Here is a 50525-nt window from a genome sequence, read left to right on the forward strand (position 1 = left end):
GTTCTTCGAGCGCGGCCTTGCCACCATGGCCATGGCCGAGCGCGCCGCGCGCCGCCTCGGGCTCAAGGACTGGTGGGTCGAGGAGGTCGCGTGATGCACCGCGACGTCACCCACGCCCTGAACTTCATCCTGCACCAGCTGCACCAGGAGATCGTCCGGCAGGCCATTCAGACGCGCTGCCGCTGCCTTGGCTCGGATGACTACTGCGCCTTCCAGGGCGAGCCGATCTCCAAGGCCGCTCGCTGTCCTGAGTGCCGCCAGCCCGGGCCGCAGCACCAGAGCTGGTGCCCGCAGAGCGATCTGGCCTCGCAGGTGTCAGCGATCATCGCAAGCGCCAATGCCGGATCGGTGCCGACATGATGCGTGCGAGAGACGAGGGCGCGTTCCCCGTCACCATCATGCACCGCGTCGGCAAGAAGTCCGCCGGCCGCCTCCTCGACGGTCGCACCTGGGACGAGATGCCGGAGGTGCGGCATGGCTGACGATAGCACCCGGCAGGGACGGAGGACGGACGTGCCCGCTGCGAGCGCAGGGACGGCTCCCCCTGCGACCGGGTCCGGGCAGGATACAGGCGCGGCCGCCTACGGCAAGCCGCAGCGCATCCAGCTTTCCCGCGCGAAAGGCTGGCGCATGCCTCCCGGCGCTGTGAAGGTCGATCGCTCGACCAGGTGGGGCAACCCGTGGTCGATCCAGAAGGCGCGCGAGGTCGGATACAGCGGGACCGACGCCGAGCTTGCTGCGCTGTGCGTCGGCATGTTTCGCAATGCGATCCAGCGGCGCCTGCCGGCGGTCGTTGAGATCCTCGAGAACATCCACCAGCTGCGCGGCCAGGATCTCGCCTGCTGGTGCCCGCCCAGCTCGCCCTGCCATGCCGACGTGCTTCTGGAGATCGCCAATGGCTGACCACCTCCGCATCTTGATCGGCTGCGAGACCTCGGGCGTCATGCGCCGGGCCTTCGCCGCTCGCGGGCACGATGTCTGGTCCTGCGATCTGCTGCCGGCCGAGGATCGATCGAACCGACACATCGTCGGCGACGTGCGGGATCATCTGGCCGACGGCTGGGACCTGCTGATCGTGGCGCACCCGCCTTGCACGCGCCTTTGCAACAGCGGCGTCCGGTGGCTGCACGAACCGTCGAAGCGCCTGCCCGAGACCTATCCCGCGGCCGAGCGCGAGGCCTACGCACTCATGAGCCGGGAAGATCGGCTTGCCTTCCTCTGGTCCGACCTCGACCGAGGCGCGGCCCTGTTTGCGGCATGCTGGCAGGCACCCGTGCCCTGCGTGGCAGTCGAGAACCCGGTTATGAACCCGCATGCGAAGGCCCGATTGCCGGCCGACTTGCCGCGACCGCAGACGGTGCAGCCGTGGTGGTTCGGCGAACCCTTCTTCAAGGCGACGAGCTTCTACATGCGCGGCCTGCCGCGGCTTTCACCGACGAACCGGCTCACGCCGCCGAAGGTCGGCACGCCCGAGCACAAGGAATGGTCGGCCGTCCACCGCGCAAGCCCGGGCCCTGACCGCTGGAAATTCCGCAGCCGCACATTCGAGGGCGTGGCAGAGGCCTGCGCCGATCAGTGGGCCGGCGGGGCGGCAGAGGAGGCCGTGGCATGACTCGCGCCGTTGCGCTCTCAACGTACCTCCACGATGCTGTTTGCGGCGTAGCCGCTACAGTCCTCTCCGCGAGATTGCAGTTCCTGCATGGCAGCCTGCTTCTTCGCCTCGACGATAATCCCCTCGAACGCGAGGTCGGCCTTGAAGGCCTGGCTGCAGAGGATCGGGGTCGGGGTCGATTTAGCGTCGGCACAGGCCGCGAGGGCGAAGAGTGCCGCGCCCACCATAATCACTCGCATGCTCAATCCCTTAAGGCAGTTGATCTCTGCAGCCTTTCAGCTGCACGGGTCGAACTCCATCGAACGAAATGTCGCGGAACGAAGGCTCTTGCGGCGAGGCCGGCCGATGCCTGAGCAGCTGTCCCTATTCATGGAAGCCCCCGCACCTGCCGCCGGGCGCCCCACGGTGAGGCTCTACGCCCCGTGCCGGCGGTGCGGCAGCGGCCCGCTGTTCCAGTGGATCGGCTCGCCCGCCACCTGGTCCGTCGCCTGCTCCGGCTGCGGTGAAGCCAGCTGCGGCGGCCGACCGAGCCTCGAGCACTGCGAGGCGATCTGGAAGCGCTGGAACGGGGTTGCCGAATGACCGCGCAGCTTCGCCAGCCCGCGCAGCAGGCGCGCGTGACCGGGCTCACCCATATCAGGGTCGCGGACCTGCGCATGACGATCCTGGAGGCCGAGGGCACGGTGCAGCTCGTGGTCGCGCGCGAAGGCGATGCCGGATGCTTCACCACCTTCTTCAACGAGTTCTGCGACTCGGAGACGGCCGGCCAGCTGCGGCAGTTGGCCGATGCGGTCGCGGCGGCTTGGGAGGCATCGGTCGGAGGTAGCGCAGCATGAGCCAGACCATCATCACCGCCCCGATGACGGTCACTGTCTCGGCGGCTGAGGGATCGGAGCGGCGGCCGGTTTTGCCGGTTCTACGAGGCAGATTTGGCCGCGCTGGAGGCGGCGCAGAGGGAAGCGAAGGAGCGGATCGGATGACTGTCTACGTCGACGATATGCACCGCCACCCGATCGGCCGCCTCGGGCGGATGCGCATGAGTCACATGATCGCGGACAGCACGGCCGAGCTGCTCGAGATGGCTGACAGGATCGGGCTCGACCGGAGGCACCTGCAGCACGCGGGGACCGCACGTGAGCACTTCGACATCTGCCTGAGCCGGAGGGCTTGCGCCGTGGTGGCCGGCGCCGTCGAGATCACGATGAGGGACATGGCGCGGCGGCGCCATGAGCGAGGGCACGGATCATGACGGCACGGCCTTCAATCGCCTTCGCGCCGCGGCTGCTTGGCGCGGCCGAGGCCGCGGCCTATCTCGGCATAAGCGCCACCACCTTGCGAGGCCTCGATCTCCCTCGCCGGATCCTCGGCGGCCGCAGGCTCTACGACAGGCTCGATCTTGACGCTTTCGCCTCTGCGCTGCCCGTTGAAGGGGAGCAGCGCGAATCGGAGGTGGATCTGTGCGACCGTCACTTCGGGATGCAGGCGTGAAGCTGCCCCGCGTCCAGCGAATCCGGCGGGGTGATCGGGTGCTGTGCTACCACCGGCCGACCGGGACGCGGCTGCCGGACCTGCCCGAGACGCACCCCGAGTTCATCGCCGCATGGGCGAGAGCGGAGGCATCGAAGCCGGATCACACGCCGAAGAATGACGGCGGCACGGTCGCGGCGACGATCCGAGCGCTGCGGGCGTCGAAGAAGTGGAAGGCGCTGGCGCAATCCACGCGGACTGCCCTGCGCTTCCACCTCGAGCGGATCGAGGCGGCGCACGGAACGCTGCCGATCAAAGGCTTGCGACAGCAGCACATCGAGGCGGACCTGTCGAAGCTCGATCCGAACCCGGCGAACGCGAGCCTGAAGGTATGGCGCCACATCTTTGCCCAAGCGAAGGCCGATCGGCTGATCGTGTCGGACCCGAGCCACGAGATCCGCAAGCAGGTTGCGAAGGGGGCAGGGCACGAACCTTGGTCTCATGCCGAGGTGGCGCGGTTCAGAGACCGCTGGCCCGTCGGGACGCCGCAGCGGGCGGCGTTCGAGGTTCTGGCCTGGACGGGGTGCCGCGTGTCCGACGCCTGCCGCCTGACGCGCGGCATGATCGACGGAGGCGTGATGAGCTTCAGGCAGCAGAAGACAGGAGGATGGGCGCATGTGCCGTGGACGGCGGCGTTACCGAGCTGGGCGGCGGGATGGGAGGCGGAGCGCCAGATCACCCTATCCGCAATCGAGGCCTGCGCGGGCGAGCTGCTGCTGATCCAGACCATGTATCGGAAGGCGAGGACGGTGAAGGGCCTGTCCAACTATATCAGCGCTGCGGCCGTGTCCGCCAAGGTTGTGGGCCGAACCGCCCATGGCCTGCGAAAGTACCGTCTGTCCGCAATCGCCGAGTGCGGCGGATCCGCGCATGCGATCATGGCTTGGGGTGGGCATGCGAGCCTCTCTGAGGCAGAAGCATACACCCGGGCTGCGAACCGGCGCGCAGTTGTGACGGGTGAAGGAACGCCTGGCTCTGCGATCGCACACCGAGACAAGTTGCCCGGTCGAATGTAGTGACAAATGGCACTTCGGGTGCTATGTCTAACGACGCAAAGCCGCCCCGCTTCTCCGAACTGTCTCCGTATGGTGCGCGTGCCGTGGGTATCCACGGATAGGAAAGCGGGGCGCACTACTTCCAGTGCCAGATGTCCGGTGTCTGCCCGTTGGCGCGGAGCATTTCGCTCCAGCGGTCGGCTTGGGGCTTTTGCGTGTACGACCTCGCAATCGCGCCGGCACACATGTCGGCGAGCTGGACCAGTGGAGAGTTGGTCGAATCCTTGAACGTGATTTTCTTGATCGCCCCCGTAGGCAGCCCTCGTCGTAGGTGAGCCACCAACTCCTGCTTGAACAGCCGGTCGCCGGAACCGTCTATGATGACCCTCGCGTCGCAGAGAATGCTGCGGTTGAAGGTAAGCATCCGCTCAAGGAAGAACTGGTAAAACGCCTCTTTGCTCTCCCGGAGGTAGGTGGCTTGGAGTGTGTTTTTCGTCACGACGATCGCAAAGCAGGTGAACTTAGCTGCCGAGATGCTCTGAAAGAACCGGTCTCGAACCACGTCCGCGCTCTTGGAGAACTTCCACTCCGGCTTGACCCGGTAGGTGCGCTGCGCCTCCACGATCAACCGCTCTGCGCGCTCCGCGTCGTCCGCATCATCGAAGACAACCATCGCGAGGACGAACACCTCTGATGAGCCAGACCCGAGCTTGAACCCAGGATCCCCAGACTCATCTATGAACACCAGCATATCACGTCGTCTGCCTGTGGCGCTTAACGCTTGAGGGGCGACCGCCAAATCCGAAAGAAAGATCCGGCCCCACGCAAGGGCAGGTTCTGAAGCCGACCAGCCACCTCAGATGAAGTGGCTCGCCGAACGTTATCCATCGCGTGCCCCATCTGGACAAGCGCTACCCTTGAAACTGAGCGACTTCGCACCTTGTGTCGCACACGCCGAAAGTCGTTGCGTGAGCCTGCCCCCGATCAGAACAAGAACGGAACGCTGTAAACGCCGACCTGCAATCGTGTAAATGGCGGGATTTTCCGCTTGATTTCAATGTATTATGGACGAGATGGTGACCCCGGCAGGACTTGAACCTGCAACCTATCCCTTAGGAGGACAGCGCGCTCCCGCCAAGCTGTTGATTTTTGGCAAAGCGCGCTGTCCCTAAATGGATGGATGTTCCCGCTTTGGCCAAGGAAAACCGGCATCGGAAGGTTCAGTGAACCTTCGTGCTGTCCCCAGACTCTGCCCATCCTGCGGCGCGAGGAAAACAAGGTTGCGGGGATCGCGGCGCTTCTCCACATTACGCAACCCAGAGGCCGCGCAGCCGCCTCTGCCTCAACGCCGCTTTCGGATCCTAAATAGTGCCCATTCAGTATCCTGTAGATGCCCGGACCATTGTCATGTGCAACTTCGACATGGGCGGCTTTCGATCCCCGGAGATGGTGAAGAACAGGCCGGCCGTGGTTTTGGTTGGTCGGCTACCGAGACGCGATGGGCTTCTCACGGTGGTGCCATTGAGCGGCACGCCGTCGCACCCAGAGTGCGATTACCAGTGCGAGATCAGGTTGGAGCACCCCCTACCAGCGCCGTTCCAGATGGCGACAACCTGGTGGGTGAAGGCGGACATGATCGCAACCGTCAGCTTTCAAAGGGTAAGCCTGTTCTCCACGGCCCGCGGTATCGACGGCAAGCGGCGCTACGTGATGCCAAAGGTCACGCCGCAACAGTTCACGACAATTCAAGACACCGTTCTGAACGCTCTACGGATCGCTCGTTGACCAGAAAGGGTCCGAAGCCTATATGAGGAAGTGATCTGCTCGGGACGCTTGCCGTACACGAGCCTCAAGACCCCGTATGGGGCGGCCGCACACTGAGACGATACCAAGTCCGCCGTGCGGCTTGATTTGAGCCCTCAGGTGACCCCTGAGGGCTCCTCTCTTTCTGCCGAGCGCTCTTCAATCAGCTCAGTCGATCCACCGCACCATCGGCGGGTGGATGCTGACACCCGGCCGCCCCATGGCCTCCCGGCTCGCATCGAGGCTGTCGAGCACGATCACCGCATCCGGCAGCATGCCATCCTTCTCACACCGCAGCCGGGCGAGCAGCTGCGAAAGCGCCGTGGTGCCGCCGAACCGCTTGACCAGCAGATCGCCATGCAGGTGCACCACCCGTCCGCATTGGCGGCAGCGGAGCATCAGTGTAGCGCGCTCGTGCGCGAGATCCTGCAGGCGGATCGGCATGTGAGAACACATGCGGAACATGCGGTGATTCTGGAAGGGTCGTGGCGCGCAATCTGCCGCAGTGCGCCCGCGCTCCGGAACCCGTAGCAGGCGCGCATCCGAAGCTGGCCTCATATCTTGCAACGGATCGGCCGCAGGTCACCCAAGGACCTGCGGCCACCCTCAGCGGGGCTCTCCGAGCAGAGGATCTGCGAGTTCGCCCTGGCGCCTCACTTTGTGCAGCCTCCGCCGCTTGCCGTATCTCCTTTGGGTAGCACCGGAAGAAATGTCGCACACCCAAAGGCGAGCAGCGCTGCTATTCTGGATGAAGCCCCCGAGAGCAGTCCCCTAACTGACTCGGACGGTCAGGCCGCGGGCATTCTCCACCGTTTGCCCGCGGCCGTCATTCCAGCCTCCTCAGACCAAACACCCATGGCGGCCAGCGCGCCGCACATCCGCCACATGCAGTGGGGGCGGTACGAACGCCACGCCGCCCAGCACCTTGGTCCGCAGGTTGTAGGTGTCCGCGTGGCGGGCATGGCCGATCCACGACATGATGACCGGATCGATGTCGTCCCAGGTGATCTCGCCTCGGTGATACTGGGAGGCCATCCGGCGCATCTTCCGCTTCATGCGGTGGATGCAGTCCTTCCGCAGGGCGCGGTGCGTCGGCCAGATCCGGTAGCCCAGGAAGTCCAGCGCGCGGCCGGGATCTCCGATCGGGAAGACCTGCGTCTTGGCGTTGGTGCGCAGGCCCAGCTCTGCCCACAGGAAATCCTCGCAGGCCCGGCGGACTTCGTGCAGGTGCGCCTTGTCGTGGTGGATCACGGCGAAGTCGTCCATGTAGCGGACGTAGCGGCGCTCCCGCAGGGTGTGCTTCACGAAGTGGTCGAGCTCGTGCAAGTAGATGTTGGCGAACATCTGGCTCGTGAGATTGCCGATCGGGATGCCGCGCGGGGTCAGGGCGCCCGGCTCGGCCGAGCTTTCGAGGATGCTGTCGATGAGCCAGAGCGTGTCCGGGCAGGCGATCCGCCGGCGGATGATGCGCCGCAAGGCGTCGTGGCAGACGGACGGGAAGTATTTCGAGATGTCGGCCTTGAGCGCGAAGACCTGCCCATGCTCGCGCAGCACCTCGCGCATGTAGCGCTGGACCGTGTCCGCGCCCTTGTGGGCGCCCTTGCCGACGCGGCAGGCGAAGCTCTGGTCGATGAAGCGGGCTTCGAAGATCGGTTCGATCACGCTCACCAGCGCGTGCTGCACCACGCGGTCCTTCAGTGGGAGAGAGGCGATCTCGCGCTTCTTCGGCTCGTAGACGAAGAAGCGGTGGTAGGGGCCGGTGCGATAGGTCTTCTGGATCAGGCTCTCCTGGATCGCGAAGAGGTTCGGCTCGAGGTCGGTCTCGAAAGCGATCACGGCGCGCTGCCGGTGGCGGCCCTTCGAGGTGCGCGCCCAGGCCTCGACCAGTGTCTCGAACGCGATGATGCGCGGCCAGAGGCCGTTGTAGGTCTTCGCCATCAGAGCGCCATCCAGTGTGAATGAGAGGGTCGGCCGGGACGAGGGGTCGCCGCGGGGCTACTGCGACGCCCCGGCCTGTTCAGGTTTTTCGGCACTTGGCCGAGGACTGCGGGTCCTTTCGAGGGTGTGCTGCACCGTGGCCCGTAAGCCCCGGCTATCTGACTGTCCCCGGAAGCGGGGCGAAACCCGATGTTCGTGTTCGCGTTCGACCGCGTGTTGTTCGCGTTCAGCGCCCACACACCCGCCGAGGCACCGTTGTTCCAGTTGCCTCCGCGGATCGGCATCCGCTCATGCATCACCCGCACCCCTGCTCAGCGACTTGAACCAGCCGCCGATCATTCGCCCGATCTCGTCGATATGACGCGACCAGGTCTCATACTTCTTCAGGTCGATATACTGGAGCGCGAAGGCGGTCCTGACCTGCGACCGGAGGAGGTCCAGCTCGGCATCCAGATCCTGCATCGTGGTCTTCTTGTGGTAGCGCTTGTTGCAGACCACGATCAGCCGCAACACGCCCCACATCGAGCCCCGGATTTCGGCGGCCAGCACATGCCGCTCGAACTTCGGGAACTGGCGGAGTGCGACGTAGCCGTAGGCAATCATCTCTTCGCACTTCCGCCGGATCTTCAGGTCTTCCACGCCCTCGGCCTCTTCGGTTGTCAGGCCCGCGCTCTCGCGCGGACCTCAGATATCAGGTCGGCAGATTTCAGATGACGAAAGCGGGGCGAAACCCGACGCCCGGGTTCGCGTTCGACCGCGCGGAGTTCGCGTGCAGCGCCCACACACCCGCCGAGGCACCGTCGCCCCAGCTGCCTCCGCGGATCGGCATCCGCTCACCGAGGTTGCGCATGTAGAGGCGCGAGCCATCCATACCTGTCGTCGCCACCGGCATCAGGGCGAGCGCCTTGAGGATTGGCGGGATGGTGACGCCAGCGGCAGCGGTGATGGCCGAGAACGTCTGGCTGGCCGAGCTGGACCCGTCCGATTGAGACGTGATCGCCGTGGCCAGTTGCGGTGATCCGGTGCCGCCCACCCCTGTCGCGTCGAACTTCAACGTGTTCGCGGTGCCTGGCGCGACGAGGCTGCCGTTCTGCAGGATCGCGCGCCATGCTGTCGAGGTGGGTGACAAGTCGGCCCCCGTGGCTGCCGCGTCATTGTTCGCGAGGATCTGGATTTCTCCATCCACCAGCCGCAGGCCCGCCGACCATTCCCAGACGTTGCCGCAAAGATCGGCGATGCCGCTGGCGCTGTTGTCATGGTTCCACCCGACAGGCCCCTTGCCGGTGCGGGTGCGGCCGGTGCCGGACGAGACCCCCGGCAGGTTGCCATCAGGGCGCGACGCGGATTCCCATCCATTGGCGTGGCTCTTGCCCCATGTCGTGTTGCCTCGCGGCAGGAAGCCGTTCTTCGAGCACCAGAGCGCAATAGCAGCCCATTCGGCATTGGTCATCAGGTGCCATCCCGGCCCCTTGGCCGAGCAGCGCGCGACGGCCGTATCGAAGTTGATGCCCGCCGCGGGATCGTAGCCCGGCAGGGACATGGCGCGGCTGTCGTGGATCGAGGCCAGATAGCGGGCGACGAAGATTTCCGACGTCTCGACGCCGCCCACCACGAACGCGGGATGGACGCCGGTCCCGAGGCTGGCGTCGATGTCCTGCACCTGGAACTTCGGGATGACGTGCATGACGGACGGAAAGCCCTTGTCGTCATAGAGCACGGTATTGCGCCCGCCCGTGGCGGCCTCGACCGACTGGCGCAGCACATCCGGCACGGAAATGGTGAACGGCATGTCAGACCTCCTCGGCCCAGATTTCGAGATGGGTGGCCGCGACATTCAACGGGTCCGGCGTGGGGACGAGCACCGACCCTTCCTCGCCGCCCTCGATGTCGTCAGCGATCGCCTCGCTGTAGGTCAGCGGCGGGATGGTGATGACGGCCAGATATTGGCACCCGTTGCCCAGTTCGCGCGTCACGGATCCGGCCGGGCAGCGGTAGAGGGAGATCGAGACCTGCACATCCCGAGCCTCGGCCTCCAGATCTACCTCGTGACCGGCCACCGTGAGTAGCGCACCCGTCAGCGTCCACGCCGGCAGGTCGCCGGATGTCATTTGCGTTACATGCATGATGGTCAGATCCTCGTCGTGGTCCAGCGCACCTGGACGTTGTTGGCAGCCCCGGTGAAGCGGAGCTTGAAGCCGTTGGCGGCGCGGTCGTAGGCTACTACCTGACCCACCCGGCCGAGATCATCGGCCGAGATCAGGTCCACCTGCACGCCATAGGCCGCGTCTGGCAGCGCCGGGCTCAGCGCGATGCTGACGCTCGGATCGGCAGTGTGCAGCCAGCCATCAGAGGCGGATGCGCGGGTGATGGTGGCGGTGCCGGATCGGTGCTCGCCCACCACCTGGTTGGCCGATAGCGCAGCAGCTGCCGCCGAAGCTGCGGCCTCGGCGGCTTTCGTGGCGGCGGTTCCTGCCGCGGTGGACGCCGTGCTCGCAGACCCAGCCGCAGCGGATGCGGAGCCAGCTGCCTCTGCGGCTTTCGTCGCGGCGGTCCCTGCCGAGGTGGATGCAGCGCCCTCAGAGCCCGCCGCGGCCAATGCTGAGGCAGCGGCGCCGGAGGCGGCGGTAGACGCTGTGCCGGCGGATGTGGCGGCCTCCGATGCAGATCCTGCGGCGGCGGCGGCTGCCGCATCGAGCACGGCTTTCTTGACGTTCACGGCTTCCGTCAGCGTGTTGACGGCAACCGTGAGGCCGGCAACTTCGGTTTCAACGGTCATGTTTTCAGTCCTTACGAGAAGGCGTGCGCTTCGATGTAGCGAGCCTGGGAGTCCGCGAAGACCGCGGCCATCTGGATCAATGGCATCGAGATGCCGTCTCGGGCCTCCTGCGCCACGGCGGCAGAGGTGGCGGCAGCCTCTTCGGAGGCGGCCGCAGCGGAGGCAGAGGCGGCCGCCCGCCCTGCGCTGACGGATGCGGCGTCAGCTGACGTGGCCGCCTGTCCGGAGGATGCGGCGGAGGCTGAGGCCGATGCCGCGGCGGCGCCTGCGGCATCCTCCGCGGCGCCTTGGCTAACCAGCGCAGCGGCGGCGCGGGCCGCGGCCCTATCAGCCGCTGCGGTCGCGTCCTGCGCCTGGTCCACGGCGGCAGAGGCAGCCACTTGCGCAGCCGCTTGCGCTACCTCGGTGGCCCCCCGGTCGATGGCCACAGCCGTCCTGTCGGCATCAGCCTCCGCCGCCGCCTCGTTGGCGCGGTCCCTGGCCGACTGTGCGTCCAGCACCGCCTGCTGTGCCGCATCGAGCGTCGGCGGCGGGGGCAGGTCGATCAGCTGCGCCAGATAGGCGATCTCGGCCTCGGGCACGGTGATGACGGCCTCGACGGCCGAGAACCCGTAGCGGACCCGGTAGCGGCCCGGCACGAGCGGCACCACGAACGTCCCGTCCGCGGCGGCATCGACCTGCACCAGACCGGCGGGGATCATCGTTCCGTCGGCGCGGCGCCAGCCCTGCGGGTCGCCGTAGAACACCAGCTTGGCGCCGGCAATGGGAATCAGCCTCAGGTCCGCAATGGACCCGTGGACTGCACATGTGGACATGTCGGAACTCCATGGGCGCGGCGCGCCAGTGCTTCGATGCAGGCCGCCCACAGCACGAGGGCGGCCCATTGGTCAGCGTTGGTCACGACTTGGCCCGCCCCCATCTGCGAGGGCGGGGGCGAAGCCGGACGGCTGCGGCGTCCAGCGGGAGTGCCAGGCGCCAGTTGACGATCGGCAGCATCAGCGGCCGCCCGCCTCCGTCAGCTTCGAGCGGATCAGGGCCTCGAGCGTCTCGGCCGAGGGGGCCAGACGCCGCAGGGCATCAGGCACGGAGGCGCGGATGTAGCTCGAGACGAACTCGGTCGCTACCTCGCGGGTCAGCCCGCGGGCCACGGCGGTGCGGGCGGCGGTCATGATGGCCGAGTGCAGCGCCTCGCGGTGCTTGGCCTCGATCTGGATCCCGGTCCACTGCTGCACCCTGACGGCGGCGAGGCCGATCAGCGAGGTCAGGACGACACCCAGCATGTCGAGGAGGCTCGGGGTCAGGGCGGCGATGATGTCGCTGCCAGTGGATGCGGCGGCCGGCAGGCCGATCACCGCCATGGTAATGGCCGCGAGGGTCGTAATGATCATCTTCATGTGCTCTCTCCTTCAGAGGCGGGCGAACTGGAAGTGCATCCAGTCCTTGTTGCAGGCGCGGCCGAGGCTGGTGGCCCCGGCGGCTTCGACGATGTTCCAGAAGGGTGCGTAGGCGGCGGCCGCGAAGGCGGCGCGGTCGCGGCCCCAGCGCAGCTGGTTGCGCTCGGGATCGAGATCGACGGCGATGCCCCAGGCGTGCATGGAAAGCGACGAGCCGCCGCGCATCTTCCGGTAGTTGTAGCAGCCGCCGAAGACGTTGAGCTTCAGCCGCTCGAACTCGGTCACGCCGTAGTGCGCGACGGCCTGCCGGAAGATCCGGGTGAGCGGATCGGCCACGAGCTTGTGGCAGCGGAAGCTCGAGACGGCCTGACCGAGGTCCCAGGCGATCCGGAACGGGACGGGCAGGGTGACGACGCCGGCCGTGCAGTCCGGCCCGCCGGCCGCGCCGTAGAAGGTCGCCACCGTGTCCTGGCGCGGATAGGCGCCCTGCGTGTCGGAGACGGCGTGAGCGGGCTGCAGGATCCGCTCGACGGCGGCCCGGATGGCGCCCGAGGCCCAGTCGGTCAGCGCCTCGAGTGTGTTGTGTCCGATCAGCCCGTCGATCCGCCCAGGCTCGTGCCCGAGGAGCAGCAGCACGGCCTGTCCGGCGGCGATCAGCTGCCGGGTCTTCGGCCAGGCCTTCCACGGCACGGCATCCTGCCGGCCGAGGATGACGGCCACCGCCGCCATTGTGAGGGGCCCAGCATCGCCGTCGATGGCGCCCTTGTAGAGCCCGGCCGCCGACAGCAGCCGTTGAATGTCGCGCACGTCCATGTGCGTTCTCCATGAAAAAGCCCCGCGCGACGGCGGGGCGCTTGTTAGACGGTCAGACCTGCGGCGGCCTGCTGCGCGGCCACACGGCCCGGACGATCTGCACGACCAGCCAGACCACGCCGAGGATCGGCATCCACATCGCCGCAATTTCGGATGCGCCTTTCAGCCCGGGCAGCCACGCAGTGATTGTCACGCCCGCCAGAGCCACGCCGCTGGTCGCATGCGTTGCCATCATTTCCACCTTGTCGGCCACCGGCCTATCCTTCCGTGATATGTCCACTGGCCTATCCTTCCGTGGCCGCGACGGTGAGGGCCGGGCGCGGACGCCCGTCCCGCTGTTATGACCGGCGCCTGATCCCGCGCCGAAGGCGGCATCAGTTGCCTTGGGGCGGCTCCGGCCATGCGATCACGGCAGGAAAGCCGGCCTGCTGCGGCACGTCCCGGAGCGCCTGCCGGTAGCCAGCCCATGCCTCTCGGTCCACGGGTGCGTCCGCGACCTGCGTCCAGTCGCAGCCCGCGAGGAGCTTGTCGCGACGGGCGCGCGCGGCCTCCTCTGCCGCTTGCCGTGCGGCAGCGGCCTTGCCCTCGGCAGTCACGAGGCGGGTCATGTCAATGGCGATGGTCATCAGGCGGTCTCCTCGGCATTGGCACCCCAGGCCGGGACCGGGATCGGACCGTCGGCCTCGACCAGCACGGGCTCCGGGAACAGCGTGGCGGCCGGCGCATCCGGCCCGTGCGGCAGGAGCAGCGTCAGGTGCAGGACGCCGCCGATCCGCTCGATGTCGGAGGCGAGCCAGTCGCAGGCCACGGCATCGCGGGGCAGGGTCGCCCCTTCGGGGATGCCGGACAGGTCGAGGGCCTCCCCGTTGATGGTCAGGATGTCGCCCGAGCGGGTGAGGGTCAGCCGGTCATCCCGGCGCTGCGGGGTAACTGTGATGTGCATGTGGGTCTCCTCAGAACCAGCGGCCAATGGCGACCACCGAGGTCTTGTTGATGGCCGCGCCAGTGGCGACGGCTGGAGCGCCAGCCCCGCGAAGGACAGCGCAGGAGAGGGCGGTGGCGTTTGTCGAGACCGTGACCAGCCCCAGGTTGACGCGCTCGATGAGGGAGTAGTCCTCCGGCGTCCTGCTCAGCGCCACGTTCCCGTAGGGGGTTGTTGCGAATGCGGCCGGGAATGACCAGGAGCCGAAAAAACCATCCGAGGATGCGCGGGCCATACTGGCGATTTCGCCGCGGCAGATCTGGAGGCCATTGGCGTAGCGCTCGTATTCGCCATTGGCGTTGGAGTTTCTCTCCATGAGCTTACCCGTCGGGACCCCGCCAGACTGGCTGACGGTGCCGAGGATGTCTGTGGTCAGCAACGCCTTGCCAGCCATGGCCGTGCCGAGGGAGGCCATCCAGGCCAGGAAGGCCGAGCAGTCTGCTTCAAACGTGGCAGGGTTGGTCAGCGTCGGCGCGCTTGGTGCTGCCGGCAGGGTCAAAGGCATCAGGAAAGCTCCTCGGTTTCGAGCGTGGCGATGGACGCGCCGGCTGCTTGCAGGGGAATGCGGAGGGGCTTGGCGAGGCCATAGACCGCCAGCCCGCGCTGCACGAGGTCAGCGTCCGCGTAGTAGAATGCCGGCTTCGCGCGCTGGTCGCGGATCGCCCGGCGGAACCGCTCCTCACCGCCGACCGCAACCGCGACCCGGAAGGTCACGACATCATAGGAGTCCCGCTCGACGATGTAGACCGACCCCCACTCGTCGCGGTCCCGGACGCTCATGTCCTCGTAGCTGATTTCGGTGTCGACCAGCGTCGTGCCGAACTCGAACATCTTGCCCGGCACGATCTCACCCACCTCGGCCGTGCCCACGCCCGCGTCGATGGTGATCCGCAGGGTGTAGCCGACGTAGCCCGGGAGATCCTCGAAGACGATCCGCTCGACGTATTCGGGCGAGTAGGTGAAGTAGGTAAAGAAGCTGACGATGTCGGTCCGGTCCACGAGCTGGCGCGTCTGGTTGTAGATCAGCGTGCCGCCCGCGTCCTCGACGCACACCCACACCGATCCGGCCGACAGCCCGATGAGCGCCACCGCCGTGCAGATGCTCGGTAGCGTAAGGGCATATTCGATGGTGCCATCCTTGCTCACCTTCTGGCCGGTGCGGCTGTCGAAGGCGCGCCAGCGGTTCGTGCTGCCCACTCGGATCCACCATGCCGACGCCGTGTCGGTGGCCGGGTTGTGGCCGGTGTTGCCCGCCTGCACGCTCTCGTAGATCGCATGCGTGCTGGCCAGAACCGCCCGCGCGCCGAGGGCGTAGGTCGTGCCCGAGGACCACGCCGGATAGTCGGTCTCGGGCACGTTCGAGGAGGCCATCACCGCATCCGTCACGGTGATGGGCGCGATCATTTTCATGGGGCTCAGGTCTCCGAGAGGGTGCGCCGTTCTTCACGGCGGGCGATGGACGCGCTCGTGTAGGTGTTCTGCTCGATCCGCAGCGCGAGTTGCGTGTTCTCGCTCCGCATCCGGGCCAGCTCCTCGCGCATCGCCCGCATCTCGGTCACCATCTCGCGGGTGTTGAGCAGGTCCCGCGTCTGCGAGGCGCTGTAGATCCGGGACGGGCCTGTCACCTCGAGCTCGGGACCTTGCTCCCCGACGAGCCGCATACCGCCGGCATGCAGGCCACCGGCCGCGAACGATGGCACGCCGCCCGCTGCGCGGATCGCCTCGCGGGCGCTCTCCATGATGCGATCAAGACTGGCGCGCGCTTGCCGAGCCGCCCGGTTCGCGTCCCACAGGCTGTCCTCCAGACCGCCATCGGCCCAGAACTCCGAGCGCCATTCCCCGATGGCGGCGCCGGCGCCACTGACGGCTGCGGGGTTGAACCGCAGGTTGCCGTTGGCATCGAACGTGGCCTGCACGCTGTTGCCGGCTGCATCGATCAGTCTTCCGGCCGTCCGGGCGTCGAATTCGTTGATGGCCGTTGCCGCGGACCGAAGCTGTGCGTCAGCAGCGCGGGCGCGCTCTTCCGCCGCCGCGACCCTGTTCACGGCCGCAGAGATTGCTGCCTGCCTGCGCTCCTGGTCCCTGGCCCGCGCCGTCTCGGCCCGGACCGCTCGGGCAAGGTCGAGCAGATGCCCGCGCAACGAGGTGATGGGGCCACCGATGTCGAGGCCTTCCATCGCGCTTTCGAAGACGCGGCCGAGCCCTTCGGTCAGATCTAGCCCCATACCGCGAAGCGACGTGCGCAGGGTTGTGCTGAGCCCCGAGATGGGAGCGGCCGTCAGCTCCGCCGCCCGGTCCGCGATGCTTCCGATCCGGCCGGCGAACCGCGCGATGGTGGCGGGATCCAGTTCCACGCCCGAGGTCAGGTAGTCCCGCAGCTCGCCCAGCACCGCCAGCTGACGCTCGCCCAGCCGGACGATCCGCTCCTCGTAGGACGCCTGGGCGCCAGTCACGTCCGACAGTGCCGAGACCTGGGCCAGCACGCGGGCCTGGATCCGGGCGGCGTCTATCGATGTCGCGGCGGTCGCGCGCGCGGCGGCTATGTAGTCGCCGGCGAGCCCCGCAACCGCGCCGCCAGCATCCTGATTTCCCCGCATGGTGGCCGAGACGGCCGCGCCATATTGACGCCTTGCCTGCGCCAGGGCCGCCGCGGGCGAAATCAGGTCGCCGGCCGTGCGGCGGGCGGCGTCCACGAATGAACGCAGGCCGTCGCTGATGGTGCGCCAGACCCTTGCCGACGCAGCAGCGGCCCGGTTGATCTCGGTCACGCGGCCGATCACGTCGTCCACGATCGACACGACACCATCGACCATGCCGGAGATGGCGGCCGTCATGCCGTCGATCTGGGGCAACACCTGGTCCATGGCGCCCGACATGCCGATCAGCGCGGCATAGACCTCGCGCCCGCGCTCCGTCGTCAGATCCTGCGCCTCGATCAGGGCGCGGTATTGCGCGCGGGTGGCCGGCATCAGGATGTTCAGGTCGGCCAGCGCCTCCGTCACCTGCCGGGTGGTCGTGGCGAGCCGCTCCGCGTCGGTGTAGAACGTCTGGTAGTAGGCCGAGGTCGCCTGCCCCATCGCCTCGAGCCCGCCGAAGGCGTCCGCGATGTCGGAAGCCACGCCGGCCGTGATCATGTCCACAGCCTTGAAGGTGTGGCCGAGCGTGTCCATGATGGCGTTCACGCCCTGCATCGAGGTCATGAGCCGCTGCAGCGCCGCCGCGAACCCCTCGCCCTCATGGACCAGCGCGGCCAGCGTGGCATCGGTGGAGACCAGATCGTTGTTCGCGATGAGGCTGGCCAGATCGGTATTGGCCCGTCGCTGGGCAAACATCTGGGCGATGCGCTCCCCGAAGACGCTGGTGCCCGTGAACAGCGCCTCGACCGTCCCGTTCGCGATCCGCTCCTCCAGATCCTTGATCGCCTGGTCGTTGACGCCGACGTAGCCGAAGGCCCGCGCGGCAAAGTCGTCGCCGAGTTCCGTCAGCTTCTCCTGCAGCTTCGCGCCGATCTCTTCGTCCGAGAGGCCCTTGGTCGAGAACTTCACCGAGGCCGCGAAATCATCGAAGGCGTTCCGGCCGACGCCGAGGGCATCGGCCGTCTCGAGGATCGCCGTCTGCATTTCGCCGATGGCCTTGAGGATCGGGTTCGCAACCTCGGCGCTGGCCGTGTCGTAGGTGACGCTCGTGCTCTTCGAGAGGCCCCAGAACTTGGACTTCTCGACCTTCTTGAACGTCTCGACCATGGCGTCGAGCTCTCGGACCGTGATCCGCAATCCGGCGTCCAGCAGCTTGGTCTTGGTGCCGAAGAACGAGAAGGCGGCCGCCACGGCGGCAATCGGGCCGAGGATGGCGCCGGCGGCCTGCGCAAAGCCAGCGAGGCCGCTGGTGGCGAAGCTCAGGGAGCTGCCGATATAGGCGAGGCCGCCGGACAGGCCGCCCGTCGCGAAGTTCGAGAGCGCGCCCCAGGCGCCGGTGCCGAAGGCGGACAGCGCGCCGCCGATCCGCCCGAAGCTGCCGCCGAGGCCGAGCAGGTTGCCGATCCCGCCCACCATGCCGCCAGCGCCGCCGGTCACGGCCGCACCGGCTGCGCCAGCCACGCTTCCGGATGCCCCGAGGCCGAGGCCGAGCACAATCCGGTTGCGCGCCGCGGTCGCGATCATCTCGGCCAGCATGCTCTTGAAGCTTCCGAGAACGCTGCTGACGAACCCCTTGAAGTCCTTGAACCCGCCGGTAACGAAATCGCCCCAGGCCGTCGCCACGTCATTGATGAGCGGAATGCCGTCGCCGAGTTCCTTGTTCAGCTCGCCAATGGCGCGCTGGTACTCGTCACTGTTCAACAGCCCTTTCTTCAGAAGCTCGCCGAGCTTTCCGATCTCCTCGCGGTATTTCTCGACCGGCGTCTTCAGCCGCTCCTTCCACTCCTTAGCGGCGTTGACCAGCTCGGAAAGCTTTTTCCTGGCGCCACCCGCACTGTCCCCAAGGTCGGACACGCCCTCGCCAAGGCCGGCCACGGACGGCGCTGCCCCATCGGCCGCATCCTCGACGTTCACGAGGGCATCGGCTGCAGCCTGCGCAGCGGCTGCGGCAGCATCCGCCGCGTCAGCCGCGTTTTCCAGGTCCATCGTGATGGTGTTCCTGCTAGCCCCGCGGGGCGGCCACAGCACCCCACTGAACATATCGGTCTGGAAGAGTTTGTTCAGTTCTTCAGCGATCGACCACGTCATTTCCGCGAACGAGCCTAGAACAGTGTTGATTGCCCTCAGGAACGCCGCCTCGAACTTGTAGGCCGCTGCTACGGCGATATTGCCCATCCACTGGAAGGCACGGCCAACGCTGCCCGTTGCCTCAACCGCTCGCGTCATCTGATAGACCAGCTCGCCCACGGCCACGACGGCAATGCCGAGCCCTGTCCTGATGAGCGCGGCCCGCGTCGCAACCAGCGCGGAAACAAAACCCCACGTCGCCGTCGCGGCTGCGTAGATCGCGCCGCGGAAGGCGATAGCGCCAGCCACTGCGGCGGTGCCCAGGTAGCTCGCGATCCGCCCTGTCTGATCGGCGAGCGCGCCGATCACAGAGCCAAGCCCATCAAGCACTGTCCGCAGGGCGCCGCCTTCGCGCATGGAGTTGGTGAAGGCGACCGCCATCGCCTCGACCGCCGGGGCAAGCTCTGCAGCCATCCGGTCACGCGCACCCTGAATGGCGGTCGACATCTGCCCAAGCGCCAGATGCGCGTCACGCAGGGCAGCGACCGCATCGTCGCTCAGGATGACCCCGAGGCCTGCGGCCGCCGCGCCGAGCCGCTCCATCTCGGCGCCGTTGTTCCGCAGGAGCGGCAGGAGCAGGGTCGCATCGTTCGCGATGGCCTCCATGTAGAAGGTCATCTGTGCCTGCGAGACGCCCGCCCTCTCTAGGCTGGAGACATAGAGCTGCAGCGCCTGCGGGCCGGAGAGCTTGCGGAACTGGTCTGCAGTCACACCGACGCGAGGCGCGATCTTCTCGAAGAAGTCCTTCATCTCGCCGCCGCCGGTCGAGAGGAAGTCACCGACCTTGTCGTTCACATCCTTCAGGATGTCGGCCAGCTTCTCCTGCTCGATGCCCACGGTCTTCGACGCCGCAGACCAGCGTTGCAACGTCTGGGGCGTGGTGTTGGCGACCTGCGAAAGCCGGCTGACCTCGTTCGCCGCGCGCGCAGTCGGCGCGACAATAGCCGCCATGGCGGCCCCGACCGTAGCGCCGATGGCCGACAGCGCGCCGAACGCCTTCGCCGCATCGCCGAGGGACGACTGCGCCTTCTTCAGGCCGGCTTGAAATTGGGCAGAGTCCAAGCCCAAGTTGACGCGCAAGGCGCCGATCACGGATGCCGACATTCGGGCTGTCCTTCACGAAAAGGAGAAGGCCGCCCTAAGGCGGCCTGTTCAGATTTCGATTGAGGGTGATGGGTCAGGCGGCGGCAAGACCCTGACGCCATCGGTTGAGATTTTCAGCCAGATCGTGCTGCCCGGCTTCCCGGTCGGCTTGCATCGGGTGATCGCGCGGCTGGCAACACCGAACGCCTCTCGCGCCCCGGCAGGCGTGCTTCCGGTGTACCCTTGCAATCTGATCGCTGCAGGGTCCGGCCGGCCGGTGTGGTCGAACGTGACGCTGACCGTCACGACCGCCCGGAGCCCGTCGGATGATAGCGTCCCGACGTTCCAGCACTGTACGAACTGACCAATGAAGTCGGCCCTTGCCGGGCCAGCGATGATCGCCGCGGCAAGGGCGACGACGGGAAGCATGTGATACAAGGCACTCTCCACAGGTTGTCGCAGCCATATTGGCCGGGCCGCCCTGGTGGTCAACCGCGCCCCCTCAGCGCCATCCCGATGAGAACCCCCCGCACCCGCTCGTGATCGGCATCCCATCCGCCTTCCGCCTTCTGCGGCGGCGGCGCGTCCACCTCTGCCGGCGGCTTGTATTCCGGGATCTTGTCCGGCTGGTGGAAGGCGAAGGCCACGAGGGTCGCAAGCTCGTGCTGGAGCACGCGCCTGTCCTCGATCTCGCGCCTGCGCCGCTTGTAGTCGCCGTCGAGGATCGACATCACCTCGCGCGGCGTGAGCCGCCAGAACAGCTCATACTCCTGCCCGGCAGCATGCCACCGGGCAAGGAGTTCATCGATCAGGCCGCGGCCGGCTTCGCCTTCAGCTTGGCCGGCGCCGGGGCGTTTCCCCCGACGTCCTCAGCCTCGGCCTCGGCCTTGGCTGCCTCCGGGAAGGCGGCACGGATCGCCTCTCCCAGAAGCCGCGATGCCTCGGCCAGCCCGATCTCGTCGATCAGATCGCCCGCCGCATCCTCGCTCAGACCCTCGTGGCCCATTCCGGCCCAGATCAGGCGCCGGAGCCGCACCATGTCGCCATGCGATGCCTCGCCCTGCATCGCCACGATGGCGTCCACAAGGGTTTCCCCGGCCCGCTCCTGATAGCGGACCTGGGCATTGGTGGTGAGCCGGATGTATCGCTCGCGCCCTTCCGCCTCGAAGGAAACCGCACCACGCATCACGTTCACGCCGCGGTCCCCGCCGTCCAGGTCGGGGCGCCCGTGCCACGGATGTTGAGGTTGATGCTGACCGGGGCACCGAGGTCACCGGCCTCGAGCTGCGGGACCGGGAAGCCGCGGAACTCGAACACGTCGCCCGCGCTCTGGTCCGGGGCCGGCTTCATGGTCACGCGGTAGTAGATCGGGTTCGCGGCCTCCTGGTCGGCGATCATCGCCGCGTAGCCGGCCGAGGTGTAGCCCATCGGGATGGTGATCTGGCCAATGTCCTTCAGGCCCTTGATGTACTCGCGATAGCCGCCCTCGCTGTCGAGCGAGGTCACATCCTGATAGTCCTGCTCGACCACCGGCACGGCGATGCCCTTGGCTTCCGGGATCGAGGTCCAGGTGGTGCCGTCGGTGGAGCGCTCCACCTCGGCCCCGTAGGCGATGATCTGTTTCGAGGCCATCTGGCCCTCCTATGCTGAGTAGATGGTGAGGAAGTCGAGCGAGACCCGGTAGGGCCGCGCCGTGTCGTCGCCCGGCTCGCGCTGGTCGCGCGTGCCGTCGAGGAAGACACCCTGGAACCCGCCGCCGCTGTGGCCGTGGAGCACGGCGCGCACGGCGCGGGAAAGCTGTTTTGCTGCCATGTATGTCTTGGCATAGCAGTCGATCTGGACGCGGGCCTGCTGCATCCCGTCCGGCCCGCTGATAGTCAGCCCCTCGCGGTCGCTGATGGTGTTCAGCACCACATAAGGGAAGCCAGCACCCTGAGAATGCGAGCCGAAGTTGACGCGCGTGCCGGCAAGCGCCGTCACCCCGCTGGATGCCAGCAGGAGCGCGCGGAGTGCTTCTTCCATGGGTCAGCCTCCAGCGGCCTTTGCTGCGGCCCGGGCCGCGCGCTTCCGGGCGCGGACGACGGCCTTCTGTATCTCGGTCCACATCTCGGCCTTGATGCGCTCCAGGAGCGCCTCGCGGTCCTGATCCCACGCGGGCCGCATGTATGGCTGCGGGTCCATCTTGAAACTTCCGAACTCGTTCACGATGGCCTTGATTGCCTCGCGCTTCGTCGCAGGCTGCGTCGGCCCCATGTAAAGCTCGACTGCGCTGAGGTTGCCAGAAGCGGTCGCTGACCGCCGCGCATCGCGCAGGGCGGCGCGCGCTTCACCAACTGAGCCGCCGGCGCGCATCACGGCACCGAACTCGCGCTTGCCGATGTCAGCGCCGCCGTCCACCGCTTTCGCGCCAACCGAGATGCTGTCGCGCAGGTCGCCCTCATCGACGGGCGCCTTGCTGCGCGCGATCTCGGCCATGGGCTTCATAGCCGAGATGCCGGCCCGCCGAAGCGCCGCCTTGCCTGCCGCCTTGCTCAGCTTCTGAAGCTGCGCCTCGAGCTCCTTCAGTCCCTCGACGCGGACCCGCATCTCAGCGCCACCGGATGACGGGCCACCAGACGACATAGCCACGCTGGTGCGTGAAGGCAAAGGCCAAGCCGCGCGGCACTCTGCAAATGCGCCAGTGGCGCGGGTGCATGATGTTCATTGGTCTGTCCTCGCTGCTGCGGTGATCTCAAGCCACTGCCGCCGGCCGGCGCCTTCCTTGACGCCGACGATCTCGTATTCGCGCCCCTCGCACACCAGCCGGTCGCGCGGCGTCAGGTCGGCCGTGAAGCTGCTCCAGCGCACCGTGAAGCGAGTCGTCACGCTGGCCGCGACCTCGGCCGACCGCCACCGCTCGCCGTCGCTTAGGTCGGCCTTGCTAGCCCAGATCGGCGCGCCGTGATCGGCCCAGGTCTCGACGGACGAGAAGCCATCGTCGGTCAGGGTGGCACGTCGGAACTGGATGAGGCGATCGAGCGCGCCGGCGGCCATCAGATCTTCCTGAAGCGAAGCTGCGAGACGAGAGCCGCCACGGCGAGCGGCAGTTCGGAGGTGATGTTGCCGACGTTCACGGCCTCGCGGTTCTCATACCAGTGGCCAGCGAGCATCAGGATGGCCTGCCGCGCCGCCGGCAGCAGATGCGCCGGCAGTCCGCAGGTGTAGCTCACCACGGCCTGCGACGGCTCCGCATCGACAGACACTAGAGGGCCAAGCGCCTCCGGCGTGACGGCGCAGCCCACGACCTCCCCATCCGCCTCCACGACCACATCCGAAACATCCGGAAGAGAAAGCCGATACGGGCCAGGCCCGCTGAAGGTCTGGCGCCAGCGCTGGGGCATGATCGCCCGACCGAGATGGCCAGTGCGTCCGTCGAGGTGCGCCGTGGCCGCAGCAACTAGCGCCTCGATCAGCGCGTCCTCTTCGTCGCCCGCGACCCGACAGTGAACCTTCGCCAGATCGAGCGATACCGCCGCCGCGGGCGGTTCGACGAGGACCGGGAGGCTTGTCATTCCTTGGCGACCTTCTTGCCACGGGCGGCGGGTTTGGCATCGGCCTTCCCGTCGTAGGCCTTGATCGGCTCGAGGTCGTCGGCCTCGATCGGCTCGAGGACGTGCGGCACGAGGTGAGCGACGTCTGCATGAGCAGCTTCACGCATGTCACCGGGCTCATAGGGGCGGTCACCGATGTGCTGGCGCAGGACCGTGTATTTCTGCATGTCATCCTCCTATCGGCTCATGAGAGGGGGCGGAGCCCGCCCCCTCGAGGAGACGATCAGGCCACGCGGCCGAAGTCGCCGTAGATAAAGGCCTCGGGGCGGTAGACCGCGAGCGCGAGCCGCTCCTCGGCGAGGAACGTCACCTTGTTCCGGGTGAAGTCGTCGTTCTGGTAGCCCGCCTCGACCCGGCCATCCCACTGGTCGAAGATCTGGGCAGCCATGTCGAAGGCGCCGACCAGCACCTTGTCGATCGTCATGGCCGGCGTGTCGACGACGGGCAGCCCCCAGAGGGTCTTCGCGACGCCGCCCTGAGGATTGCCGATGATGTAACGGCCAGTCGTGTCCTTCAGCAGTTCGATCCACGCCCAGTCCGCAGGGTGCATGGTGATGCCGGATGCGGGGTACTCGGCCAGCACCGCCTGAAGCATCATGAGGCGGATGCGGTCGATCGAGGTCGTGTCGCCGCCCGTGAGCGGGTTCAGGTAGGCCGTGGACTGCGGGACGATGCCGGCCAGGTTCTGCCCGGTGCCGTCGCCATAGAGGAGCTGGCCCTCCTCCTTGTAGGCGAGGCCATAGAGCAGGCGCTGGTCGATCATGGACCGCACCTGCGCCACGTCGCTCAACACCTGCCTGGTGGCGCGGGTCCAGTGGGCGATGACCTTGGTGGTGACCGACCGGTCGGCGAGCTTGATGTCGCTCTCGGGTTTCGCCGCGCCCTCCGCCACCGGTGCCGCGTTGTTGGCGAAGCCGGTCTCCTGCACGAACTCGATGGTCGGCGAATCCGTGCGGCCCGGCATCAGCAGGTTGCGGATCGTCATGCGCCGCTGCGGCAACGCCTGGACGCCCGGCAGGCGGTAGGGTGCGATCGCCGCCCCGACGGCGCCGGCCGTGTCAGTGGTGGCCGATGTCAGGTCGGCCTTCACCTCCATGGAGAGCTTCGCGCCCGGGCTCGCGTTCATCAGGCCCTTGAAGCCGTCCATTTCGACGAAGCGCTGACCCACCGATTTGGCCTCGGCCGGATCGCCGCCGCCGCGAGCCATCTTCTGCTCGATCTCGGACAGTTGCGCCTTGAGCGCGTTCATGCCCGTCAGCGCTTCGTCGGCCTTGCCCTTGATGGACTCGGTCAAGGCCTCGCCGTTTTTCGCCTTGCCAAGCGCCTCCTCAGCAAGCGCCTTCACGCCATCGAGCGACTTGTCGAGCGCAGCCTTCATCTCGACCGCCAGTTCGGCGGCCGTCTTGGTCTCGTTGTCAGCCATGGTGGCCTCCTGTGTGGGTAATCAGGCCGAAAGGCCCAGGAACGCGCGCATGAACGCCGCGCCGTCGTTTGCCGCTCCGGCCGGCTCCCCCGGCCCCTTCAGGTGGATGCGCGCGGCGCGCTCCGCCTGCGAGTTCGACAGGCCAAGACCCTTGGCCATCAGCTCGAACTCCCGCTCAGTCAGCCGGTCCCCGGCCCTGAGCTTGTTCACGACCTCGTCCATCCCCTCCGACTTGACGGCGGAGATCTTCGCCCGCTCGTTCATCGGGAAGGTCACAGGTGAGATTTCGAAGAGGTCCGCCTTCTTGATGACGCGGACATTGCCATCAGGCTCCGCTTCCCGGGTGCGGTAGCCGATCGACAGTCCGCCGATCACGTTGGCCTTCATCAGGGCATGGACCTCACGGGCCTTCGGCACGTCGAGGACGAGCCGCCCCTTGCCCCAGAGGCCCTTCGCATCCTCGGCCAGATCCTCCCATACCCCGATGGGCTGATACGGATCGTGGTTCCACAGCATCTTGATGCTGCGGCCCGACTGCCTGGCCTTGGCCATCCCCTCGACGAAGGCGCCCGGGGCGATCTTGTCGCCTCCATTGTCGACGTTGCCGAAGATCGCGGCATAGCCCTCGACCGTGCCCTCGTCGCTCAGCGCCTTCAGCTCGAGCGCGAAATCACTGTGTTCCATTGTTCTTCCCCGCCTCCGTGATCGGCACGTTCTGCATCTGCATCCGGGGCACGTCTCCGCCCGGAACCGGCGCCAGGTTCTCGCGCTCGCGCACCTCGTTGATGGTCATGGCCCCCATCTGGGTCATGGAGCCGTAGAAGGCGGACCGGGCGGCGCTGTCGCCACGCAGGAGCGCCTCCATGTTGAAGCGGACCGAATAGCCCGCGGCACGTTCAGCCGGTGTCATGAGCTGCTTTGCGACGGCCTGCTCGATCCGCTTTACGCGGCGCCGGAGCGTGAACCGCTGGAAGAGCAGGCCCTGCTGCTCGACGCTGGTCGGCCAGGCTGTCGCGCTGCCCGGGTGCCCGATCATCACCGGCGGAACGCCGAAGAACCGACAGATCTCTTCGACCGAGAACTGCCGCGTCTCCAGCATCTGCGCATCCTCCGGCGAGATGCTGAGCGACTGATACTCGACTCCACCCTCGGCGATGAACGGACGCCCGGCGTTGACGGCGCCCATGTAGCGCGACGGAAGCTTTTCCTCGACCAGCTCGCGCTGCTCATCGGTCAGCCACTCCTTGAACTTCAGGACGCCGCTCGGCCGCAGGCCATTGGCGAATGTCGATGCCGCCGCGCGGTCGGCGGCCTGCGCCGAGGCGAAAGCCTGGTAGCCCACCTGCAGTGTGGACATGCCGCCTAGCGGATCACCGCCCGGGCCACGCACATGCAGGACCGCCCGGTCGGCCCCTTGGTAGCTGCGACCTTCGCGGGTCCAGCGGTATTCCAACGCGCCTGCCTCTGTCCTGCGAACCGAAACGGCATCGGGATGGATCGGATAGAGGGCCACGACGCGACCCGCCTGATTACGCTCCACCTGCGCATAAGCGTTTCCTCTCAGCTCCAGCGAGAAGTTCAGGAACTCCCAGAAGTCGAGGGCGGTCTGGTCGTAATTCGGCGAGTCGTAGATGATGCCGTGCAGCGGGTGCGACGGGTCCACAGCAGTCAGGCGGCCAGCCTTGCGGTGCACCTCGAACGGCAGGGATGCGATGGTCCCCGCGACGAGGTTCGTGCAGGCCCACACGGCCGACAGGGCCATGGCTGACGACGGCGTGACCACTTCGCCGGAATAGCCGGCATGGGCCACGGCCGTGACGCTGGGCTGCAGCGTCACCTCCTTCCGCTCGAGGCCGCGCCACCAGGTGCGCATCTTCTGCAGCGGGCGCATCAGCCTCTCCTCAATGCGGACATGAAGTCATCGATCGACCCTCCGCCGCGGCGCGCTTCAGGATCGCGCTGCATCAGCATGAAGGCGTTGAACGTGGCGATCAGGGGGTCGATCTTGGACTTCCCCGCCACTTCCTTCGTGATCCGCACAGCCGACCCCTTGATTTCCGGTTTCGCATTGCCGGCCGACCACGCCATCAGGGGCTGAGCCCCGTGCAGGAACGTGCCCTGCTTGAGCATCCGCTCAAGGCCCCAGATCGCGGGCGACAGCCGCCAGTCCTGTCCGACCACGACGAGCTGCTCGTAGGTGATCCCACGGGCGAACATCTCGAACTGGATCGCTGCCGAGTTCGTGGTGTCCACACCGATCGCCGCCTCTTCCGGCAGGAGATCCGCCTCGAGCAGTCGCTGGGCGATCTCGGCCACCCCGCGCACATCGCCCGACACGTCATCATCCTCGAGGAGCACCAGGTCGCCATCCTCGGCGAAGTTCTGCAGGCGCGGGGCAATCTCCTTCCGCTCCTCCAGCACCTCCGGGTGCGCCCAGGCTCGCGCCCAGTGCAGCCAGCGCTTGGTCTCCCTGCACCGGCCGATGACAGCCGCGGCGAAGAGGTCGTCAAGGCCGCCGCCATCCACCCCGAGCACCGCCACCTCGCTGCGCTCGATCAGCTCGTCCAGCGTGAGGCACTCGTCGGCACAGGTGTCCCAGTACTGCGCGCCGAGCCAGCCTGCCGAGAGGCCGACGCCGATCTCGATGTTCAGGTGCTGGGACGCCCAGATCTGCTCGGTGTGCTTCGTCACCCGGCCGTTGTTCTCGTAGTCATCGAGCAGAGCCTGCTCGTCGATCGATAACCCGAGGTTGGGCAGTACGAGATGCCAGTTCCTCCGGTCGCGCCAGAAGTCCTGACTGCGCTGCAGCTCGAGCGGAAACTCGTAGAGCACCGGCAGCATGATCGGGTTACGACCGCCACGCCCGTCCCGGATCGCCCGCGCCTTGTCCAGCTCGATCTTCCATATCCCGGCTGGCGGCTCGTCCGACTGCGTCGTGATCATCAGCACCTTGCCGCGGGTCTTCGTGATCCCGCCCCCGCGGATCTGCTGCATGACGGCCGCGGCCTTCGCTTTCTTCCCGAGCTCGTGCACCTCGTCGATGATCGTGAAGACCGGGATCTCCCCCGTCACGATGGACGTGTCGAAGGTCTTCACTTCCAGCTTCGTGTTCGTCTTCCTCCGCGTGACGGTCTTCAGGTGGTCCTGCACCTGAAAGATCGCCTCGAGCTTGGGGTCGAGCCGCACCATGCCCTGCGCCTGGTCGAAGCACCGCTCGGAGATGTTCTGCGACGGCCCGACCAGCAGGCCCTGCCGGTTCGGCGCTTCCTCCATGTAGAGAGCGGTAAGCCCGAGCCCCGCAACGTAGGTGGTCTTCGAGTTCTTCTTCGGGACCATGCAGAGCAGCTCCCAGACGAGGGCCGCCTGCGTGACAGGGTCCTCGGACGCGAAGAACGCGGCGAGGATATCCTTGAACCAGTCGCCGCAGGCTTCGGCCATCGTCGGGTTGCCCGGCACGTCCGGCAGCCGCAGACGGTTGAAGAACGCGAGCGCCTTGCTTGCCTTCTCCTCGTTCAGCGGCACGTCCGCGATGGGCGTCTCACCCGCCTGCAGCTTCTCCCACCAGTCCGGGCAGGCGAAGCGCGGAAGCGCCTCAGTTCGGTCGAGCGGCATATTGGCCGGCTTCGTTTTCCAGCTCGGCCATCAGATCGGCCTCCGCATCCCGGGCGCGCAGCTTGTCGATCTGCTTCTTGCCGAGCTTGTCGGCGGCATGCTGCTTGGGACGCTCCGACAGCTTGCGCTCGATCTCCATCCGGTCCTGCCGGTCGAGAAGTTGGGCGAGGACCCGCTCGGCCCCGACGTTGCCCTTGTCCGCCTGCTCCCAGATGCGCATCAGGCGGCGCGCCTCCAGCCGGTCGCGGGCGGCATCGCGTTCGATCAGCTCGGCTCTAAAATACCGCTTCAGCGTAGGCACCGAGATGGCGAGGCCAGTGCGGGGATCCACGATCACCTTCGCGATCCGGTCGTTGCTCCAGCCGCACGCAAGCAACATACTGACTTTCCTTGCATTTTCGTCAGTGCGCTCGAAGCGCGGGCGGCCTCTCTTGCCTGCCCGCGCATAGACCGGCTCACCGAAGAGGTTCAGGGCGAAGGCGTCGTCCGAAATTTCGTCTGTCACGGAAAAAAATCCCTAGATGAGCCCACGAACCGGTCTAGGCACTCCCAGCCCCCGAAGTTTCGACCACCCCCCTCGGTGCCGCCGTGGGATCGCGGTCACGCGCCCCGCTGTCGGTCGGCGGCCTCATCGCGTTGCTTCAGCCGGTCGTGGCAGGGCTTGCAGAGGCACCAGAGGTTGCCCTCATCCCAGAACAGTGCCTCGTCGCCCCGGTGCGGCCTCTTGTGGTCCGCCACCAGCAGTGAGGTGTTGCTCTCGACCCGTCCGCACCCTGGCCACTGGCAGGTGAACAGGTCCCTGACCAGCACCTTCCAGCGGAGCCGCTGCCAGCGCGATGTCTTGTACCACGAGCGCCACTCGACACGGGCATCGCGGGCGCGGGACTGCGCGGCCTTGTCGTTCGGCAGGTAGCGCGCCGCCGGCTTCAGCCGAGCGCTCGCATCCCGGAGCATCTTCAGCCGTGCCATCCCGGCCCTCCAATGCAAAGCGCCCGGGGAGCATCTGCTCTCCGGGCGCCATTCGGTCCACCTGCAAAATGTCAATGCAGTGAGGTTCTGTCAACTTCCTTCGTCGCGCCATGGCGACATGGGGGGCATGTCTGCAGTCAGTTGGACCGTCGACAGAATATCGAGCGTGCGCAGCTCGTGGCCAAGATGCAGCAGCGCGCCCCACCATGTGAGCCACTCGCGCCGGGCGGCGGCAATCTGGGCGGGGCTCGGGGCATAGGTCACAGGGCATGCCTCGACCGCGCGGACAACCCGACGCCCGCGATGCACCGTCACGATCTCATCCACCACCTCGATCCGCGCGAACATGCCGTGCTTGGATCGGCGCCAGTCACGCGGCACGCAACGCGGGCGCGCGCCGGGCATCCAGTCGGGCCGCATGCCGGCTCGCGCGAGGGTGGCGATTTTCACCGCCATCCCGCGCCCGCCATGCTCGGGCGGCAGCGCCGCCACCGCCGAGGCGATCATCTCGGCATCGTCAGCCGGAAGGGAGTGCCCGCCCCCGTCGATGCGGCACCCGATGGCGCCTCGCTGCGCCACGAGCCAAGCCGACGAGACGGCCCGCCGGTAGCTGTCTGGCGCAGCCTCCTCGGCGAAGTCGACGCTGGCGCATTCGGTCTGGAACGCCCAGACGAGCGCGCGCTCGACCGACATCTCCCGCCGCACCGGCGCCACCATCCGTGCCTGCCGCATGTCCACCGCCCGCCCGATCATGCCGCCGTCCCTTCCTCGTCCTTCCGCCCGCGGCCGGCATCGACCAGCGCGCGGGCCGCATCCCGATCCCGCAGATATTGCTCGAGCCACACCCGATCCTCCGGGCTGGCGGTCTCTCGGTCGATCCGGTCGCGGGTCAGCTCGCACCGGCGCGCGTTCTCGACCGCCTGATCCCGAATCTCGCGCAGGTCCATGGCGAGCGGCGGGCGCGGGTGCTTCAGGAGCCAGCGGTAGAGCTCAACCAGATGCCCGCCCGCCTCCGCCTTCGGCCCCTCGATCGACGCGAGCCAGCTCGACACGATCCGGCGTTCGGCCGGCGGCGGCTCCTGGAGGCTCCTCGCGAATTGCTGGATCACGATCTCGGACGGCCACACCCCATCCGGCGCGCTGTCGATCAGCGTCTCGGCCAGCGTCATGAGGTTGTCATCGCTCATGTAGGCGAGGCGCTCGCAGATCCGCCCCATGGTCGCCTCATGCGCCGCCGCCGGCACACCGCGCTTGCGCGCCATCCCGGCCTGGTCGAGCCGATCCACCACCAGCGCCTTCACCCGCGCCCGGTCTTCCGCCTTCGCTCCGCTCATGGCCCCGTTCCCTTTCTCAGCCATCCACGCCTGCCGCGTTCGCTGCCGCCCGACTTTTGCACCCCACCAGAAGGAGTGTTTTGTCTGGTTCTGTTTTGTTGGGTCCGGTCCTGTCTTGTCCTGTAGGGCAATAACACTTCCGGGCCTGTTGGATCACTGCAACCTCACAGTTATCAACTGTTACGATTGCAGTTATTAACTGTTAGTAACACTGTTAACTCATTGGAATTGCACGACCTTGGGTCCGCCGCGCGTGGCCTCGAATGCTGCCCGCACGTTGTCCGAGGTGATGTAGAGATCCCGCTCGCCGAGCCAGTCCGCGATGAGTGCGACCACGTCCGCGCTTTCGGCCGCCCGGGTGCAGTTGATCTCGATGAGCTTCCTCCTGACGCGCGTTCTGGCCATGGCCTTCGCGCCCTCGGTCCGCGCCTGGTCGCGCCCGCGCTTCCGGCGGTGCATGTCCCGCGCGATGCCGGCGATCATCGGATGCCCGAGGCGGGGGTTGTCAGGGGCCTCGTCCTGGTTTGCGATATGCGTCTCGCGCCAGCCGTAGAGGGCTCCCACCCGCGCGGCCCGCCATCCCTCGACATCCGCGCCGTATCCCGCGAGGCGGGCGAGCTCGAAGTCGTCGTCGGGCAGCGTGCCCGCTGGATCCTGTCGGAATGCCTCGCACCACAGGAGGAGAGCGGTCCCAATGTCGGCGCGCCGCCCTTCGGCCAGCGCCCGGGCGACGAAGCGCGAGGTCAGCAGCCGGTTGATGTGCAGCGGCACCCACTCGTGGCTCGAGAGTGTGTCGCCGAAGGCCAGCGGATACTCCCAGAAGTCGCCGATGACTTCGGTCTCTTGAGGATGATCAGCTGGCATTCGCTCCTCCCCGGCGCCGCTGCTCCCGCCGCAGCGCCTCAACGATGGTTGTGTGGTCGCGCCGCAGGACGTTGCCGATCTGGGTCAGCGAGAAGCCCTCGCGCCGCGCGATGAAGGCGGCGAGGTCGCGGGCCTGAACGAGGCCCGGGAAGAGGCGCGCACCCGTAATCTCCTGCGGATCCCAACCTGTGGCGTTTGCGACCTCTTCAATGATTTCCGTGATCCGGACGGGATGGCAGCGTTGTCGGATCTCGGCCGCGCGGGCGGCATCCTCTGGCGTCATGCAACCCTCCTGGACGTCTCGGCCTTGCGTGGGCGACCTGCGATGCGGTCGACCATCTCGCAGAGCCCCATGGCCGCACGGGTGCCGACTGCCTCGGCCGCCATGGCCTCCGCCAGGCGCAGCTCACGGTAGACTTCGAGTGTGATGCTGCCGGTCCAGCCCTTCCCGCGCATGGGGAGCCCAAGCCTGCGGGCCTCTTCCGTGACGGCGTTGCGGTGCAGGCTCAGCACGGCGGCCATGTCCTCGCGCCTCACGCCGGCCAGCCACATCGAACGGAACTCTGCCGCGTCGTAGAGGACCGGCGGCCCGCTCGGGCGCCGGGGCAGGCCCATCTGGCGCGCAAGCGTCGAGACGTAGCTGGCACCCGAGATCCCGAACCGTCGCGCGATCGCCTCGACCGGAATGGAGCGGTCCGCCCATGCGGCGGCAAAGGCCGCCCGCGAAAGCCGGATCTGCCGGCCGCCGAACTTGAAGGAGATACCCCAGCGCCGCGCATAGGCGTAGGCGGTGGTGACGGTCACTCCCTCGGCCGCGGCGGCTTGCGCGACCGTGAGGCCGCGCGCCGCCATGGCCTGGTACCGCGCCCGACGCGCTGGGTCCTTGCAGATGCCGCGCCGGCTCATGCTTCAGGCCTCTCGGCATAAACAAACACCGGCATCTGGCCGGCGAGCGCGAGGCGCACCTCGTGCCAGATGCCATGGGATTGCGACCAGCCGCGGATGTCGGGCACCACGACGGCGGCGCAGGAATCGAGGATCGGGCGGCACCACTCCTCCCAGAGCGGCACGTTGAACGGATCGAGCCGCATGGAGGGGAACCGAGTCGCATGGATCATGGCCGCGCTCTGGACGATCGGTGAGACCGCACTGACCCCGACCTCGAGCAGCCGGGCGCACTCCACCGCGGCATCGCGCATGGCGGCTTCCGAACCGCTCGCGCTCCAGGAGCCGTCCTCAGCCCGGGCGCGCAGGGTGTAGGGTGAGGCGAGATAGACCGGACGGCCCCAGCGTGCATGCCGCGCGACGAGATAGAGCGAGGCGCCGAAGCGCAGGAGGCCCGAGCCTTGCGCGCGGTGCTGGGCCAGAAGCGACCACTGCGGGTCGCGAGCGGGGAACGAAGGACGCATGGGTGCGGTCATCGGCAGCTCCCGTGCGCCGCCCATGAGGACCTCAGCGCACCGTGGGTGCGGCCATGCGCCAGATTGCCAATTGTCGAGTCGGAACAGGGAGTTGACTCGTCGCGAACGAATCGGGATATGGGAGTAGGTGTGGTGGTCCGCTGGTAACGAACCACCACACTTGCGACACCCCGGCGCAAGCTGCCAAACCGGGGCGCCACTGGCAGGGCCGGGCTCACACCCCCGACACTGCCCCGTAGCCAAGAAAGGGGATTCCTGTGGCTACAATTTATCACCCCGAAACGGGGGTGCTTCTGAACGACATCACGGTGTTTCGCAAGTCCCTGGACATCGTCGAAACCGAAACGGCTCGCCTGCTGCGTCGTGATGGCTTCAAGGTCCAGGACATTGCTTCGATGCTCGGGACGAACCAAGGCCGCGTGGCCGAAGCCCTCGGGCTGAAGCGAAAACGCCGGCACGACGATGACGACGACGGGGAGCCGACGCTCTTCTGAGGCAGCCGCATAGGCGCCCGAGCCGCCGGCGCTACCGCGCGCCGTAGGCAATGCCGAGCCCCGGCGTCCGGAGGGAGGACGCGCGTCGGGGCAAAGCTTCCGAGCCAGCGAGTACATCATGCGCTCGCCTCCGGCTGAACCACATCCACCGAGAGCGTGATCGCGACGGCGTCGGCATCCCCGATCAGCGACGTGACGAAGGGCTGCCCGAGCTTCGCCGCCTTCTCTCCGGCGGCAACGGCGATCACCAGGGCCTGCGACAGAGCGACCAGCTCCGGCATCGTGAGGGCGTTGATCTGCTCTTCCGTCATGATCTCACCTCGCTCCACGAAAATGGATGCCGGGGGGTCTGGCGCCTCCGCGCCCCGGCTCGCGGCGATCCGGCCCTGGGAGGAGGGCGGCGCCAGATGGAAAGGACCGGGGGCGAATGGAGCGAGTGCCCCCGGTCGAGTGGCCGCGCCCGGCGCAGGCGAGGGCGCGGCGGCGAATGTCACGCGGTCACCAGACCGAGGACGGCCGACACGACCGACCACAGGACGATGACGAGGACCCCCGTGCCCACGATCACGGACGGCAGCAGCCACCAGCCGGACGGCAGGATGCGGTCGAACTCGGGAGCGTCGTCGCCCCGCTGCTCTTGCGCGTTGTCGATCAGAGAAAAATACTTCCCCGACTTTGCCTTCCAGCGCAGGTGGTTGGACAAGGCGCGGATCGACCGCGCCTCGTAGAACCGCCCGGCGAGATGCCACCAGACCAAAATCATTGAGCCCTTTGCCCCTCAATTCTTGAAAATACGACTTCCCCTCCCGCGATCATCAGGACCGCGGTGACATAGCGCAGCGAGGCGTCGTGCTCCTCGCGCAGCCAGTTCTTGACCTGCCGCGGCGACACCCCGAGGACGCGCGCGGCCTTGTGCGCCAGCTCGTGCTCCGAGGCGGACGGGAAGGCCCGCCACAGCATGTTGCGAAACCAGCGGCGAGACGCGCCAGCATGGTCAGACGATCCGGCAAGAAACTTCCTCATGTTCGCTCCATCATCTCCCTTGGCTGAGGGTTTAGATGACGAAGCGATTTCATGATGATCGAAGGGGGCGGGGTGACACATCACGCCGCCCCCTTGTTTTGGCTGGTCTCGCAAGGCTCAGCCGCCGGCACGAAGTCCGCGGCGGCAATATGAACCCCCGCTTCTGCAGCAGCGGCCATCAGCGCCGGCACATGCCACATCGGTATGAGGCCGCCGGTTCCGCCTTTGATCCTCGGCCTCATCCAGCTGTAGACGCGGGTGCGGTGGATCCCGACTATTTCGGCCACCTTCGATGGCCCGCCAAGCTTGGTGATGATCGTGCGTGCTGGTTCCATGCGTTAATTGTAGCGATAATCGCTGCAATCGACAAGAGGGTCAGTCGCGAAAATCGCGACCGACAGTCCGCGCTCGTTTCGCTACAACGCGGCCATGAGCAGGACGCCGAAATACGAGACCCCACCAGCGCACCCCATGAACCAGTGGGTGCGTGATGCGCTTGCCGCCTGGGGTCCCGATCGGACCATGACAGACCTTGCCGATTCCCTCACCAAGATGGGTGTCGGCACCTATGACCGGTCGAAGGTTCAGAAGATGACGGTCAAGCGGAAGGTGTCCAAGGCCGAGGCCGAAGCAATCTCGACCATCACCGGCTTCGCGCTCACGCCGCAGACAGAGGGTGCCGACCTTCTTCGCAAGTATCAGTCGCTACGGCCGGATCAGCGAGCTGCGGTGGCTCGGCTGATGGACGTGATGCTCGCGGAGGGGAAAGCATCAGGTCAATAATCGCGCACAGCGCACGGCGCTCATCGTCTGATAGTGCGCCGATGGCCGCAGCGACGGCCTGATAATCCTCTGGGTCCATCAAATCCGCTTTCACTTGCGCGATTCTACCTCGCGCAAGCTGTCTAATAGCAGCCTCCGGAACATTCAGGCAACGCCCCTACTGTCGCGTTAACCTTCGTGAACGGCCGCCAGCATGCGGCACCTTGGCGCGCCTAGCCGAATCCCCGTGTCGCTGCTTTGTAGCGTTTTTCGCTTGCATGTATGTAGCGACTATCGCTACAAGAAAAGCATTGAGCGACAAGGAGCCGCCGATGCCCGACAAATCCGCCTTTCCGATTACTGAAGTCGTGCGCCACGTCACTTCTGCCGGCCTCACGATCCACGAGGCCTTCACCATCGCAGCGCTTCCCGCCTGCATTGCCACGGCGCAGGCCGGCGAGACGCCCGAGCAGACCGCCACGCGCGCCAAGGCCTATGCCGACGCCGCCCTCTCGCATCGGAGGGCGCAGGAATGACCGCCGTCGCCTTCCGCTATCCCACCGCCGAGCCTGTCCAGCGCTTCGCCATCCTCGACCTGTCCGAGCCGCAGCTGCGCCTTCTGCTCGAGGCGGCCGAGGTCGGGCTTGATGATCTCGGCCCCGCCGCCGACCACGAGACCGCCATCCTGCAGCAGGCGCGGGAGGCGCTCGGGCAATGAAGCCGGTGCTCCCCCTCTCGCCCCGCGAACTCGCCATGGCGCGCCACCACGCCGAGCACTCGCCCACGCCCGAGATCCGCGAGGCGGCCCACCGCCTCCTGACCGATCACGAACTTGCCGTCGCCTGCGGTCGTCCGCTCACCCGCGCCGTGGCCCGCCCCGCGTTCCGGAAAAGCCGCCCGAGCCCGCTCGGCCCCGGCTTGACCGGCCTGATGGTCGGCGTGCTCGCGTTGGCGGGCCTCCTTGCCGTCGCAACGGCCGTCCTCGCCGGGACGGCGGATCCTACCCCCGCCGCCACCTGCGCCATGGAGGTGCCGAGATGATCTCCGCACCCCGTCGCATCTCGCCGCTGAGCGTCTTCCTGGCCGCCTGCGCCCTGACGATGTTCGGCGCCCTCTGCCTGACGGCAGCCCTTGCCGACCACCTCCTGCACCGCTCGCAGGTCGAGCTGCTGCAGGCCGCCGCCCTGCGCGGAATGTGATCCCCAACCCGAGGAGCCGATGAACGTCCTTGCCCACCCTCAACCCGCCGCGCCGCCGGAAAGGAAGCCGATGAGCGAACTGCGCACCCTGGATCAGATCATCTCGCTGGCCGACAACGGCCAGTATCAGCCCCTGCTGCTGCAGGAGAATGACGATCTGATCTCCGAGATCGTCAACTTCAGCCAGGCCTACGGCACGAAGGCCGGCGGCAAGCTGCAGATCACCATCAGCTACACGACCGACCGCTTCGGACAAATCGATCTGGCGATCGAGCACAAGGTCACGAAGCCCAAGACACCCAAGGCGAAGGCCACCGCGTGGACCGCCGACGGCGGCGGGCTGACCATCGCGAACCCCAACCAGTCGCGGATGGAGATCCGTGAGGTCGCCGGCCGTCGCCAGCTGCGCACGCCCGGCGCGGACGAGTAACCCCGAGAAGGACAGAAGATGGACGAGAACACCACGAAGAACGTGCTCCAGACAGCGCTGGACGACGTGCTGCCGAAGATGGCGGATCCGGTCGAGATCCTGAACCACCTGCCGGGCATGTCGCCCTCCGCATCGCACTTTGCCATTCCCGACGACATGCGCCACGTCGATCTGACGGAGGCGATTGACCGGGTGGCGACGAAGCTGCAGCCGTGGCGCCGGACCGGCACGGCCAAGCTGCAGGACCTGGCAAGCCTCATCGCCTGGGCGAACTGCCACAAGGGCGAGACCTCGGCCCTCTTCGCCGACATCAGCGCAACGCCGAGCCTGACCTGCATCGCTGATTACATGGGTGCGGGCGCGCCGGTCATGGATCACGAGACGCGCGACCCGAAGGCCAGCCATTGCCGGCACCGCGCGCTCTACACCTTCCCGATGTCGAAGGAGTGGAAGCTCTGGACGGGCGTCAACAACAAGGCACTCGACAAGGCCGACTTCGGCGAGTTCATCGAGGCCAACGCGAAGGACCTTCTCGACCCGACGCCGAACCTGCTGAACGGACACATTGGCGCGGCGAACGTCGAGCCGTGGGAAGTCCGCATGATCGAGGTCGCGCGCCAGCTGAACGGGCGCTTCGGCCAGTATCAGACGCTGGTGCAGCTCTCGCGCAGCTTCCAGGTGCACGAGGTCAGCAACCTGACCGCCACCCTGAACCGCGACACGGGCGAGACCTCGATCCAGTTCATCAACGAGCACCGCGAGCCGGACGGCCAGCCGCTGAAGATCCCGAACCTGTTCATGATCGCGATCCCGATTTTCGACCGCGGGGCGGCCTACCGCATTCCTGTCCGCTTCCGCTACCGCAAGGCCGGGTCGGAGGTGAAGTTCATCCTCTCGCTCCACAACGCGGAGATCGCCCTCGAGGACGCCATCGAGGAGGCGCTCCATGAGGCGACGGAGGCCACCGGCCTGCCGCTGTTCCGCGGCGAGCCCGAGCGGGCCTGAGCCATCCCGCGCGCGGCGGGCAATCCGCGCACCTCCCCGTTGCAACTCCCCGGCCTCCGGGCCGGGGCCTCTTCCTCCGAGGAGCCAGGAGCTTCCCCATGAAATACCGCCTGCACTGTCAGAAATCCGGCCGCTTCTGGGATCGCGCGAGGCCGGATGGTCATGGCTACATCTGCCGCTCTTGCGAGCGGGTCACACCGGAGCACCTCCCGAACCCCCGCGACCGTCGCGAAGCCCGGCAGAGGGGCGAGGCATGGTGCCGTGAGTGTCTCGCGTGGCTACCTGCCGATGATGTGAATAAGCAGGGCCTCTGCGGCGAGCATCAGAGAGCTGCCGACCGCGCCCGCTATGCGGCCGACCCGGAGCATCGCGAACGGCGCCTTGCGCACTCTTCCTCCCGTAAGCGTGGAGTGGCGAGGGTTCCGAGCGAGGCCAGAGAGCTGATGCTGGAACTATTCGAGGGCGGGTGCGCCTACTGCGATCAGCAAGCCGAGACATGGGATCACGTTGTCCCAGTCTCGAAGGGCGGAACTACCGAGCCGCGGAACATCGTCCCGGCCTGCATCGCCTGCAACAGCTCCAAGCGCGACCGAGACCTGGACGAGTGGCTATCCGCCACCGGTCGGCAGATGAGCGTGCGCGCGATCGAGCATCTGGCACACCATGGAGCATTCGATGGCTGAGAAGACGACAATTGAGTGGTGCCGGAACGAGGATGGGTCTCCGGGCAGCACTTGGAACCCGATCACTGGCTGCACGCTCGCCTCGCCCGGCTGCCAGTTCTGCTATGCCGCGGATCTGGCCGCCACGCGCCTATCCTCGCACCAGAGCCGGGCCGGCCTGACCAAGCGCAACGCGGCTGGCGTGGCCGCATGGACGGGCGAGGTCAGGCTGAACGAGCAATGGCTGGACTCGCCGCTGCGCTGGAAGCGCCCGCGCCGGATCTTCGTCTGCGCCCATGCCGACCTGTTCCACGAGGCGGTGCCGGACGAGTGGATCGACCGTGTGTTTGCCGTCATGGCGCTGGCCCCGCAGCACACGTTTCAGGTGCTGACCAAGAGGGCGGCGCGGATGCGGGAGTATGTGACCGGCGGCGCATGGCGGCGCGCAATGGACATTGTCTGCGATCGAGCTGTGAACGAGATGCTCGGCGTCGTGCTTTCGATGCCGGGGATGATGCCACCGCCGGAACTGCCCGGGCGGCGCGTTGCCTTGCACCACTGGCCTCTCCCGAACGTCTGGCTCGGCGTCTCCGCAGAGGATCAGCAGCGGGCGGACGAGCGGATCCCGGACCTGCTGTCCACGCCCGCGGCGGTGCGGTTCGGGAGCTTCGAGCCCCTGCTCGGGCCGCTGGATCTGACGCGCTGGATGCCGAAGCCCTACTTTTACATGGCGCGGTGCGGCGGGTGCGGTCGCATCGCGACCAGTGAGGAATGGGGCGCCGACGAGGACGACTGCTGGTGCCAACACTGCTATAGCCGCGACATCCACGAAATTGGCGGTCTCGACTGGACCATCGTCGGTGGCGAGAGCGGACGCCACGCGCGGCCGATGCACCCGGATTGGGCCCGATCCCTGCGGGATCAGGCGCAGACCGCGGGCGTGCCGTTCCTGTTCAAGCAATGGGGCGAGTGGGGCGCGGGCTCAGTGAAGATGAGCACCGGCGAGCCAGTCTTCCGCGAGTTCACCGACTTCCAGCAGTGGGTGAACAAGGCTTCGACGTGGGTGAACGGCGGGATCTGTCTCGACGCGCGCGGCAGGCAATGCCGGATCGGTGCCGACATGATGCGTGCGAGAGACGAGGGCGCGTTTCCCGTCACCATCATGCATCGCGTCGGCAAGGCGCGCTCCGGCCGCCTCCTCGACGGGCGCGAGTGGAACGAAATGCCGGAGGCGGCCCATGGCTGACATCCTCCGCATCCTCATCGGCTGCGAGACCTCGGGCGTCATGCGCCGGGCCTTCGCCGCCCGCGGGCATGACGTCTGGTCCTGCGACCTCCTGCCGGCCGAGGATCGCTCGAACCGTCACATCGTGGGCGACGTACGCGACCATCTGGCGGACGGTTGGGATTTGCTCATCGTCGCGCACCCGCCCTGCACGCGGCTCTGCAACAGCGGCGTCCGGTGGCTGCACGAGCCGTCAAAGCGCCTGCCCGAGACTTATCCCGCGGACGAGCGCGAGGCCTATGCCCGCATGAGCCGGGAAGATCGGCTGGCCTTCCTCTGGTCCGACCTCGACCGAGGCGCGGCCCTGTTTGCGGCATGCTGGCAGGCACCCGTTCCGCGCGTGGCGGTCGAGAACCCGGTGATGAACCCGCATGCGAAAGCCCGCTTGCCGGATGACCTGCCGCGACCGCAGACGGTGCAGCCGTGGTGGTTCGGTGAGCCCTTCTTCAAGGCGACGAGCTTCTATCTGCGCGGTCTGCCGCGGCTCTCGGCCACGAACCGGCTCACGCCGCCGAAGCCGGGCACGCCCGAGCACAAGGAATGGTCGGCCGTTCACCGCGCGCCGCCCGGTCCCGACCGCTGGAAATTCCGCAGCCGCACCTTCGAGGGCGTGGCCGAGGCCTGCGCCGACCAGTGGGGCGGATGGGCAGCAGAGGAGGCCGTGGCGTGACGCACGATCCCTATCTCGACTTCCTGCGCGCCAAGGCCGCCATCGCCCCGAAGTTCGGCGGCATCCATGTGGACGAGGCCGATCTCAACCCGGACCTGAAGCCACACACCCGCCGCATGGTGGCGTGGGCGCTGGCAGGCGGCCGCCGCGCATGGTTCGCCTCGTTCGGCCTGCACAAGACAGCCACGCAGCTTGAGGCCATGCGCGTCATCACCCAGCAGACCGGCCGGCCGACGCTGATCGTCGCGCCGCTGGGCGTCCGGCGCGAGTTCATGGAGGAGGCCAAGCGGCGCTTCCGCGGCGAGTTCTCGATCGACCTGCGTTTCATCCGCTCCACGGCCGAGGTCGATGGCCCGGCGGTCTACCTGACGAACTACGAGAGCGTGCGCGAGGGCAAGGTGCGGCCAGGCCCGTTCGTCGGGGTCAGCCTCGACGAGGCAGCGATCCTGCGCGGGTTCGGCGGAACGAAGACCTTCCGCGAGTTCATGGCGCTTTTCGCCGGCGACGACCGGAGGGACCTGTCGAACCAGATCAAGACGGACGGGGTGCAATACCGCTTTGTCGCGACTGCCACCCCCAGCCCGAACGACTACATCGAGCTGCTCTCCTACGCGGCCTTCCTTGACGTGATGGATGTAGGCCATGCGAAAACGCGCTTTTTCAAGCGCAACAGCGAGAAGGCGGACAAGCTGACGCTCCTTCAGCATAAGGAGCGCGAGTTCTGGATGTGGATCGCATCCTGGGCGCTCTTCGTCACCCGGCCGTCCGATCTGGACCCGAGCTTTTCGGATGAGGGCTACGACCTGCCGCCGCTCGACGTTCGCTGGCACGAGCTGCCGACCGATCATCTGGCCACGGCAGGGCACGAGCGGTCCGGGCAGGCGCGCATGTTCGCGGACGCGACCATGGATCTGTCCGGCGCGGCGCGCGAGAAGCGGGACAGCCTGCCCGCGCGGATCGCGAAGCTGGCCGAGCTGCGGGCCGAGGATCCCGCGGCGCACCGGATCATCTGGCACGATCTCGAGGCGGAGCGGGCGGCGATCGAACGGGCGATCCCGACCTGCGCCACGGTAACCGGAAACGGCTCACAGAGCCTTGGGGAGCGGGAGGAGATCATTCGCCGCTTCGCAGACGGCGAGATTGCCGAGCTCGGTGCCAAGCCCGTGATGCTGGGCAGCGGAACCAACCTGCAGCGGCACTGCGCGTGGTCCGTCTTCCTCGGCATCGGCCACAAGTTCAACGACTTCATCCAGGCGGTCCACCGCCTGCGCCGGTTCGGGCAGGAGCACCAGGTGCGGCTCGACCTGATCTACACCGAGGCCGAGCGGGAGATCCGCCGGAACCTCGAGCGGAAATGGAAACAGCACGAGGAGATGGTGGCGAAGATGGTGGACCTCATCCGGGAATATGGGCTGAGCGAGATCGCGATGCAGCAAGCCCTTGTGCGGTCCATGGGCGTGGAGCGGATCGAGATCTCGGGCCAGAACTATCGGATCGCGCACAATGACTGCGTGATGGAGACCCGGCTCATGGACGAGGCCTCGGTCCAGCTCATCGTGACCTCGATCCCGTTCAGCACCCAATACGAATACAGCCCGAACTATGCCGACTTCGGGCACACCGATGACGACGGGCACTTCTGGGAGCAGATGGACTTCCTGATCCCGCAGCTCCTGCGCGTGCTCGAGCCGGGCCGGATCGCGGCCATTCATGTGAAGGACAGGATCATCCCGGGCGGCATCAGCGGCTTCGGCTTCCAGACGCTGAGCACGCTCCACTGCGACTGCATCGCCCGATTCAAGGGGCACGGCTTCGCCTACCTCGGCATGAAGACCATCACGACGGACGTGGTGCGCGAGAACAACCAGACCTATCGGCTGGGCTGGACCGAGCAATGCAAGGACGGGACCCGCATGGGCTGTGGCGTCCCTGAATACCTCCTGCTCTTCCGCAAGCCGCCGTCGGATCGATCGAACGGATATGCCGACCGGCCGGTGAAGAAGGCGAAGAAGGAATGGGACGCTGAGGCGAAGATCTGGGCCAACGACGGTGGCTACAGCCGGGCGCGCTGGCAGATCGATGCCCACGGCTACACCCGATCGAGCGGCAATCGCGCTCTGCTGCCCGGCAACCTCGACGGGCTCGACGCCGACGTGGTCTACAAGACCTGGAAGCGGTTCAACCTCGAAGAGGTTTACGACTTCGAGCACCACGTGAAGATCGGCGAACACCTCGAGGCGCAGGGGCGGCTCCCGCCGACCTTCATGCTGCTGCCGCCTCACAGCATCCACCCGGACGTGTGGACCGACGTGGCCCGAATGCTGACGATCAACGGCGAGCAGGCGCGCAAGGGGCAGGAAATGCACCTGTGCCTCGCCCGTGGGTCTCTGGTCCTGACGCGCGATGGCTTCAAGCCGATTGAGGAAGTCAGTGTCGGCAATGACGTCCTCACGCACAACGGCCGCTGGAGGCCGGTTCAGGTGGTGCGCAATACCGGCGTGCAGCCCGTGGTGAACCTCAGGGCGCAGGGCGTCGGGGCTCTGACCCTTACCCCCGACCACAAGCTCTGGGCCAGGAAAACAGATTGGGCCCGCAGTCGGGATGGCGCCGAGCGCGCCTCTCCGGGCTGGGTTCGAGCCGACCAGACTGTCGGCGGATACGTGAACCTTAAGCTGCCGCCTGTCGAGGAATGCGCGCTGACGGACCGGGAGTGCTGGCTGCTCGGACGGTGGCTGGCCGACGGCCATATTGGCGTCCACGGCGAAATGATCTTCAGCATCGGTCGCGACAAGCTGCGGGCCTTCGAGGACATGGCCGGCGACGCGGTAGGAACGAGGTGCGAAGGGACAGCCGTGCAAATCCGCCTCAAAGGGATGAGCGCACCCTTCAAGGCCATGATCGCCAAGTGCGGCGAAGGTGCGTCCGAGAAGCAGGTGCCCGCCGATCTTCTGGCCGCGCCGGCGGAAAAGGCGCGGGCCGTTCTTGATGGCTATCTCTCCGGTGACGGGCACCTCGTTGGCGGGCGCGCAACATGGATAGCAACCAGCGTCTCCAGGGCACTGCTGCTCGGCATGGCGATGCTGGCGCAGCGCGCCTACGGGGCCATCGCTGCCATCCGCGCCGGAAGGAGCGCCGGGCAGGCGGTAATCGAAGGGCGCACCGTTCAGACCAAGCAGGAGTGGGTGATGTCCTTCGACATGCCGGGAGTGCGCCGCAAGACACCGTTCATCAAGGATGATGGTGCGTGGAAGAAGGTTCGCTCTGCCGACCCTGCCGGCGAGGCCGAGACCTGGTGCATCCGCGTTGAGGAGGACGAGAGCTTCACCGCCGAGGGCTGCGTCGTCAAGAATTGCCCGCTGCAATACGACATTGTGGACAGGGCGATCCAGCAATTCACCGAGCCGGGCGAGATGGTGTTCGATCCGTTCGGCGGGCTGATGACGGTGCCCTTCCGCGCACTGAAGCTCGGCCGCAAGGGATCCGGGGTGGAACTGAATCGGGGCTACTTCCTCGATGGCGCCAAATACTGCGCGGCGGCCGAGGCCGATGCTTCGACGCCGTCGCTCTTCGACTTCCTCGACGAGAGCGCAGCATGAGCTCGACCATCATCACCGCCCCCATGACCGTCAGCGTCTCGGTCGAGGCGGGCTCCTTCACCATGTCCCGCGGCACCTGGTCGGCATCGGCGCCGCTCGCCTGCCTGCCGGGCTGGATCACGCTCTACCGCGGGCTGAGAGACAGAAGCGGCGGTCGGTTCAGGCGGTTCTACGAGAGGGACGTGCAGGCGCTCGAGGCCGCACGGGAGGAAGTGAAAGGGATGAAGTGGTGAGCGCTTATTGGATCGTCGTCGGCGCATGGGCTGTCACCAGCTGGGGCTGGCGCGGCCTCTGGATCATTGCTGCCACCGTTCTTGTGCTCGAGACTGCAAGTGCGGTCATCAGCATGGACAGCGCGCGCGCCGCAGGGGCATGGACGCGCGGTTTCCTCATGGAGGAGGACACGGATGGCTGATCCCCGACCCTTCACGCCCGAAACGCTGGCTGAGCGGTGGGGATGCTCGGCTGAGACCATCAGGCAGTTGGCAGCGCGGGGTGAGCTCCGCCACTTTCGCGTGGGGCGGATGATCCGAATCCCCGCCGCCGCTGTTCAGGAGATTGAGGAATGCCAGATTTCAGCGTCCAACGATTTCGAGGAGGCTTTGCCGCCGTCTGGAACGACGACGGAGGCCGCCGCCGCTACAAGCTCTCGGCCACGAGCCGCCCCGCGGCCGAGGCTGAAGCTCGTGACCTCTTCGCGCGCTCGCAATCCCCGGCGGCTGGGCTGACCGTCTCAGATCTCTGGTCGGCCTATCGACACGACCGGGCCGGCCGCCGGATCGACGATCACATGGGCATGACCGGCAAGGCGATCCTGCCCGAGTTCGGCCACCTGCGTCCCGACCAGATCACGACCGACGACTGCCGGGCATACATCGCCAAGCGGCGCGCGGACGGACGCAGCGAATGGACCATCCACACCGAGATGGGCCATCTGCGAATCGTGGTGAAGTGGGCGGAGGACACTGGCCGGATCGAGCGCGCGCCGAAGATCGAGCGCAACGCCTTGCCGGCGCCGGCAGATCGATGGCTGACGGAGGCGGAGGTGGGGCGGCTGCTGGCGGCCGAATGCGATCCGCACATCAAGCTGGCGATCCACCTGATGCTGGCCACGGCCGGGCGCGTCGGGGCGATTCTCGAGCTGACATGGGACCGGGTGCATTTTGACCGCGGTCAGATCGACCTGCGCGCATCGGCAGACGGGCCGCGGAAGGGCCGGGCTGTGGTGCCCATCAACGGCACACTGCGCGCCGCGCTCCTCTCGGCGAAGGCCGCGGCGCTGTCCGATTTCGTCGTGGAATATGCAGGCCGCCAGGTTCGATCGATCCGCAACGGCTTCTCCACCGCGGTCGATAACGCTGGCCTGAAGGATGTGACACCGCACGTCCTGCGTCACACCGCCGCGGTTCACATGGCCGCCGCCGGCGTGCCGATGCAGAAGATCGCGCAGTTCCTCGGGCACTCGAACACGTCGATCACCGAGCGCACCTATGCCCGATTTGCCCCCGAGCATCTGGCCGACGCAGCGGCTGCGGTGGACTTCGGGAGGCTGCACAAGGTTCAGTGAACCTCTGCACTATCCCTTGTTTGCCGCCTAACCGGTTGATTTAGTTGGCGACCCCGGGGAGATTCGAACTCCCAACCTATCCCTTAGGAGGGGATCGCTCTATCCGTTGAGCTACGGGGCCGGAACCGTCCGGCCTGCCCTTAATGGGGCCAATCGCCGCCCGTTGCAAGCCGCGAGGCCGCAGGCAGCACCTGTTGCTCTGTCCGGAGGAAGGGAGAGTTGGGGGAGTGACTCTTGGCCCACCACTCCCCCATGGGTCCGTCGCGTCCGTATTGGAGAGCTTGCACGACGCTCAGGATCACGCAGGCCGATGTCTCGGCCGTTATCGCTAACATGGCACAGGGAGAGGCCTTGGACAAGCCCATCCTTTGGCGCTAACTAGAAAACGTAAGGTCATTGCAAGAGAGATGTTTCCGTGGCGAAAGAGCCGGCCTCCGCCCTGCATCGGCGACCCCTGACATTGCGCGACGTCTCGGACGCATCGGGCGTGTCGGAAATGACCGTGAGCCGGGTCTTGCGCAACCGCGGCGACGTCTCAGGCAGCACACGCGAACGGGTTTTGGCCGCTGCGCGCGAGCTTGGCTACGTGCCGAACCGGATCGCCGGGGCGCTGGCCAGCCAGCGCGTGAACCTCGTCGCGGTCATCATCCCGTCGCTTTCGAACATGGTGTTCCCAGAAGTGCTCACCGGCGTGTCCGAGGTGCTTGAGGATACCGGCCTGCAGCCGGTCGTCGGCGTGACCAACTACTCGCCCGAGCGCGAGGAGAAGGTGCTCTACGAGATGCTGTCCTGGCGGCCGTCCGGCATCATCATTGCGGGGCTGGAGCGGAGCCATGCCGCGCGTGCCATGCTCGAGAACGCGGGGATCCCGATCGTTGAAATCATGGACGTCGACGGCTCGCCCGTCGACAACGCTGTGGGGATCTCGCATCGCCGCGCGGGGCGTCACATGGCCGAAGCCATCGTGGCAGCGGGCTATCGCCGGATCGGGTTTCTCGGCACGATGATGCCGCACGACCACCGCGCGCGGAAGCGGCTCGAGGGCTTCGAGGAGGCGCTTGCGGCGGCGGGCCTGTATGTCGAGGATCGCGAATTCTACTCCGGAGGCTCGGCGCTGCTGAAGGGGCGCGAGATGACCGAGGCGATCCTCTCCCGCTCGCCGGATCTGGATTTCCTTTATTACTCCAATGACATGATCGGGGCTGGCGGGTTGCTCTGGTGCCTCAATCACGGCATCGACGTGCCGTCGAAGGTGGGGCTGGCGGGGTTCAACGGGGTGGAACTGGTTCAGGGCCTGCCTTGCCATCTCGCGACGATGGATGCCTGCCGGCTGGAGATCGGGAGAAAGGCGGCCGAGATCGTCGCGGCCAAGCGATCGGACAGAGCGACCTCAGGGCTGGTCATCGAGCTTGAGCCCAAGCTCGAGCCCGGCGACACGATCCGCAAGGGCTGAGGGGCCTCAGTCGAGGATCGTCACTGACAGGCAGGCCAGCACCACCGCGGTAAGAATCAGCCGCAGCCGCATCCACCATTCGGGCGCGAGGCCCTGGCTCCAGAAGCTCCAGTCGAGCAGGAGGAGGCCCGCGAACCCCGCGGCGAGGTAGATGGCCGCCGAGGTCGGACCGCCGCCGACGAAGAAGAAGGCCCAGAGCGCGGGGATCACCGAAAGCGTGTAGCCCAGGGCGGCCTCGCGACCACTGGTCCTTGTCGCGAAGCCCCAGAGCACGCCGGACATGAACGACAGGATCACCGTTCCATAGGCGAGACCCGCATAGGGCCCGACGAATCGCGGCCCGAGATTGGCCGCGCCCCAGTCGCCGATGTCCGGGCGCAGTTCCGTCAACGCACTCCAGAGGAAGGGGAGCAGCCCGGCCAGGCCAAGGATGAGGGCGGAACGCGGGATGCGGGTCATGAGCGCTCGAAGGCAAGCCGCGCGCCGAGTCCGGCGAAGGAGGCTGCGAACAGGCGGCGAATCCAGGTCAGGACGCGTGGACTGGAGAGCAGCGCCTCGCGCGAGAGCGTGGCCAGGCCGACATAGCCGAGGAAGGTCGCGGCCGTCATTGCGACGAAGCCGGATCCCAGCTCGATCAGAAGGCGGGTCGGCTCGGCGCTTCCTGTCGGGATGAACTGCGGCAGGAACGCCATGAAGAAGAGTGGCAGCTTCGGATTGAGAAGGTTGAGCAGGATCCCGCGCGCCACGATACGGCCGGCGGATTGCGGCTCGGCCGCCTGCAGGCGAAGGCCGCCCCGCTCCTGCAGCGTCGCCCAGGCCATCCAGAGCAGGTAGGCCACACCGGCGAACTTGAGCGCCTGGAACAGGACGGCGCTTGAGTGGAGGATGGCCGCGAGTCCCGCCAGTGCGGCCGCAAGATGCACGGCGGTGGCGAGGGTGCAGCCGAGCACCGCCAGCAGGCCTGCGCGGGCGCCGCCGCCGATGGTCGCCGAAAGGGTGTAGACGACGCCGATCCCCGGTGCCAGGCAGACGATGAAGGCTGTCAGCAGGAACTCGGGGCTCATCGTCCGAGGCTCACGGTGTCTCGGCGGGCTCGCGCAGGATGCGCGGCACCTTGAACTCGACGCGCTCCTTCACCGTCTCGACGGCCTCGACCGTGGTGTCGAACCGCTCGCGGAAGGCCGCGATCACCTCGTCCACCAGCACCTCCGGAGCCGAGGCGCCGGCCGCGACGCCCACCGAGGTGGCACCCTGCAGCGCCTCCCAGTCGATGTCCGTCGCGCGCTGCACGAGTTGCGCCACGCGGCAGCCGGCGGCACGGCCGACCTCCACGAGGCGGCGGGAGTTCGACGAATTCGGCGCGCCGATCACGAGAAGCGCACCGATCCGACCGGCGATGGCCTTCACCGCGCCCTGCCTGTTGGTCGTCGCGTAGCAGATGTCTTCCTTGCGCGGGATGTCGATCGCGGGGAAACGCTCGCGCAGGGCGGCCACGATTGCGGCCGTGTCGTCGATCGAGAGCGTCGTCTGGGTGATGTAGGCCAGCTTCTCGGGATCGCGCACCTGAAGACCCGCCACGTCCTCGACCGTCTCGACCAGCAGCACCTCGCCCTCGGGAAGCTGGCCCATCGTCCCGATCGTCTCGGGGTGGCCGGCGTGCCCGATCATGATCATCTGCAGGCCGTTCTCGTGGTGGCGTTCGGCCTCGAGATGGACCTTGCTCACCAGAGGACAGGTGGCATCCACATAGACCATGTTGCGCCGCTCGGCCTCGGCCGGCACGGACTTGGGCACGCCATGGGCCGAGAAGATGACGGGCCGGTCGGTTGGCGCCTCGTCCAGTTCCTCGACGAACACGGCACCCATGTCGCGCAGCCGGTCGACGACGAACTTGTTGTGCACGATCTCGTGACGCACGTAGACGGGCGGCCCCCATTTCTCGAGCGCCATCTCGACGATCTTGATCGCGCGATCCACGCCCGCGCAGAAGCCCCTTGGGGCGGCAAGATATAGGGTGAGGGGAGGCAGTGTCATGGGCCGGCTCTCTTCGTCCTGTGCAGCCCACAGGTATTCCGATCGGAGGCTCAGGTCCAGACCCGGCAGGGCATCCGCCTCAGGATGCCGCATGTTCCGGGCCGCGCGCCCAGGGCGCGCGCCCGAACGTTACTTGGCCTCGACGGCTATCTCTTCCCGCTCCACGCGCGGCTCCCGAGGCGGGCGGCCGATGACTTCGCGCAGCTCGTCCAGTTCGATGAAATTGTCCGCCTGCCGGCGCAGTTCGTCGGCGATCATCGGCGGCTGGCTGCGGATCGTCGAGACGACCGACACACGAACGCCCTGTCGCTGGAGGCTCTCCACCAGAGGCCGGAAATCGCCGTCGCCCGAGAAGAGCACGATGTGATCCACCCGAGGGGCCAGTTCCATGGCATCGACCGTCAGCTCGATGTCCATGTTGCCCTTGACCTTGCGTCGCCCCTGGCTGTCCGTGTATTCCTTGGCCGGCTTCGTGACCATGGTGAACCCATTGTAGTGAAGCCAGTCGACGAGCGGACGGATCGGCGAGTAGTCGTCGTTCTCGAGAAGCGCCGTGTAGTAGAACGCCCGCAGCAGCTTGCCGCGGCGCATGAACTCCTGGCGCAGCAGCTTGTAATCTATATCGAATCCCAGCGCCTTCGCGGCGGCGTAAAGGTTCGAACCGTCGATGAACAGCGCCAGCCGTTCGTCCTTGTAGAACATTATCCTTGTCCCCTGCGAGAACCCTTGCCCCGGCCAATCTGCTGTCATCGAGAATAGGTTTCGTTAAGCAAAAATCGACAAGGGGTCGGATATCAGTGTAATACATCTACCGGCAAGCGGGCCTCATCAGAAACTTATACCATTGGACAGGCCGACTGGAAAGCAAGCTCTGGTTGCACTCGGGTCAAACTTGACTCTTGCGGGAAGGTTCCCTGAGGTCATTGTCCGAGAGGCGATTTCTGCCGTTGCGCGTGCATTTGGGACGGATTTTCGACCAAGCAGGCTTTACCGTACCCCTTTTTTTCCTGAGGGTCAGGCACCCGATTTTGTCAATGCGGCCATGAGCCTGCACCTAACGGAGGAGGCGGAACCGGCGGCGGTTCTCGGCCGGCTGCATGAGATTGAGGCGGATTTTGGCCGATCGCGGTCAGCCCGGTGGGCGAACCGCACTCTGGACCTCGATCTGATCGCGCTGGGTGATTCGGTTTTTCCGGATACGGCGACCCAGAGCCTGTGGAGAACTCTGTCGAGGGCCCGGCAGGCGGAGGCTGCGCCAGACATTCCGATCCTTCCGCATCCGAGGCTCCAGGACCGGGCCTTCGTCCTCGTCCCGCTCTCGGACGTCGCGCCGGGCTGGACGCACCCGCTGCTGGGTCTGACCGTCACTGAGATGCTCGCGGCCGTTCCGGAGCGCGACCGGGCTGCTGTCGTGCCGCTCGAGGCTTGACGCGAAAGGAATCCGCC

Annotated in this window: 73 protein-coding genes and 1 tRNA gene; 27 read left to right on the forward strand and 47 right to left on the reverse strand. The window is 66.9% G+C overall.

The window, feature by feature from the left end; genetic code table 11:
* Nucleotides 1–93: 93 nt before the first annotated feature.
* Genes ACTVZP_RS18060 through ACTVZP_RS18075 form a run of 4 tightly spaced genes read left to right on the forward strand, consistent with a single transcriptional unit; the run spans nt 94 to nt 1612 of the window.
* On the forward strand, nt 94–360 hold the full coding sequence (locus tag ACTVZP_RS18060; RefSeq protein ID WP_443213560.1) for a hypothetical protein: 267 nt from the start codon (nt 94–96) through the stop codon (nt 358–360).
* Nucleotides 357–482: a hypothetical protein gene (locus tag ACTVZP_RS18065; RefSeq protein WP_443213561.1), complete on the forward strand. Its 126-nt coding sequence runs from the start codon at nt 357–359 to the stop codon at nt 480–482. The genes ACTVZP_RS18060 and ACTVZP_RS18065 overlap by 4 nt, the downstream gene beginning before the upstream one ends.
* Complete coding sequence (locus ACTVZP_RS18070; RefSeq protein WP_443213562.1) at nt 475–903, forward strand: DUF4326 domain-containing protein; 429 nt, start codon at nt 475–477, stop codon at nt 901–903. The genes ACTVZP_RS18065 and ACTVZP_RS18070 overlap by 8 nt, the downstream gene beginning before the upstream one ends.
* A complete protein-coding gene (locus ACTVZP_RS18075) occupies nt 896–1612 on the forward strand; it encodes a hypothetical protein (RefSeq protein ID WP_443213563.1) in 717 nt (238 codons plus the stop codon). The genes ACTVZP_RS18070 and ACTVZP_RS18075 overlap by 8 nt, the downstream gene beginning before the upstream one ends.
* 17 nt (nt 1613–1629) lie before the next feature.
* Here ACTVZP_RS18075 and ACTVZP_RS18080 read toward each other — a convergent pair whose 3' ends face one another.
* Nucleotides 1630–1851, reverse strand: coding sequence for a hypothetical protein (locus ACTVZP_RS18080; protein ID WP_443213564.1), 222 nt, complete (start codon nt 1849–1851; stop codon nt 1630–1632).
* Nucleotides 1852–2190: 339 nt separating this feature from the next.
* On the opposite strand from ACTVZP_RS18080, the gene ACTVZP_RS18085 reads away from it, so the two are divergent.
* The 4 genes from ACTVZP_RS18085 to ACTVZP_RS18100 are packed head-to-tail and all read left to right on the forward strand — an operon-like array spanning nt 2191 to nt 4155.
* A complete protein-coding gene (locus ACTVZP_RS18085) occupies nt 2191–2448 on the forward strand; it encodes a hypothetical protein (RefSeq protein ID WP_443213565.1) in 258 nt (85 codons plus the stop codon).
* Nucleotides 2445–2861, forward strand: a complete 417-nt coding sequence (locus tag ACTVZP_RS18090) for a DUF4031 domain-containing protein (RefSeq protein WP_443213566.1) — start codon at nt 2445–2447, stop codon at nt 2859–2861. The genes ACTVZP_RS18085 and ACTVZP_RS18090 overlap by 4 nt, the downstream gene beginning before the upstream one ends.
* The gene (locus tag ACTVZP_RS18095; protein ID WP_443213567.1) at nt 2858–3100 is read left to right on the forward strand and encodes a helix-turn-helix domain-containing protein; all 243 of its coding nucleotides are present in this window, start codon (nt 2858–2860) and stop codon (nt 3098–3100) included. The genes ACTVZP_RS18090 and ACTVZP_RS18095 overlap by 4 nt, the downstream gene beginning before the upstream one ends.
* Nucleotides 3097–4155, forward strand: a complete 1059-nt coding sequence (locus ACTVZP_RS18100; protein ID WP_443213568.1) for a tyrosine-type recombinase/integrase — start codon at nt 3097–3099, stop codon at nt 4153–4155. Before ACTVZP_RS18095 ends, ACTVZP_RS18100 begins: the two co-directional genes overlap by 4 nt.
* Before the next feature lie 115 nt (nt 4156–4270).
* Here the strand turns inward: ACTVZP_RS18100 and ACTVZP_RS18105 are convergent, their stop codons facing one another.
* Nucleotides 4271–4885 (reverse strand): DUF3800 domain-containing protein, encoded by a 615-nt coding sequence (locus ACTVZP_RS18105; RefSeq protein WP_443213569.1) that lies wholly within the window; start codon nt 4883–4885, stop codon nt 4271–4273.
* A 656-nt stretch (nt 4886–5541) separates the two neighbouring features.
* On the opposite strand from ACTVZP_RS18105, the gene ACTVZP_RS18110 reads away from it, so the two are divergent.
* Entirely contained in the window at nt 5542–5919 is a 378-nt protein-coding gene (locus ACTVZP_RS18110; protein ID WP_443213570.1) for a type II toxin-antitoxin system PemK/MazF family toxin, read from the forward strand.
* Between the two features lie 186 nt (nt 5920–6105).
* Here the strand turns inward: ACTVZP_RS18110 and ACTVZP_RS18115 are convergent, their stop codons facing one another.
* From ACTVZP_RS18115 to ACTVZP_RS18290, 36 genes are all read right to left on the reverse strand, one after another.
* Nucleotides 6106–6381 (reverse strand): hypothetical protein, encoded by a 276-nt coding sequence (locus ACTVZP_RS18115; protein ID WP_443213571.1) that lies wholly within the window; start codon nt 6379–6381, stop codon nt 6106–6108.
* 396 nt (nt 6382–6777) lie between these two features.
* Nucleotides 6778–7875 (reverse strand): reverse transcriptase domain-containing protein, encoded by a 1098-nt coding sequence (locus ACTVZP_RS18120; RefSeq protein WP_443213572.1) that lies wholly within the window; start codon nt 7873–7875, stop codon nt 6778–6780.
* 288 nt (nt 7876–8163) lie between these two features.
* Nucleotides 8164–8514 carry a diversity-generating retroelement protein Avd gene (avd, locus tag ACTVZP_RS18125; RefSeq protein ID WP_011908358.1) on the reverse strand — a complete coding sequence of 117 codons (351 nt, stop codon included), beginning with the start codon at nt 8512–8514 and terminating at the stop codon, nt 8164–8166.
* A 67-nt stretch (nt 8515–8581) separates the two neighbouring features.
* Nucleotides 8582–9664 (reverse strand): SUMF1/EgtB/PvdO family nonheme iron enzyme, encoded by a 1083-nt coding sequence (locus ACTVZP_RS18130; RefSeq protein ID WP_443213573.1) that lies wholly within the window; start codon nt 9662–9664, stop codon nt 8582–8584.
* Between the two features lies 1 nt (nt 9665).
* On the reverse strand, nt 9666–9998 hold the full coding sequence (locus ACTVZP_RS18135) for a hypothetical protein (protein WP_443213574.1): 333 nt from the start codon (nt 9996–9998) through the stop codon (nt 9666–9668).
* 5 nt (nt 9999–10003) lie between these two features.
* A complete protein-coding gene (locus ACTVZP_RS18140; RefSeq protein WP_443213575.1) occupies nt 10004–10651 on the reverse strand; it encodes a hypothetical protein in 648 nt (215 codons plus the stop codon).
* Nucleotides 10652–10662: 11 nt separating this feature from the next.
* Complete coding sequence (locus ACTVZP_RS18145) at nt 10663–11466, reverse strand: hypothetical protein (RefSeq protein ID WP_443213576.1); 804 nt, start codon at nt 11464–11466, stop codon at nt 10663–10665.
* A 180-nt stretch (nt 11467–11646) separates the two neighbouring features.
* A complete protein-coding gene (locus tag ACTVZP_RS18150) occupies nt 11647–12045 on the reverse strand; it encodes a hypothetical protein (RefSeq protein WP_443213577.1) in 399 nt (132 codons plus the stop codon).
* A gap of 12 nt (nt 12046–12057) precedes the next feature.
* A complete protein-coding gene (locus tag ACTVZP_RS18155; protein ID WP_443213578.1) occupies nt 12058–12858 on the reverse strand; it encodes a peptidoglycan-binding protein in 801 nt (266 codons plus the stop codon).
* Nucleotides 12859–12910: 52 nt separating this feature from the next.
* Nucleotides 12911–13111 (reverse strand): hypothetical protein, encoded by a 201-nt coding sequence (locus ACTVZP_RS18160; RefSeq protein WP_443213579.1) that lies wholly within the window; start codon nt 13109–13111, stop codon nt 12911–12913.
* A 121-nt stretch (nt 13112–13232) separates the two neighbouring features.
* Entirely contained in the window at nt 13233–13484 is a 252-nt protein-coding gene (locus ACTVZP_RS18165) for a tail fiber assembly protein (RefSeq protein WP_443213580.1), read from the reverse strand.
* Nucleotides 13484–13801, reverse strand: a complete 318-nt coding sequence (locus tag ACTVZP_RS18170) for a hypothetical protein (RefSeq protein ID WP_443213581.1) — start codon at nt 13799–13801, stop codon at nt 13484–13486. The genes ACTVZP_RS18165 and ACTVZP_RS18170 overlap by 1 nt, the downstream gene beginning before the upstream one ends.
* A 10-nt stretch (nt 13802–13811) precedes the next feature.
* Nucleotides 13812–14345, reverse strand: a complete 534-nt coding sequence (locus ACTVZP_RS18175; protein ID WP_443213582.1) for a hypothetical protein — start codon at nt 14343–14345, stop codon at nt 13812–13814.
* The gene (locus ACTVZP_RS18180; RefSeq protein WP_443213583.1) at nt 14345–15250 is read right to left on the reverse strand and encodes a hypothetical protein; all 906 of its coding nucleotides are present in this window, start codon (nt 15248–15250) and stop codon (nt 14345–14347) included. The genes ACTVZP_RS18175 and ACTVZP_RS18180 overlap by 1 nt, the downstream gene beginning before the upstream one ends.
* A gap of 5 nt (nt 15251–15255) precedes the next feature.
* Nucleotides 15256–19707 (reverse strand): tail tape measure protein, encoded by a 4452-nt coding sequence (locus ACTVZP_RS18185; protein WP_443213584.1) that lies wholly within the window; start codon nt 19705–19707, stop codon nt 15256–15258.
* Between the two features lie 48 nt (nt 19708–19755).
* Nucleotides 19756–20124 carry a hypothetical protein gene (locus tag ACTVZP_RS18190; RefSeq protein ID WP_443213585.1) on the reverse strand — a complete coding sequence of 123 codons (369 nt, stop codon included), beginning with the start codon at nt 20122–20124 and terminating at the stop codon, nt 19756–19758.
* 50 nt (nt 20125–20174) lie between these two features.
* Complete coding sequence (locus ACTVZP_RS18195; protein WP_443213586.1) at nt 20175–20417, reverse strand: hypothetical protein; 243 nt, start codon at nt 20415–20417, stop codon at nt 20175–20177.
* A gap of 77 nt (nt 20418–20494) precedes the next feature.
* Nucleotides 20495–20881 (reverse strand): hypothetical protein, encoded by a 387-nt coding sequence (locus tag ACTVZP_RS18200; RefSeq protein WP_443213587.1) that lies wholly within the window; start codon nt 20879–20881, stop codon nt 20495–20497.
* A complete protein-coding gene (locus ACTVZP_RS18205; RefSeq protein WP_443213588.1) occupies nt 20878–21318 on the reverse strand; it encodes a hypothetical protein in 441 nt (146 codons plus the stop codon). Before ACTVZP_RS18205 ends, ACTVZP_RS18200 begins: the two co-directional genes overlap by 4 nt.
* Before the next feature lie 9 nt (nt 21319–21327).
* The gene (locus ACTVZP_RS18210; RefSeq protein WP_443213589.1) at nt 21328–21708 is read right to left on the reverse strand and encodes a DUF3168 domain-containing protein; all 381 of its coding nucleotides are present in this window, start codon (nt 21706–21708) and stop codon (nt 21328–21330) included.
* 3 nt (nt 21709–21711) lie between these two features.
* Complete coding sequence (locus ACTVZP_RS18215; protein ID WP_443213590.1) at nt 21712–22272, reverse strand: HK97-gp10 family putative phage morphogenesis protein; 561 nt, start codon at nt 22270–22272, stop codon at nt 21712–21714.
* A gap of 114 nt (nt 22273–22386) precedes the next feature.
* Nucleotides 22387–22719: a head-tail adaptor protein gene (locus ACTVZP_RS18220; protein ID WP_443213591.1), complete on the reverse strand. Its 333-nt coding sequence runs from the start codon at nt 22717–22719 to the stop codon at nt 22387–22389.
* Nucleotides 22719–23237 carry a head-tail connector protein gene (locus tag ACTVZP_RS18225; RefSeq protein WP_443213592.1) on the reverse strand — a complete coding sequence of 173 codons (519 nt, stop codon included), beginning with the start codon at nt 23235–23237 and terminating at the stop codon, nt 22719–22721. The genes ACTVZP_RS18220 and ACTVZP_RS18225 overlap by 1 nt, the downstream gene beginning before the upstream one ends.
* The gene (locus tag ACTVZP_RS18230; protein ID WP_443213593.1) at nt 23234–23443 is read right to left on the reverse strand and encodes a hypothetical protein; all 210 of its coding nucleotides are present in this window, start codon (nt 23441–23443) and stop codon (nt 23234–23236) included. Before ACTVZP_RS18230 ends, ACTVZP_RS18225 begins: the two co-directional genes overlap by 4 nt.
* Before the next feature lie 56 nt (nt 23444–23499).
* Nucleotides 23500–24699 (reverse strand): phage major capsid protein, encoded by a 1200-nt coding sequence (locus tag ACTVZP_RS18235; protein ID WP_443213594.1) that lies wholly within the window; start codon nt 24697–24699, stop codon nt 23500–23502.
* A gap of 21 nt (nt 24700–24720) precedes the next feature.
* Nucleotides 24721–25383, reverse strand: coding sequence for an HK97 family phage prohead protease (locus ACTVZP_RS18240; protein ID WP_443213595.1), 663 nt, complete (start codon nt 25381–25383; stop codon nt 24721–24723).
* The gene (locus ACTVZP_RS18245; RefSeq protein WP_443213596.1) at nt 25370–26590 is read right to left on the reverse strand and encodes a phage portal protein; all 1221 of its coding nucleotides are present in this window, start codon (nt 26588–26590) and stop codon (nt 25370–25372) included. Before ACTVZP_RS18245 ends, ACTVZP_RS18240 begins: the two co-directional genes overlap by 14 nt.
* A complete protein-coding gene (locus tag ACTVZP_RS18250; RefSeq protein WP_443213597.1) occupies nt 26590–28311 on the reverse strand; it encodes a terminase large subunit domain-containing protein in 1722 nt (573 codons plus the stop codon). The genes ACTVZP_RS18245 and ACTVZP_RS18250 overlap by 1 nt, the downstream gene beginning before the upstream one ends.
* On the reverse strand, nt 28292–28816 hold the full coding sequence (locus tag ACTVZP_RS18255) for a hypothetical protein (RefSeq protein ID WP_443213599.1): 525 nt from the start codon (nt 28814–28816) through the stop codon (nt 28292–28294). The genes ACTVZP_RS18250 and ACTVZP_RS18255 overlap by 20 nt, the downstream gene beginning before the upstream one ends.
* Nucleotides 28817–28911: 95 nt before the next feature.
* Nucleotides 28912–29280 carry an HNH endonuclease gene (locus ACTVZP_RS18260; protein WP_443213600.1) on the reverse strand — a complete coding sequence of 123 codons (369 nt, stop codon included), beginning with the start codon at nt 29278–29280 and terminating at the stop codon, nt 28912–28914.
* A 90-nt stretch (nt 29281–29370) separates the two neighbouring features.
* Nucleotides 29371–30033 carry a hypothetical protein gene (locus tag ACTVZP_RS18265; RefSeq protein ID WP_443213601.1) on the reverse strand — a complete coding sequence of 221 codons (663 nt, stop codon included), beginning with the start codon at nt 30031–30033 and terminating at the stop codon, nt 29371–29373.
* Entirely contained in the window at nt 30030–30614 is a 585-nt protein-coding gene (locus ACTVZP_RS18270; protein ID WP_443213602.1) for a hypothetical protein, read from the reverse strand. Before ACTVZP_RS18270 ends, ACTVZP_RS18265 begins: the two co-directional genes overlap by 4 nt.
* 219 nt (nt 30615–30833) lie before the next feature.
* The gene (locus ACTVZP_RS18275; RefSeq protein ID WP_443213603.1) at nt 30834–31478 is read right to left on the reverse strand and encodes a DUF1376 domain-containing protein; all 645 of its coding nucleotides are present in this window, start codon (nt 31476–31478) and stop codon (nt 30834–30836) included.
* A complete protein-coding gene (locus tag ACTVZP_RS18280) occupies nt 31468–31761 on the reverse strand; it encodes a helix-turn-helix domain-containing protein (protein ID WP_443213604.1) in 294 nt (97 codons plus the stop codon). The genes ACTVZP_RS18275 and ACTVZP_RS18280 overlap by 11 nt, the downstream gene beginning before the upstream one ends.
* The gene (locus ACTVZP_RS18285) at nt 31758–32384 is read right to left on the reverse strand and encodes a hypothetical protein (protein ID WP_443213605.1); all 627 of its coding nucleotides are present in this window, start codon (nt 32382–32384) and stop codon (nt 31758–31760) included. The genes ACTVZP_RS18280 and ACTVZP_RS18285 overlap by 4 nt, the downstream gene beginning before the upstream one ends.
* Nucleotides 32381–32923: a DUF1937 family protein gene (locus tag ACTVZP_RS18290; protein WP_443213606.1), complete on the reverse strand. Its 543-nt coding sequence runs from the start codon at nt 32921–32923 to the stop codon at nt 32381–32383. The genes ACTVZP_RS18285 and ACTVZP_RS18290 overlap by 4 nt, the downstream gene beginning before the upstream one ends.
* 263 nt (nt 32924–33186) lie before the next feature.
* On the opposite strand from ACTVZP_RS18290, the gene ACTVZP_RS18295 reads away from it, so the two are divergent.
* The gene (locus ACTVZP_RS18295) at nt 33187–33393 is read left to right on the forward strand and encodes a hypothetical protein (protein ID WP_443213607.1); all 207 of its coding nucleotides are present in this window, start codon (nt 33187–33189) and stop codon (nt 33391–33393) included.
* Between the two features lie 116 nt (nt 33394–33509).
* Here ACTVZP_RS18295 and ACTVZP_RS18300 read toward each other — a convergent pair whose 3' ends face one another.
* The 4 genes from ACTVZP_RS18300 to ACTVZP_RS18315 all read right to left on the reverse strand — a co-directional run bounded on the left by ACTVZP_RS18300 (nt 33510) and on the right by ACTVZP_RS18315 (nt 34751).
* A complete protein-coding gene (locus ACTVZP_RS18300; RefSeq protein ID WP_443213608.1) occupies nt 33510–33704 on the reverse strand; it encodes a hypothetical protein in 195 nt (64 codons plus the stop codon).
* A 179-nt stretch (nt 33705–33883) separates the two neighbouring features.
* Nucleotides 33884–34156: a hypothetical protein gene (locus ACTVZP_RS18305; protein ID WP_443213609.1), complete on the reverse strand. Its 273-nt coding sequence runs from the start codon at nt 34154–34156 to the stop codon at nt 33884–33886.
* Complete coding sequence (locus ACTVZP_RS18310) at nt 34153–34416, reverse strand: hypothetical protein (RefSeq protein WP_443213610.1); 264 nt, start codon at nt 34414–34416, stop codon at nt 34153–34155. The genes ACTVZP_RS18305 and ACTVZP_RS18310 overlap by 4 nt, the downstream gene beginning before the upstream one ends.
* 80 nt (nt 34417–34496) lie before the next feature.
* Nucleotides 34497–34751 (reverse strand): hypothetical protein, encoded by a 255-nt coding sequence (locus ACTVZP_RS18315; protein WP_443213611.1) that lies wholly within the window; start codon nt 34749–34751, stop codon nt 34497–34499.
* 94 nt (nt 34752–34845) lie between these two features.
* Between ACTVZP_RS18315 and ACTVZP_RS18320 the strand changes: the two genes are divergently transcribed.
* From ACTVZP_RS18320 to ACTVZP_RS18390, 15 genes are all read left to right on the forward strand, one after another.
* Nucleotides 34846–35199, forward strand: a complete 354-nt coding sequence (locus ACTVZP_RS18320; protein ID WP_443213612.1) for a hypothetical protein — start codon at nt 34846–34848, stop codon at nt 35197–35199.
* 311 nt (nt 35200–35510) lie between these two features.
* Entirely contained in the window at nt 35511–35714 is a 204-nt protein-coding gene (locus ACTVZP_RS18325; RefSeq protein WP_443213613.1) for a hypothetical protein, read from the forward strand.
* Entirely contained in the window at nt 35711–35896 is a 186-nt protein-coding gene (locus ACTVZP_RS18330) for a hypothetical protein (RefSeq protein WP_443213614.1), read from the forward strand. Before ACTVZP_RS18325 ends, ACTVZP_RS18330 begins: the two co-directional genes overlap by 4 nt.
* On the forward strand, nt 35893–36219 hold the full coding sequence (locus tag ACTVZP_RS18335; RefSeq protein WP_443213615.1) for a hypothetical protein: 327 nt from the start codon (nt 35893–35895) through the stop codon (nt 36217–36219). The genes ACTVZP_RS18330 and ACTVZP_RS18335 overlap by 4 nt, the downstream gene beginning before the upstream one ends.
* Complete coding sequence (locus ACTVZP_RS18340; protein ID WP_443213616.1) at nt 36216–36377, forward strand: hypothetical protein; 162 nt, start codon at nt 36216–36218, stop codon at nt 36375–36377. Before ACTVZP_RS18335 ends, ACTVZP_RS18340 begins: the two co-directional genes overlap by 4 nt.
* Before the next feature lie 19 nt (nt 36378–36396).
* Nucleotides 36397–36807: a hypothetical protein gene (locus ACTVZP_RS18345; RefSeq protein ID WP_443213617.1), complete on the forward strand. Its 411-nt coding sequence runs from the start codon at nt 36397–36399 to the stop codon at nt 36805–36807.
* A gap of 18 nt (nt 36808–36825) precedes the next feature.
* Nucleotides 36826–37812: a DUF2303 family protein gene (locus ACTVZP_RS18350; RefSeq protein ID WP_443213618.1), complete on the forward strand. Its 987-nt coding sequence runs from the start codon at nt 36826–36828 to the stop codon at nt 37810–37812.
* 98 nt (nt 37813–37910) lie between these two features.
* Complete coding sequence (locus tag ACTVZP_RS18355) at nt 37911–38495, forward strand: HNH endonuclease (protein WP_443213619.1); 585 nt, start codon at nt 37911–37913, stop codon at nt 38493–38495.
* Nucleotides 38488–39720 (forward strand): phage Gp37/Gp68 family protein, encoded by a 1233-nt coding sequence (locus tag ACTVZP_RS18360; protein ID WP_443213620.1) that lies wholly within the window; start codon nt 38488–38490, stop codon nt 39718–39720. Before ACTVZP_RS18355 ends, ACTVZP_RS18360 begins: the two co-directional genes overlap by 8 nt.
* Complete coding sequence (locus tag ACTVZP_RS18365) at nt 39713–40429, forward strand: hypothetical protein (protein ID WP_443213621.1); 717 nt, start codon at nt 39713–39715, stop codon at nt 40427–40429. Before ACTVZP_RS18360 ends, ACTVZP_RS18365 begins: the two co-directional genes overlap by 8 nt.
* The gene (locus tag ACTVZP_RS18370; protein ID WP_443213622.1) at nt 40426–44025 is read left to right on the forward strand and encodes a DNA methylase N-4; all 3600 of its coding nucleotides are present in this window, start codon (nt 40426–40428) and stop codon (nt 44023–44025) included. Before ACTVZP_RS18365 ends, ACTVZP_RS18370 begins: the two co-directional genes overlap by 4 nt.
* A complete protein-coding gene (locus tag ACTVZP_RS18375) occupies nt 44022–44258 on the forward strand; it encodes a hypothetical protein (RefSeq protein WP_443213623.1) in 237 nt (78 codons plus the stop codon). The genes ACTVZP_RS18370 and ACTVZP_RS18375 overlap by 4 nt, the downstream gene beginning before the upstream one ends.
* A complete protein-coding gene (locus ACTVZP_RS18380; RefSeq protein ID WP_443213624.1) occupies nt 44255–44440 on the forward strand; it encodes a hypothetical protein in 186 nt (61 codons plus the stop codon). The genes ACTVZP_RS18375 and ACTVZP_RS18380 overlap by 4 nt, the downstream gene beginning before the upstream one ends.
* Nucleotides 44433–44753 (forward strand): excisionase family DNA-binding protein, encoded by a 321-nt coding sequence (locus tag ACTVZP_RS18385; RefSeq protein WP_443213625.1) that lies wholly within the window; start codon nt 44433–44435, stop codon nt 44751–44753. The genes ACTVZP_RS18380 and ACTVZP_RS18385 overlap by 8 nt, the downstream gene beginning before the upstream one ends.
* A gap of 62 nt (nt 44754–44815) precedes the next feature.
* The gene (locus ACTVZP_RS18390; protein WP_443213626.1) at nt 44816–45592 is read left to right on the forward strand and encodes a tyrosine-type recombinase/integrase; all 777 of its coding nucleotides are present in this window, start codon (nt 44816–44818) and stop codon (nt 45590–45592) included.
* Between the two features lie 45 nt (nt 45593–45637).
* Here the strand turns inward: ACTVZP_RS18390 and ACTVZP_RS18395 are convergent.
* A tRNA-Arg gene (locus ACTVZP_RS18395) sits at nt 45638–45713 on the reverse strand.
* 294 nt (nt 45714–46007) lie between these two features.
* Here ACTVZP_RS18395 and cceR point away from each other — a divergent pair.
* Nucleotides 46008–47045 carry a LacI family DNA-binding transcriptional regulator CceR gene (cceR, locus tag ACTVZP_RS18400; RefSeq protein WP_443213628.1) on the forward strand — a complete coding sequence of 346 codons (1038 nt, stop codon included), beginning with the start codon at nt 46008–46010 and terminating at the stop codon, nt 47043–47045.
* A gap of 6 nt (nt 47046–47051) precedes the next feature.
* On the opposite strand, the gene ACTVZP_RS18405 is transcribed toward cceR, so the two are convergent.
* The 4 genes from ACTVZP_RS18405 to ACTVZP_RS18420 all read right to left on the reverse strand — a co-directional run bounded on the left by ACTVZP_RS18405 (nt 47052) and on the right by ACTVZP_RS18420 (nt 49781).
* The gene (locus ACTVZP_RS18405) at nt 47052–47504 is read right to left on the reverse strand and encodes a DUF3429 domain-containing protein (RefSeq protein ID WP_443213629.1); all 453 of its coding nucleotides are present in this window, start codon (nt 47502–47504) and stop codon (nt 47052–47054) included.
* The gene (locus ACTVZP_RS18410; protein ID WP_443213630.1) at nt 47501–48109 is read right to left on the reverse strand and encodes a LysE family translocator; all 609 of its coding nucleotides are present in this window, start codon (nt 48107–48109) and stop codon (nt 47501–47503) included. Before ACTVZP_RS18410 ends, ACTVZP_RS18405 begins: the two co-directional genes overlap by 4 nt.
* A 10-nt stretch (nt 48110–48119) precedes the next feature.
* Nucleotides 48120–49079: a 4-hydroxy-3-methylbut-2-enyl diphosphate reductase gene (ispH, locus tag ACTVZP_RS18415; protein ID WP_443213631.1), complete on the reverse strand. Its 960-nt coding sequence runs from the start codon at nt 49077–49079 to the stop codon at nt 48120–48122.
* A 129-nt stretch (nt 49080–49208) separates the two neighbouring features.
* Nucleotides 49209–49781: a LabA-like NYN domain-containing protein gene (locus tag ACTVZP_RS18420; RefSeq protein ID WP_002722410.1), complete on the reverse strand. Its 573-nt coding sequence runs from the start codon at nt 49779–49781 to the stop codon at nt 49209–49211.
* A gap of 142 nt (nt 49782–49923) precedes the next feature.
* Here ACTVZP_RS18420 and folK point away from each other — a divergent pair, with 142 nt between their 5' ends.
* Nucleotides 49924–50508, forward strand: a complete 585-nt coding sequence (gene folK / locus ACTVZP_RS18425; RefSeq protein ID WP_443213632.1) for a 2-amino-4-hydroxy-6-hydroxymethyldihydropteridine diphosphokinase — start codon at nt 49924–49926, stop codon at nt 50506–50508.
* Nucleotides 50509–50525: the final 17 nt, after the last annotated feature.

Origin of the sequence: Rhodobacter sp. NSM, from assembly GCF_052244495.1 — a bacterium.
Taxonomy (GTDB): domain Bacteria; phylum Pseudomonadota; class Alphaproteobacteria; order Rhodobacterales; family Rhodobacteraceae; genus Cereibacter_A.

Excerpts from the sequence above, each read along its gene's own strand:
- ACTVZP_RS18060 (WP_443213560.1), top strand. The coding sequence starts at position 94 with ATGCACCGCGACGTCACCCACGCCCTGAACTTCATCCTGCACCAGCTG.
- ACTVZP_RS18065 (WP_443213561.1), top strand. The coding sequence starts at position 357 with ATGATGCGTGCGAGAGACGAGGGCGCGTTCCCCGTCACCATCATGCAC.
- ACTVZP_RS18070 (WP_443213562.1), top strand. The coding sequence starts at position 475 with ATGGCTGACGATAGCACCCGGCAGGGACGGAGGACGGACGTGCCCGCT.
- ACTVZP_RS18075 (WP_443213563.1), top strand. The coding sequence starts at position 896 with ATGGCTGACCACCTCCGCATCTTGATCGGCTGCGAGACCTCGGGCGTC.
- ACTVZP_RS18080 (WP_443213564.1), bottom strand. The coding sequence starts at position 1,851 with ATGCGAGTGATTATGGTGGGCGCGGCACTCTTCGCCCTCGCGGCCTGT.
- ACTVZP_RS18085 (WP_443213565.1), top strand. The coding sequence starts at position 2,191 with ATGACCGCGCAGCTTCGCCAGCCCGCGCAGCAGGCGCGCGTGACCGGG.
- ACTVZP_RS18090 (WP_443213566.1), top strand. The coding sequence starts at position 2,445 with ATGAGCCAGACCATCATCACCGCCCCGATGACGGTCACTGTCTCGGCG.
- ACTVZP_RS18095 (WP_443213567.1), top strand. The coding sequence starts at position 2,858 with ATGACGGCACGGCCTTCAATCGCCTTCGCGCCGCGGCTGCTTGGCGCG.
- ACTVZP_RS18105 (WP_443213569.1), bottom strand. The coding sequence starts at position 4,885 with ATGCTGGTGTTCATAGATGAGTCTGGGGATCCTGGGTTCAAGCTCGGG.
- ACTVZP_RS18110 (WP_443213570.1), top strand. The coding sequence starts at position 5,542 with ATGTGCAACTTCGACATGGGCGGCTTTCGATCCCCGGAGATGGTGAAG.
- ACTVZP_RS18115 (WP_443213571.1), bottom strand. The coding sequence starts at position 6,381 with ATGCCGATCCGCCTGCAGGATCTCGCGCACGAGCGCGCTACACTGATG.
- ACTVZP_RS18120 (WP_443213572.1), bottom strand. The coding sequence starts at position 7,875 with ATGGCGAAGACCTACAACGGCCTCTGGCCGCGCATCATCGCGTTCGAG.
- ACTVZP_RS18130 (WP_443213573.1), bottom strand. The coding sequence starts at position 9,664 with ATGCCGTTCACCATTTCCGTGCCGGATGTGCTGCGCCAGTCGGTCGAG.
- ACTVZP_RS18135 (WP_443213574.1), bottom strand. The coding sequence starts at position 9,998 with ATGCATGTAACGCAAATGACATCCGGCGACCTGCCGGCGTGGACGCTG.
- ACTVZP_RS18140 (WP_443213575.1), bottom strand. The coding sequence starts at position 10,651 with ATGACCGTTGAAACCGAAGTTGCCGGCCTCACGGTTGCCGTCAACACG.
- ACTVZP_RS18145 (WP_443213576.1), bottom strand. The coding sequence starts at position 11,466 with ATGTCCACATGTGCAGTCCACGGGTCCATTGCGGACCTGAGGCTGATT.
- ACTVZP_RS18150 (WP_443213577.1), bottom strand. The coding sequence starts at position 12,045 with ATGAAGATGATCATTACGACCCTCGCGGCCATTACCATGGCGGTGATC.
- ACTVZP_RS18155 (WP_443213578.1), bottom strand. The coding sequence starts at position 12,858 with ATGGACGTGCGCGACATTCAACGGCTGCTGTCGGCGGCCGGGCTCTAC.
- ACTVZP_RS18165 (WP_443213580.1), bottom strand. The coding sequence starts at position 13,484 with ATGACCATCGCCATTGACATGACCCGCCTCGTGACTGCCGAGGGCAAG.
- ACTVZP_RS18170 (WP_443213581.1), bottom strand. The coding sequence starts at position 13,801 with ATGCACATCACAGTTACCCCGCAGCGCCGGGATGACCGGCTGACCCTC.
- ACTVZP_RS18175 (WP_443213582.1), bottom strand. The coding sequence starts at position 14,345 with ATGCCTTTGACCCTGCCGGCAGCACCAAGCGCGCCGACGCTGACCAAC.
- ACTVZP_RS18180 (WP_443213583.1), bottom strand. The coding sequence starts at position 15,250 with ATGAAAATGATCGCGCCCATCACCGTGACGGATGCGGTGATGGCCTCC.
- ACTVZP_RS18185 (WP_443213584.1), bottom strand. The coding sequence starts at position 19,707 with ATGTCGGCATCCGTGATCGGCGCCTTGCGCGTCAACTTGGGCTTGGAC.
- ACTVZP_RS18195 (WP_443213586.1), bottom strand. The coding sequence starts at position 20,417 with ATGTCGATCCTCGACGGCGACTACAAGCGGCGCAGGCGCGAGATCGAG.
- ACTVZP_RS18205 (WP_443213588.1), bottom strand. The coding sequence starts at position 21,318 with ATGGCCTCGAAACAGATCATCGCCTACGGGGCCGAGGTGGAGCGCTCC.
- ACTVZP_RS18210 (WP_443213589.1), bottom strand. The coding sequence starts at position 21,708 with ATGGAAGAAGCACTCCGCGCGCTCCTGCTGGCATCCAGCGGGGTGACG.
- ACTVZP_RS18215 (WP_443213590.1), bottom strand. The coding sequence starts at position 22,272 with ATGCGGGTCCGCGTCGAGGGACTGAAGGAGCTCGAGGCGCAGCTTCAG.
- ACTVZP_RS18220 (WP_443213591.1), bottom strand. The coding sequence starts at position 22,719 with ATGGCCGCCGGCGCGCTCGATCGCCTCATCCAGTTCCGACGTGCCACC.
- ACTVZP_RS18225 (WP_443213592.1), bottom strand. The coding sequence starts at position 23,237 with ATGACAAGCCTCCCGGTCCTCGTCGAACCGCCCGCGGCGGCGGTATCG.
- ACTVZP_RS18230 (WP_443213593.1), bottom strand. The coding sequence starts at position 23,443 with ATGCAGAAATACACGGTCCTGCGCCAGCACATCGGTGACCGCCCCTAT.
- ACTVZP_RS18235 (WP_443213594.1), bottom strand. The coding sequence starts at position 24,699 with ATGGCTGACAACGAGACCAAGACGGCCGCCGAACTGGCGGTCGAGATG.
- ACTVZP_RS18240 (WP_443213595.1), bottom strand. The coding sequence starts at position 25,383 with ATGGAACACAGTGATTTCGCGCTCGAGCTGAAGGCGCTGAGCGACGAG.
- ACTVZP_RS18245 (WP_443213596.1), bottom strand. The coding sequence starts at position 26,590 with ATGCGCCCGCTGCAGAAGATGCGCACCTGGTGGCGCGGCCTCGAGCGG.
- ACTVZP_RS18250 (WP_443213597.1), bottom strand. The coding sequence starts at position 28,311 with ATGCCGCTCGACCGAACTGAGGCGCTTCCGCGCTTCGCCTGCCCGGAC.
- ACTVZP_RS18260 (WP_443213600.1), bottom strand. The coding sequence starts at position 29,280 with ATGGCACGGCTGAAGATGCTCCGGGATGCGAGCGCTCGGCTGAAGCCG.
- ACTVZP_RS18265 (WP_443213601.1), bottom strand. The coding sequence starts at position 30,033 with ATGATCGGGCGGGCGGTGGACATGCGGCAGGCACGGATGGTGGCGCCG.
- ACTVZP_RS18270 (WP_443213602.1), bottom strand. The coding sequence starts at position 30,614 with ATGAGCGGAGCGAAGGCGGAAGACCGGGCGCGGGTGAAGGCGCTGGTG.
- ACTVZP_RS18275 (WP_443213603.1), bottom strand. The coding sequence starts at position 31,478 with ATGCCAGCTGATCATCCTCAAGAGACCGAAGTCATCGGCGACTTCTGG.
- ACTVZP_RS18280 (WP_443213604.1), bottom strand. The coding sequence starts at position 31,761 with ATGACGCCAGAGGATGCCGCCCGCGCGGCCGAGATCCGACAACGCTGC.
- ACTVZP_RS18285 (WP_443213605.1), bottom strand. The coding sequence starts at position 32,384 with ATGAGCCGGCGCGGCATCTGCAAGGACCCAGCGCGTCGGGCGCGGTAC.
- ACTVZP_RS18290 (WP_443213606.1), bottom strand. The coding sequence starts at position 32,923 with ATGGGCGGCGCACGGGAGCTGCCGATGACCGCACCCATGCGTCCTTCG.
- ACTVZP_RS18300 (WP_443213608.1), bottom strand. The coding sequence starts at position 33,704 with ATGACGGAAGAGCAGATCAACGCCCTCACGATGCCGGAGCTGGTCGCT.
- ACTVZP_RS18305 (WP_443213609.1), bottom strand. The coding sequence starts at position 34,156 with ATGATTTTGGTCTGGTGGCATCTCGCCGGGCGGTTCTACGAGGCGCGG.
- ACTVZP_RS18310 (WP_443213610.1), bottom strand. The coding sequence starts at position 34,416 with ATGAGGAAGTTTCTTGCCGGATCGTCTGACCATGCTGGCGCGTCTCGC.
- ACTVZP_RS18315 (WP_443213611.1), bottom strand. The coding sequence starts at position 34,751 with ATGGAACCAGCACGCACGATCATCACCAAGCTTGGCGGGCCATCGAAG.
- ACTVZP_RS18320 (WP_443213612.1), top strand. The coding sequence starts at position 34,846 with ATGAGCAGGACGCCGAAATACGAGACCCCACCAGCGCACCCCATGAAC.
- ACTVZP_RS18325 (WP_443213613.1), top strand. The coding sequence starts at position 35,511 with ATGCCCGACAAATCCGCCTTTCCGATTACTGAAGTCGTGCGCCACGTC.
- ACTVZP_RS18330 (WP_443213614.1), top strand. The coding sequence starts at position 35,711 with ATGACCGCCGTCGCCTTCCGCTATCCCACCGCCGAGCCTGTCCAGCGC.
- ACTVZP_RS18335 (WP_443213615.1), top strand. The coding sequence starts at position 35,893 with ATGAAGCCGGTGCTCCCCCTCTCGCCCCGCGAACTCGCCATGGCGCGC.
- ACTVZP_RS18340 (WP_443213616.1), top strand. The coding sequence starts at position 36,216 with ATGATCTCCGCACCCCGTCGCATCTCGCCGCTGAGCGTCTTCCTGGCC.
- ACTVZP_RS18345 (WP_443213617.1), top strand. The coding sequence starts at position 36,397 with ATGAACGTCCTTGCCCACCCTCAACCCGCCGCGCCGCCGGAAAGGAAG.
- ACTVZP_RS18350 (WP_443213618.1), top strand. The coding sequence starts at position 36,826 with ATGGACGAGAACACCACGAAGAACGTGCTCCAGACAGCGCTGGACGAC.
- ACTVZP_RS18355 (WP_443213619.1), top strand. The coding sequence starts at position 37,911 with ATGAAATACCGCCTGCACTGTCAGAAATCCGGCCGCTTCTGGGATCGC.
- ACTVZP_RS18360 (WP_443213620.1), top strand. The coding sequence starts at position 38,488 with ATGGCTGAGAAGACGACAATTGAGTGGTGCCGGAACGAGGATGGGTCT.
- ACTVZP_RS18365 (WP_443213621.1), top strand. The coding sequence starts at position 39,713 with ATGGCTGACATCCTCCGCATCCTCATCGGCTGCGAGACCTCGGGCGTC.
- ACTVZP_RS18375 (WP_443213623.1), top strand. The coding sequence starts at position 44,022 with ATGAGCTCGACCATCATCACCGCCCCCATGACCGTCAGCGTCTCGGTC.
- ACTVZP_RS18385 (WP_443213625.1), top strand. The coding sequence starts at position 44,433 with ATGGCTGATCCCCGACCCTTCACGCCCGAAACGCTGGCTGAGCGGTGG.
- ACTVZP_RS18390 (WP_443213626.1), top strand. The coding sequence starts at position 44,816 with ATGGGCATGACCGGCAAGGCGATCCTGCCCGAGTTCGGCCACCTGCGT.
- ACTVZP_RS18405 (WP_443213629.1), bottom strand. The coding sequence starts at position 47,504 with ATGACCCGCATCCCGCGTTCCGCCCTCATCCTTGGCCTGGCCGGGCTG.
- ACTVZP_RS18410 (WP_443213630.1), bottom strand. The coding sequence starts at position 48,109 with ATGAGCCCCGAGTTCCTGCTGACAGCCTTCATCGTCTGCCTGGCACCG.
- ispH (WP_443213631.1), bottom strand. The coding sequence starts at position 49,079 with ATGACACTGCCTCCCCTCACCCTATATCTTGCCGCCCCAAGGGGCTTC.
- ACTVZP_RS18420 (WP_002722410.1), bottom strand. The coding sequence starts at position 49,781 with ATGTTCTACAAGGACGAACGGCTGGCGCTGTTCATCGACGGTTCGAAC.